The organism is Uliginosibacterium flavum, from assembly GCF_040566545.1.
Classification (GTDB): Bacteria; Pseudomonadota; Gammaproteobacteria; order Burkholderiales; family Rhodocyclaceae; genus Uliginosibacterium; species Uliginosibacterium flavum.
The window spans coordinates 1-54,402 of record NZ_JBEWZI010000024.1; the positions used below are offsets into that span (position 1 = coordinate 1).

The window sequence follows — 54,402 nt, forward strand, 5'->3', positions numbered from 1 at the left end:
CTCAGTGGTTTTTCGACAACTCCACTTTGGCACTTCGATGCCGTTGCAGGTAGGGGCGTCCATGTCATTACCCTACGACTTTCCCACCTCACCGGAAAGTAAATGGCGGCAATTACCGAGGGTTGGCCCACCCATTTGGCCAAGTAGAGATGTGTGCTGCCCCAGAAAAGTTAAAAGGGTATTAGCCTTTTTCTGGTGGTATTTAAAAATAAAGTACCCATCGACATTCGAACGGTAGAGAGCTGTCGCCTCACAATAGAATGCAGTTAAGTCTAGGAGTCGAAGGACGGCCCGCTCGAAGTCCTTATCGTGCGTAACATCTGCACCAACGAGTCCCCAAACGATATCGCCAAATTCAACGGTATTTAAATGTGCAACTCTCGTGAGAAGGGAGCGCGCAAGCCAATGATCGATCGCCTCCTCCGCTTTGGTTACATTTGCAAGCACACCCTGCTTCTGTGCCGCATCTTGTAGATCATTCAACTGCGTGCTTTGAATGCGGATGGTTTTAACAAGTAAAACGATGCTGATAAAAGATAGCAGCGTCCCAGTAACACCTCCAATGAAGTCCCCAAGCTGCCCCCAGTGCTCGGGGCTGACGGGAATCGTCCAAGCGATCCCCGCAAAGAGATAAAAAACCACAAAGGAAACGATCAACAGCAATGCTGCTGCAACAACAGAAAGCCAGATCATTAACAATTCCCTTATAAAACTAAATTGGTCGAATGCTGTGCGGAATCCATACTAAACAAGCTAAAAGTCCCCCGGACTCTGACCTGCTTTCTTCATGCGTACTACAAATGTTGTTCGCTCAATGCGCCTCATCCCAGTTATTCCCCACCCCCACTTCGGCCAACAGCGGCACCTTCAATTCCGCCACACCCGCCATCAGTTGCGGCAGCTTCTCGCGGACCAGCGCCAGCTCTGACTCCGGCACTTCAAGAATCAGTTCGTCATGCACCTGCAGCAGCAGTTTGCTCTGCAGGCCTTCGTTGTTCAGCCAGTCATACACGCTGCGCATGGCGAGCTTCACGAGATCCGCGGCCGTGCCCTGCATCGGCGCGTTGATGGCGGCGCGCTCGGCGCCCTGGCGGCGGCCGGCGTTGCTGCTCTTGATCTCGGCCAGCCACAGGCGACGGCCGAAGACGGTTTCGACGTAGCCTTGGGTGCGCGCGGCAATGCGTGTCTGTTCCATGTAGCGGGCGACGCCGGGGTAGCGGGCAAAGTAGCGGTCGATCCAGCTTTGCGCGGCGCTGCGTTCGATATCGAGCGAGCGGGCCAAGCCGTGTGCGCTCATGCCATAGATCAGGCCGAAGTTGATGGTCTTGGCATAACGGCGCTGCTCGCTGCTGACTTCAGCCGTAGCCACGCCGAAGACCTCGGCGGCGGTGGCGCGGTGTACGTCTTCGCCCGCGGCGAAGGCTTCGAGCAGGCGTTCGTCGCCGGACAGGTGCGCCATGATGCGCAGTTCGATCTGCGAATAGTCGGCGGAGACCAGATGCCAGCCCGGCGGGGCGATGAAGGCCTGGCGGATGCGCCGGCCCTCCGGTGTGCGCACCGGGATGTTCTGCAGGTTCGGCTCGCTTGAGGCGAGGCGGCCGGTGATGGCACCGGTCTGCGAGAAGCTGGTGTGCACGCGCCCGGTCGCCGGATTGACCATGCGCGGCAGCTTGTCGGTATAGGTGTTCTTCAGCTTGGCCATGCTGCGATAGTCGAGCAGCAGCTTGGGCAGCGGGTAATCGAGGGCGAGTTCGGCGAGGACTTCTTCGTCGGTGCTCGGCGTGCCGCTGGGGGTCTTTTTCTTGACCGGAAGTTTAAGCTGCTCGAAGAGGATTTCGCCGAGCTGCTTGGGGCTGTTCAGGTTGAAGGGCTGACCGGCGACGACATAGGCCTCCTGCTCGATCTCCATCATCTTGCGGCCCAGCTCGTCGCTCTGCTGCGCAAGCAAGCCGGAATCGATCAGCACGCCGGTACGCTCCATGGCCCACAGCACTTCCTGCACGGGCAATTCGATCTGCCTGTAGACCCGCTCCAGGCCTGGCTCTGCGGCGATCAGCGGGGCGAGTTTGTGATGCACGCGCAGGGTCACGTCGGCATCTTCCGCGCCATAAGCCGTGGCGAGCGTCAGGTCGACATCCGCAAAGCCAATCGCTTTCGCTCCTTTTCCGCAGACCTCGGCGTAGGACAGCGTGGCCATGTCGGTGTGGCGCTTGGCGAGGCCGTCAAGATCGTGGCCCTTGTCGCTCTCCCACGCGGCAGATTCGAGCAGGGTGTCTTCGGCCACGCCGCGCAGAGTGATGCCGTGATTGGCGAGCACGTGCATGTCGTATTTCAGGTTCTGCCCGAGCTTGGGTTTGGTCGCGTCTTCCAGCCAGGGCTTGAGGGCTGCCAGCACTTCGGCCAGCGGCAGCTGATCCGGCACGCCGGGATAGCGGTGCGTCAGCGGCAGGTAGGCGGCCTCGCCCACTTTCACGCAGAAACTCATGCCCACCAGATGGGCCTGCATGCCGTCGAGGCTGTCGGTTTCGGTGTCGAAGGCGGTCAGCGAGGCGGCGTCGATCTTGGCCAACCACTTGGCCAGCGCTTCGCGCGTGAGGATGCATTCGTAGGCGTCGCGATGGGCCGGGCTGCGCTCGACAATCTCTTCGTCCGCCTCGCGAATCGGAGCGGCGGGTGCGCGCAGGGCGGCGACCGGGGCGTCGCCGAACATGCTGGCCTGATCGCCGGCTCGCCCTTCCGGCGCGGCCGGCGTGGACACAGGCTGCAATCCGCGCAGCCAGCTCTTGAATTCCCAGCGTGTGTAGTGCTCGATCAGGGTGGCGTTGTCCGGCTCGCGCCAGGTCAGCTCGTCCAGTTTTTCGGCCAGCGGCACATCATTGACGATGGTAACGAGCCTCTTGCCCATGGGCAGGAAGTCGAGCGCCTTGCGCAGGTTCTCGCCGACCACGCCCTTGATCTCGGCCGCGTGGGCGACCAGATTGTCGAGGTTGTCGTACTCACTCAGCCACTTCACGGCGGTCTTGGGGCCGCACTTCTCGACGCCCGGCACGTTGTCGACGGTGTCGCCGACCAGGGTCAGGTAATCGACGATGCGGTTCGGCGGCACGCCGAATTTGGCGAGCACGCCGGCTTCGTCCAGCGATTCGTTCGTCATGGTATTGATGAGCGTGACGCCGGGCTGGACGAGCTGCGCCATGTCCTTGTCGCCGGTCGAGATCAGCACCTCGAAGCCCTGCGCCACGGCCAGACGGGTCAGCGTGCCGATCACGTCGTCGGCCTCGACACCGGGCTCGACAATCACCGGCCAACCGAGCGCCCGCGCGCAGGCCTGGATCGGCTCGATCTGCGGGATCAGGTCCTCGGGCGTCGGTTTGCGCGTGGCCTTGTAGTCGGGGTACCAGTCGTTGCGGAAGGTCTTGCCCTTGGCGTCGAAAATGCACGCCGCATGGGTCGCGCCGCTGCTGGTGCGCAGCGGCTGGAGCATGCTGAGCACGCCGCGCAGCGCGCCGGTAGGCTCGCCCGCCTTGTTGCGCAGATCGGGCAGGGCGTGAAAGGCGCGGAACAGGTAGCTGGAGCCGTCGATGAGCAGGAGTGTGGGCATGATGAAATCAGTGAAGTGCAGGGGAAAATGCCGCCGATGCGGGCAGCAGGTATTGCTTCAGAGCCCGGAATGCCCGCAGTATCGGGTTTTCTTCCTCACGTCCGAGCCGCAACATGAGCGCCAAAAACAAACTGCCGCCCCTTCACGCCCCCTCGATGACCGAGCAAACCGAGCAGGCACGGGAAGCCTGGCGAATCTTCGGCATTATGTCAGAGTTCGTCGAGGCGGCTGAACGCCTCAAGCCGATCCGCCCGGCCGTGAGCATTTTCGGCTCGGCGCGCACAAAAACCGATCATCCTTATTACCAGCAAACGGAAATAATCGCGCGCCTGCTCTCGGATGCCGGCTTTTCGGTGATCTCCGGTGGCGGCCCCGGCATCATGGAAGCGGCCAACAAGGGCGCCTTCGCCGGCAAGAGCCCGTCGGTAGGCCTGAACATCCAGCTGCCGCACGAGCAGAGCGGCAACCCGTATCAGGATATTTCACAGACCTTCCGCCACTTCTTCCCGCGCAAGGTGATGTTCGTGAAGTACGCCTCGGCCTATGTGGTGATGCCCGGCGGCTTCGGCACGATGGACGAAATGATGGAAGCGCTGACCCTGATCCAGACGGGCAAGACGCGCAACATCCCGGTCATTCTGGTTGGCACGAAGTTCTGGAGCGGCCTGCTCGAGTGGTTCCGCGGGACGCTGGTGAGCGAAAAGATGATCAACCCCGATGACATGAACCTGATCCAGCTGATCGACGAGCCGGAAGAAATTGTCGCGGCAATCTTCAAGCACTACGAGCGCCGAGGCTTTGCCGACCTGCCGGATGAACACGAGTTGATGCTGAATCTGTGAGCCCCATGAAAACAGCTGTCTTGTTTCTGTTCCTGATGAATTTGACGGGTTGCACGACAGAAGCCTGGTATGAGGGCAGCCGGCAATCGGCCGAAGCCCGTTGCCGTTCGCAGCCGCCTTCGGAATTCGACCGCTGTATGGCGCAGGTCAATCGCCAGCCTTACGAAGACTACGAAAAAGCGCGCAAGGCACCAAAGCCTCAGTAACTCGGCCCCTCCAGAAATGCAAAAGCCCGCTTGCGCGGGCTTTTGCTTATGGCTCGTTTCGCCAAACGAATTACATCGAGCCGCCCATCAGCAGCATCTGCATGCCCTCGTCCTCATCCCGGCCTTTGTGACCGATGATCCGGGAGACCAGTGGCCCAGCAAATTTGGGTGGGGGAGACAACTCATCACGCAAGCCCTCCTGCTCTCGCACACCATCATCGCGGTAAGCCTGATGCTCGACTCCGGGATGTCCAGCCTCCATTAGTCTCATGATCACAGCTCCTTGTTTGGTTGAAACCAGAACCCACAGGTTCTTGCTTCATGCTATGCAAGGAAATCATGTTTATTTATCAGGGTTTGCGAGAGGTTCGGGCATTCCCCCATCAGGACCAGCAGCCTATTCGCGGCGAAAAGTGTCGCATTGCTGCAGCTTGCCGCTCTCAAACCCCCGCCGAAACCACTGCATGCGCTGCGCCGCACTGCCATGAGTAAAACTGTCAGGCGTTACATGCCCGCGCGCGCTTTTCTGCAAGGTGTCATCACCAATGGCCGTCGCAGCACCCAGCACCTCTTCAACATCGCCAGCATCCAGGATCTTGCGTTCCTGATTGGCGTAATACATCCACATCCCGGCAAGGCAGTCCGCCTGCAGTTCGAGTTTGACGGACAGGGCATTTGCCTGCGCTTCGGACAAGCGTTCGCGCGCGCGCTGCACCTTCTCGGAAATACCCAGCAGTTTCTGCACGTGATGCCCCACTTCGTGTGCAATCACGTAAGCCTGCGCAGCATCACCGGGCGCCTTGAAGCGCTGTTGCAGTTCGTCGTAAAAGCCCAGGTCAATGTAGACCTTCTGATCGGCCGGGCAGTAAAACGGCCCCATCGCAGCCTGACCCGTTCCGCAAGCGGTTTGAGTCGCGCCACGAAACAGCACGAGATGCGGTTCAACATACTGCTTGCCAGAAGCGCGAAAAATCGCACCCCAAGTCTTCTCGGTATCCGCCAGGACTTGCCCGACGAAATGCTTGAGTTCCTCTTCGTGACGCGAGCCCTGCACAGGACGCGCCTCTTGCTGCGAGCTTTGCGACAGGCTCGCCCCTTCAAACAGGAAACTCGGATCGATGCCGAAATACCAGGCCCCGATCGCCAGCAGCACAGTACCAATCCCGATGGAACGTCCGCCGACCCGGCCGCCGCCTCCACGCCGATCCTCGACATTGCTGCTTTCCTCGCCATTACCGAATCGCATGCTTGCCTCTCCCGTGGAAGTTACTGAACCCGCTGCATTCTGGCACAGCGCGAGAACACAAAATTTGCACGAAAAAAAACGGGAGGCCACTTCAGTGGCTTCCCGTCCCAAATTGAGGAAATCCTTTACCCGGATTTCCCTCCCCCTTCGTGCGGCCTTCCGGCCCGCCCTCGCAGCCATGGGCTACGGGTCATTTGACTGGTCTCGCAGCCGGGCCCCAATGGGCCCGGTGCTGATGCTGCTGTTGCGATGATCGCTACCCCGAAGCATCAGGTGGTGCGGTCACTTATTAGGTGTTCTCTGACGGAACACCGGTCTCCTCACTCTCCATGGTGTGCCCTGGCGCTTGTAGGCGCGGAGCTGACTCCGTGGTGAAAACATTCTTACACATCACTGCAACTAATGGGTCTATCAATTTTGTTTTGTGGCGACTTATTTTGTGTGCCGTCGCATTCCTGCAACAAGCCTGCAGCAATTCTGTGCGTGGACAAAAAAAGGCGCGGAACCAATGTTCCGCGCCTGCTGTAGATTCCCCCACACGCGTCGTCAGGCCGTCATCCCGAACCGAGGTTCAGGGGGTCATCGTCCGGCTGCTTCAGGTGCTCCCGGTAAAGGGCGCTCACAACAGCAGCTTGGTGGGCCGACAACCATGTCACATAGACATTGGCTCAAGGAGTATGTGACCTTAACGAACACCGCAGGGGAAAGCCTGCTGGGCCGCGCATGTTCTGCAACCCTTGAATCTATTATCGGTCAGGCATTCACGAAATCCAGTGAGTACATATCCTGACTTCACAAATCCTTTAAAAAAGCTTCTCCTGAACAGCTGAAGCCCGGTCAACTTTCTCGACCAATGTCGAAATTCTACGCTGGTAATCGGGCATGTCCAAGCCCGCCGTGCGCTGCGCCACCACTGCCTCATGCGCGATCATCAGCGCACACATCACGGCCGTGGATTCACTACCCGAAGTATTCTTGCCCATCAGTTGCTGCAGCTTGTCGTTGACCATCACAACAGCTGCCTGCAAGGTCTCTTTCTCTTCGGGCTTGACCGACACTTGATAGTCCCGGCCCATAATCTGGATGACGAGAGTTTCGTTCGCCATCACGCTTCATCCTCGACGGGCAAGCGCGCCAGAATGCCTTCCACCCGCTCGGTTGCAACAGCAACCTTGTCAGACAGACGACGATTCTCGCCTTGCAGGCTCGTCACGCGCGCAGTCAGCTCACGATTCTCGCTGCGCAAGCTCTGATGCACCTCAAGCAAGGCAGTCAAACGCGTTTCAAGATGGGTTAGCTCGGTATTCATGGCAAGGATGGTAGTGCGCCAGCGCGAAGCAGGTCAAGGTGGCACGCACTGCAATCGACGCTTTGGCCGCCCTGCGGTAGAATCTGCCCCGCTTCTGGTGTTTGCGCGAAGCCCTTCGCGCGGATTAAACGGGAAGCCGGTGCGCCCTATCCACAGGATTCGGCCAACCCGGCACTGCCCCCGCAACGGTAAGCGAGTCAAGACGCAGCAGGCAGCCACTGTGCTTTCGCACGGGAAGGCGCTGCGTCAGAAGATGAACATCTTCACTCGCGAGTCCGGAGACCGGCCCGAAGCATACCGAGGTGCATTGCGGCGGGCGATGTACGGGCTCGTCGTCGACCAGTCTCGTACTTTCCTTCCCTGCACCCGCCCTTTGTCCCATCACCCGTGCGGGCGGCACGGAAGGAGCTTTATCTTGAACTTCAATCGCAACAAAATCTTGCCGGCCGCTATCGCGCTGGCGCTGTCCCATTGTGCTTTCGCACAACACCAGGAAACCGAACTTGAGCCAGTAGTCGTGACTGCCAACCGCGTGGCGCGCACGGCTGATGAAACCCTGACTTCGGTGACGATCATCACCCGCAAAGATATCGAAGCCCAACAGGCCAGATCGGTACCTGAACTGCTCAACGGACTACCTGGCGTACAGATTAGTAACAACGGCGGCCCGGGCAAGACCTCATCGCTGTACCTGCGTGGCAGCAACAACGATCACACCCTGGTGCTCATTGATGGCGTCAGGGTCGGCTCAGCAACGGCTGGTGGAGCCTCGCTGCAGGACATTCCAGTAGACATGATCGAACGTATCGAACTGGTTCGCGGGCCACGCGCCAGCTTGTACGGCGCCGACGCCATTGGTGGTGTCATCCAGATATTCACCCGCAAAGGCCCTCAAAAACCCAGCTTCAGCGTTGGTGGCGGTTCACGTCAGACGTATGAAGGTTCTGCAGCAGGCGGTTTTGGTTCTGCAAATGCCTGGCTGAATGCGGGCGTTTCCGCCGTCAGCACTAACGGCATCAATGTCATCAGCGGTGGCAGCCAGCCCGATCCGGATCAGGATGGGTACCAGCGCAGCAGTGCAGATGTCCGCGGCGGCGGCCACATTGGCGAGTCCTTCAGCTACGACGCTCAAGCCATGTTCACCGAAGGCCACACCGAATTTGACAGCGGCAACAGCCCCTATACGGACATCAGGCAGGACCTTTACGCTGGCAACCTGCGGTATGTCGCCAGCGAGCAACTGAGCACTTCACTCAAGGTATCGGAAAGCACGGACGCATCGAGCAGTTTCAGCAAGTCGACTACTTCCGGCACGGATCAATTGAGTTCACGCTTCGATACGCGCCGCACTGGTGTCAGCTGGCAGAACGATCTGACCCTCGCCAAAGGTCATCAACTGGTGGGCGGCCTCGACTATCAGTACGACGAGGTCATGACATCGTCGCTGTATGCCCGCAACAAACGCACAAACCGTGCTGTGTTCGGCCAATATCTGGCGGACATCGGTGCAGCGGATCTGCAGCTTGCCGGCCGTCACGATGACAATGAACAGTTCGGTCACCACAACACCGGCAGCGTAGCCACGGGATACTCTTTTTCTCCTGCCCTTCGCCTGCGAGCCAGCTATGGCACAGCGTTCAAAGCACCCACATTCAATCAGCTCTACTACCCTCTCAGCTATGGTTACAAGGGCAATCCGGAACTTAAACCTGAGGAGTCACGCACGGGTGAAATTGGTGCTTCCGGCAAGGCAGGTGATTTCACATGGCAGACCAGCCTGTTCAAGTCTCACATTGACAACCTGATTGACTGGGCAAAAATCGAGAACACCGCAATCACTCAAGCGAGCAACGTATCACAAGCGAAAATCAGCGGATTGGAACTCCAGGCTGCACAAAATTTCGGCAATACAAAAATCGCTGCAAACGCCACTTTTTTGAATGCGAAAGATCGTTCAGGGGGGGCGAATGATGGCAATCATCTGGGCCGTCGCGCACGCCAAAGCGGCAAAATAAGTGCTGATCACGACTTCGGAAAATGGCGCCTTGGCAGCACTCTGAACGGTGTTGGCAAGCGCTTTGACACTACCGCCAACACCACCAAGCTCGGTGGCTATGCCACTATAGACCTGCGCGCAGAATACGCCGTGGCCACCGAATGGCGTATCCAGACACGCATCGAAAATGCCTTGGACAAACGCTACGAAACGGCCTCCACTTACAATCAGCCGGGCTTTGGTGCCTTCGTAACCGTACGCTATCAACCGAAGTAAGATGAATCCGCTGCCGACGCCCCCGTCGGCAGCGTTTTTTAAAGGCCCCGACATGACAAAAACAAACAACCCCGACAAAGACGCCCGCCATCAGGCGCGCATGGCGCGCAAGAAGGCCATCATCGACGCGAGCATTGCCTCGGCCGACGAGGAGCGTGGCCTGCTGCTGATCAATACTGGCAATGGCAAGGGCAAGAGCAGCGCAGCTTTCGGCGTGCTGGCCCGCGCCTTGGGCCACGGCATGAATTGCGCCGTGGTGCAGTTCGTCAAGAATCGCTCGGACACCGGCGAGGAAGCCTTCTTCCGCGATCACCCACGCGTCAAATGGCATGTCATGGGCGACGGTTTCACCTGGGACACGCAGAACAATGCCAAAGACACCGCCACCGCGCGCGTGGCCTGGGAACAGGCGCTGGTCTACCTGCGCGACCCGGCCATCGACCTGCTGATCCTCGATGAATTCACCTACACCCTCAAATACGGCTGGCTACCGCTGGACGAGGTCAATCACGAACTCGACAGCCGCCCCGCCATGCAGCATGTGATCATCACCGGCCGCGCCGCCCCCGAAGGCCTGATCGAGATTGCCGACACGGTGACCGAAATGCATCTGGCCAAACACGCCTATCACGAAGGTGTAAAAGCCATGCCGGGAATCGAGTGGTGAGCCACAGCTGCCGTGCCTTCCTGATTGCCGCACCGGCCTCCGGACAGGGCAAAACCACCGTCACCGCCGCGCTGGCACGTCAGGCCCGCGCGCGTGGTGAGCACGTGCGCGTGTTCAAGACCGGGCCGGACTTTCTCGACCCGATGATCCATGAGCGCGCCAGCGGTGCGCCCTGCTACCAACTGGATCTCTTCATGGGTGGCCTGGAGCATTGCCGCGCACAACTCGCGCAGGCTGCACAGGAAGCCGACCTGATTCTGGTTGAAGGCGTGATGGGACTCTTCGACGGTAATCCCTCCAGCGCCGATCTGGCGCGCGCCTTCAATCTGCCCATCGTCGCCGTCATCGACGGCAGCGCCATGGCCCAGACTTTCGGCGCACTGGCGCTTGGCCTGGCGAGCTTCCAGCCGGATCTGGAATTTGCCGGGGTGATCGCCAACCGCGTCGCCAGCGAACGCCACGCCGGCATGCTATTTGAATCCCTGCCGGCGCACATTCCCGGCCTCGGCTGGTTACCGCGCGAAGCCGCAATCACCCTGCCTGAGCGCCATCTGGGGCTGCTGCCGGCCAGTGAACTGGCCGATCTGGATGCCAAGCTCGACAAGGCGGCAGCGGCGTTGCGCTTTGATGCGTCGATGATTCTGGATTGGGAAGGCGCTGAGACCTCCGTAGGTGCGACTTCAGTCGCACATGGCGGACTGAAGCCCGCCCTACAGAATCGGCGCATCGCCATCGCCCGCGACGAAGCTTTCTGCTTCGCCTACCCGGCCAATCTCGATACCCTGCGCGAACTCGGCGCCGAGCTCGCCTTCTTCTCGCCGCTTGACGACGCCACATTGCCGGCGTGTGATGCCGTGTGGCTGCCCGGCGGCTACCCGGAACTTCACGCAGCCAGGATCGCCGCCAACACTGGAATGCAGCTGGCATTGCTGGCACACACCACGGCCGGCAAACCGCTGCTGGCCGAATGCGGCGGCATGATGAGTCTGTTCGAAACCCTGGTGACGGCTGACGGCGCCATGCACGCCGGCTTCGGACTACTTGAAGGCGCGGCGCTGATGCAGAAGAAACTCGCTGCGCTGGGCCTGCAAGCCATCGAGTTGCCCGAAGGCAGCTTGCGCGGCCACAGCTTTCATTACTCGCGCAGCGAAACCCCGCTCACGCCGATTGCCACCGGCACCAATCCAAATGGCGGGCCGACCACCGAAGCCGTCTATCGCGTGGGCCGCACCACGGCGAGCTATATCCACCTCTACTTCCCTTCCAATCCAGACGCGGTTGCCGCGCTGTTCACAGCATGAACATCACCCTCGCCCTGCTGCTCGGTGTTCTGCTCGATCGCTTGTTTGGCGAAGTGCCGCGCTGGCATCCACTGGTAGGTTTCGGGCGCTATGCTGCATGGTTGGAGAAGCGCATGAACAAAGGTTCTTCACGCATCCTGCGTGGAGCACTAAGCTGGACGGCGCTCGTGGCACCTCCTGCCTTGGGGTTCATGCTGCTAGCGGGTCTTGAGCATGCATGGATCGTGAATGGCATCGCCTTGTATTTCGCATTGGGCGCTCGCGCCTTGCGCGAACATGGCACCGACGTGGCCCGCGCCCTGCAGCATGGCGACCTCGATGAAGCCCGCCGTCGCGTCGGTTTCCTGGTCAGCCGAGAAACCGCCGACATGAACGAAGAGCAGATCGCGCGCGCAAGCACCGAGTCCCTGCTGGAGAATGGCAACGACGCCATCTTCGCTGCGATTTTCTGGTGCGCCATCGGCGGCGCTCCGGCGGTGATCCTCTATCGACTCGCCAACACCCTGGATGCAATGTGGGGCTACCGCAATGCGCGCTTCAACGAATTCGGTCGCATCGCCGCGCGGGTCGACGACGTGCTGAATTTCATCCCGGCCCGCCTCACCGCACTGACTTACGCCCTGCTCGGACAGACTCGTTGCGCCTTGCGCAGTTGGCGCGCACAGGCGAGCAGCTGGTCTAGCCCTAACGCCGGGCCGGTCATGGCCGCCGGTGCCGGCAGTCTGGGCCTGCAACTGGGCGGTTCCGCGATCTACGAAGGAGTGGTTGAAGAGCGCACGGCACTGGGCGAAGGTCGTTCCGCCCAAGGCGCAGACATCCCACGCGCATCCAGGCTGATTTCACGCGGACTGTTTTTGTGGATCACCGTCATTGGTTTGGGAGAAGCTCTTGTCTACTTCCTCTAGCCTCCACCACGGCGGCCGCCTGCGCGCCGCTGCGCATGACTACCGCATTCCACTGCAACACTGGCTCGACCTATCCACCGGCATCAACCCCGTCGGCTGGCCCGTGCCGCCACTGCCCGCCGAAGTATGGCGCCGCCTACCCGAGGAGGATGACGGTCTGGTCATGGCCAGCCTCGCCTACTTCGGCGGTCAACGTGTGCTGCCGCTGGCTGGCTCACAAGCAGCGATCCAGACCCTGCCGCAACTTTTCACCACGCGACGCGTGGGCATCCTCTCGCCCTGTTATGCCGAACATCTGAAAGCCTGGATCGCGGCGGGGCATCAAGTCGAGACCATCGCTTACGAAGACGCCGAGCAGGCGGTCGAGCGCCTCGACGTGCTGCTGCTCACCAACCCGAACAACCCCACCGGCCGCCTCGTGCCGCCCTCAATTCTGCGCAGCTGGCATGCCCGGCTTGCCGCACGCGGTGGACTGCTGGTGGTCGACGAAGCCTTCATCGACGCCACGCCCGAGCTCAGCATGCTCGGCGACGCGCGCCAGCCCGGCTTGGTGGTATTGCGCTCGCTGGGCAAGTTCTGGGGCCTTGCTGGCATCCGCTGCGGCTTCATCGCGGCTGAAGATCGCTTGCTGGATCAACTCAGCGAACGCCTCGGGCCGTGGACCGTGAGCGGCCCGGCGCGCTGGGTGGCCCAGCGCGCACTGGCCGACCGCAACTGGCAAACGGAGCAGGCGATGCAACTCACCCAGGCAAGCACACGCCTGGCAGATTTCCTCAATGCTCATGGCTTGCGCAGTCCATCCGGCTGCGCGCTGTTCCGCTGGGTGCCCACGCCGCTGGCGGGCGAACTCTTTACCGCCTTCGCCCAGCGCGCGGTACTGCTGCGCGCCTTCGACGGCGGCCTGCGCTTTGGCCTGCCGGGTGATGGGCCGCAGTGGAAAAAACTTGAGGCTGTGCTGAACGAGGTGATGGCATGAGCCGGTTTTTCGTAGGGTGCGCATTGCGCACCGATTCGGCGAAGGTGCAAGGCAAACCGGTGCGCAATGCGCACCCTACTTGGACCGCGAGGTCCATGCCATGAGCGCCAAAACCATCATGGTCCAAGGCTGCACCTCGGACGCCGGCAAAAGCACGCTGGTCGCCGCGATCTGCCGCTGGCTGGTGCGCCGCGGCATGCGCGTCGCGCCCTTCAAGCCACAGAACATGGCGCTGAACTCGGCCGTCACGGCGGATGGCGGCGAGATCGGCCGCGCCCAGGCCGCACAGGCCATGGCCTGCCGCATCGCACCGACCACCGACATGAACCCGGTGCTGCTCAAGCCGAATAGCGACGTCGGCGCGCAAGTCATCATTCAGGGCCATGCCATTGGCAACATGGACGCGCTGGATTACCACGCCTACAAAGCCACCGCGCAAGCCGCCGTGCTCGACTCCTTCGCCCGCCTGTGCGCGCAATACGAAGCGGTGATCGTCGAGGGCGCTGGCTCGCCCGCCGAGATCAATCTGCGCGCCAACGACATCGCCAACATGGGCTTCGCCGAGGCCGTGGATTGCCCGGTAATCATCGTCGCCGACATCGACCGTGGCGGCGTCTTTGCGCATCTGGTCGGCACCCTGGATTTGCTCAGCGAAACCGAGCAGGCGCGCGTGAAGGGCTTCGTCATCAACCGCTTTCGTGGTGACATCGCGTTACTGCAGAACGGGCTGGACTGGCTGGAAAAACGCACCGGCAAGCCCGTGCTCGGCGTGCTGCCCTATCTGCATGGCCTGCAGCTGGAGGCCGAAGATGGGATTTCCCGCGACCTCGCACCCTCTCCCCAACCCCTCTCCCCTGAAGGGAGAGGGGCTCAAAACCCCTCGCCCCTTGGGGGAGAGGGTGGCGCGCAGCGCCGGGAGAGGGCGCTTTTACGCGTCATCACGCCGGTCACCCCGCGCATTTCCAACCACACCGACTTCGACGCCCTGCGTCTGCACCCGCAGATCGACTTTCGCTTCATCGGGCCGGACGAAACCATTCCAGCGGCGGACCTGATCGTGCTGCCCGGCTCCAAGGCCGTGCGTGCCGATCTCGCCTTTCTGCGCCAGCAAGGCTGGGACACAGCGATTGCCAAACACCTGCGCTATGGCGGCAAGCTGATCGGCATCTGCGGCGGCTTCCAGATGCTCGGGGCTGAGATCGCCGACCCCGATGGTCTGGAAGGAGCGCCGGGCGTGGCGCTTGGGCTAGGCTATCTGGCGATGCGCACCACGCTTGCCTCTGCGAAGCAGCTGCGCAATGAGCAAGGCTGGCTGTGCCTCTCCGACAAGCCCTCTCCCCCAACCCCTCTCCCCCAAGGGGCGAGGGGAGCGTCCAGCACCGCTGCCGCGGCGGCTACAAAGATTCCCGTGCAGGGCTACGAAATCCACGCCGGCGTGACGAGCGGCCCGGCGCTGGAGCGCCCCGCCGTGCAGCTCTCTGGCGGACCAGACGGCGCCATCTCGGACGACAATCAGATCCTCGGCACTTACCTGCACGGCCTCTTCGATTCGCCCGCCGCCTGCGACGCCCTGCTCGCCTGGGCCGGTCTGACAGAGGCAAAGTCGCCGGACATCGCCGCGCTGCGTGACGCCAGTATTGAGCGGTTGGCGGATACGATTGAAGAATTCATGGATACAGAAAAGCTGATGGCGATTCTGGAGGGGCGAGCATGATGATTTTCGTAGGGTGGGTTCGGAGCGAAGCGACAACCCACCGAGCAACAGATTTCCGGCCGCATTGCGGCCGCTTGCTCACGACCGGCGCAATGCGCTGCGCTTCGATTGCGCCCTACGCTCAGGAACGTCGCGTATGACCCTCAAGCCGCCACCGCTGACGCTCGCCCTGCTGCTCGCCGCCCTCTTTGTTCCGGCCGCGCTGCTGCTGGGCCTGCTCTCGGGCTCTTCGGGCTGGGGCTGGCCGAGTGAGGAGATCCTGTGGCTGATCCGCGTGCCGCGCGTGCTGGCCGCATTCGGTACGGGCGCCGCGCTGGCGCTCGCCGGTGCGCTGATCCAGCTGGTGACGCGCAATCCGCTCGGCGATCCGCATGTGCTGGGCGTGACCAGCGGCGCCTCGGTCGGCGCGCTGCTGATGCTGATGCTCGCCCCGGCCGGCATGCTGCTGGCGCCGGAAATCGGCGCGGTGTTGGGCGCGCTCGGCGCCATGTCATTGGTCTTCGCACTGGCCTGGCGCAGCATGGGTCGCGGCCTTGCCCCTAGCGCCCAGCCCGGCACAGTGATCGTGCTGCTGGTCGGCGTGATGATCGGCGCGGCCTGCGGCGCGCTTGTGTCCTTCATGCTGTCGATGGCCAACGATTTCCAGCTGCGCAACATCGTGTTCTGGCTGCTCGGCGATCTGAATGGGGCTTCTCTGTGGTGGCCGGTGTGGGCTGCGGTGGGCATTGCCCTGCTGCTGGCCTGGCCGCGCGCGCAGGAGCTGGACTGGATTGCGCGCGGTGACGCCTGGGCGTGGACGCTAGGCGTGCCGGTCGCCAAGCGCCGCCGCACCGCGATCTTCGCGGCCTGTCTCGCTACTGGCGCAGCCGTGGCCACCGCCGGCAGCATCGGCTTCGTGGGGCTGGTCGCGCCGCACATCGTGCGCCTCACCGGTCTGCGCCACGCCAGAATGCTCCTGCCCTTCTCGGCGCTGTTCGGCGGCGTGTTTCTGGTGCTGGCCGACACCGTGGCGCGCACGATCATTTCACCCGCACAACTGCCGGTGGGCGTGATCTCGGCCAGCGTGGGTGTGCCGCTGTTCCTGATGTTGCTGCTGCGGAGGCGGGCATGAACACCAGTCTGCGACTTGAACATATGGCGCTTCACGCTGGCGGCAAGCCGGATGGCCGCGTGCTGATCGGCGACCTCTCCCTGTCAATGAACCCCGGCGAGCGCTGGGTGCTTCTGGGACCGAACGGCGCGGGCAAATCCACCCTGCTCGTCGCGCTGGCCGGGCTCCTGCCGCCCAATGCTGGAAGCATCCTCTTGCAAGGCAAGCCATTGGCCGACTGGCCGGGTGAAGCGCTGGCGAAGCAACGCGCCTGGTGCCCGCAGTTCTGGCTCGACCCCTTCCCGGTGAGTGCCTGGGAAACCGTGGCTTGCGCGCTGTTTGCGCTGCACCCGGAACAGTCTGCCAGTGCAGTGGAAGCCACCGCCCGCCACTGGCTCACCGAGTTCGACGTCGCCCATCTGGCCGACACCGATGTGCGCATGCTCTCGGGCGGCGAACGTCAGCGCGTGGCGCTGGCCACGGCCTGCGCGCAGGGCGCGCCGCTGTTGCTGCTGGATGAGCCCAGCTCGCATCTGGACTGGTCACATCAGGCCCTGCTGCAGGCGCGGCTCAAGGTCTGGGCAGCGAAGGGCGGCACGGTGCTGGCCGCCGTGCATGACCTGAATCTGGCCTGGACGCTCGCGACCCACGCGCTACTGCTCGATGGCAAAGGTGGCGCGGCGTACGGCCTGCGCGAGGACGTGCTGACCGCCGAACAACTGAGCGCCGCCTACGGTGTGCCGGTGAGCCTGCGCGAAGATAATGATGCGCGCTGGTTTCGCGTTGATCTGGAGAACCCGGTATGAAGTTCGTAAAGCGCGTGATGGCATTTGTAGGGTGGGTTAGCGGCCTTTCGCGTAACCCACCGGTTGTAAGCATGCGGCCGCAAGGCGGCCGGAAATCAATGGATCGGCGGATTACGGCCTTCGGCCTAAGCCGCCCTACGGTCATTCTTTTCGCCGCTTGGGCAAGCCTCGCCCAGGCCGCCCCCATCACGCTCAAAGACGACGCCGGCCACACCCTGACGCTGAAAGCCCCTGCCCAGCGCGTGATCTCGCTGGCGCCCAGCCTCACCGAAATGCTTTACGAGGCCGGTGGTGGCGACAAGCTGGTGGGCGCAGTGGAGTACAGCGACTTCCCGCCGCCGGCGCTCAAAGTGCCGCGCATCGGCAGCAACCAGAAGCTCGATCTGGAGCGCATAGCTACCCTCAAGCCCGATCTGGTGCTGGTGTGGTTTCACGGCAACGCCCAGCGTGAAATCGAGCGCCTGCGCGCCCTGAACATCCCGATGTTCTATCTGGAGCCGCACAGCATTGCCGACATCCCCGACGTGCTGGAACGCATCGGCCAGCTGACAGGCAGCGAACGCGTGGCCGGTGCCGCGGCTACACGCTTCAAGGCTCGCCACGCCACCTTGCAGAAGGAAAATGCGGGGCGTGCGCCAGTGCGCGTGTTCTACCAGATCGCCCAGAAGCCGCTGCTGACGATCAACGATCAACAGATCATCTCCGACGTGATCCGCCTGTGCGGTGGTGTGAATGTGTTCGGCAAGGAAAGCGCGCTGGTGCCGCAGCTCTCCACCGAAAGCGTGGTTGCCGCCAACCCGGACGTCATTCTCACCGCGCGCATGGGCGGACACGGCGATGGCCCGGTGCGGGCGATGGACGAAGCCTCGCTGGCCGCCTGGCTGAAGTTCGGCTCGCTTACGGCAGTGAAGAACAAGCAGCTATGGCTGATCCCGGGCGATACGATCAGTCGCCACGGCCCGCGCATTCTGGATGGCGCGCAGTCGGTGTGCGCGGCACTGGATGAAGCAAGGAGGATGAAATGAAATTCAAATGTACTTTTGAACAGAGAGTGTTCATGCGCCAGTTTTTCACTCTGGCGCTGCTGACCATCGTTCTATCCGGTTGCGGGCCATTCATCAGAACCACCAAGGGCGGCAGCGAGATCGTTTTCGATGGCGCTATCACGAAAGAAAGCGTCGCAAAGTTCAAGGAAGAACTTGCAGCCTCACCTAAAGCCAAGAAGCTGATGATTCGATCCCGTGGTGGCGATGCGGAAGCAGGCATCGACATCGGCGATCTGGTCTTTCAGCGCCATCTTGATGTTGAAGTGAAAGACCACTGCATGTCCGCCTGCGCCAACTACATCTTCCCGGCAGGTAGAGCAAAAGTGATCCCCAAAGATGCTTTGGTTGCGTGGCACGGCCGTGGCTTCGCTCATGCGGTTCATGTTATTCAAACCAGAGAAGTCCCCGCGCCCGTCGACAAACCGCTGGAACACTTTGAAATTCCTGATGCAGAAAAGAAAGCTTTCGTCGATAAGATCATTAACGCCATGATCGACCAGAGAAGCAAAGAGGAAGACTTTTACAAGAAGATCGGCGTCAACAGTTTCATTGCCTGGATAGGAAGAATCCCTCCGTATCAGGCCGAAGATTTCTACACGATGAGCCCGGCCGACATGGCGAAATTTGGCGTAAGCCGAGTCCAGGCCGATGCTGGCTACGAGAATTCTGACTTCTCGCAGCGGACCTCCTCAAAACTCGTCGTTATCAAAGTGGGGGACGAGGTTTCGCCCCCTGTCATTGCCAATCCAAAACGACCGGAAGAATGGTTCACATGGAAGTAACGCAATCATGAGCGCCCACCTCATCCTCGGAGGCGCGCGCTCCGGCAAGAGCAGTTTTGCGCAGGCTCTGGCCGAAGCGCACACAGGAGACGTGCAGCTGATCGTCACCGCCGAGATCCTTGACGAGGAGATGCGCGAGCGCGTCGCCAAACACCGCGCCGAGCGGCCCAGCCATTGGCATGTCACCGAAGCGCCAGTCGATTTGCCCGAAGCCATCGAACGCTTGAGCGTAGGGTGCGCAATGCGCACCGATCCGGCCGATGCACACGGCAATCCGGTGCGCAATGCGCACCCTACGTTCGTGCTCGTGGATTGCCTCACTCTGTGGCTGTCGAACATCCTGTGCACGCAACCGGACACGCTGGAGAGCCGCGTGCAGCGGCTGTCTTCAGCCATCATGGCTGCACAGGGCCAGCTGGTGCTGGTCTCCAACGAGGTGGGCTGGAGCATCGTACCCGAGAACAAACTCGCGCGCCTGTTTCGCGACGAACAGGGACGGCTGAATCAGCGCGTGGCGGCGCTGTGCGATGAGGTCACGCTGGTGGCAGCGGGACTGCCGCTGCGCCTGAAAGGCGGAGCATGAAGCTGCAGCCCCTCGCCGCACCCGAGGCTTATCTCGCGCCCTGCGACATCATCGATTTCGAACATCCGGCGATTCAGGCCAAAGCGGTCGAGCTGCGTGCCGCCCAAGCCGAGCCGCTCGCCTTGGCTCGGGCCAGCTTCGAATTCGTGCGCGACGAGATTGCCCACAGCGGGGATGCGAAACGCGGGCCGGTCACGCTGACGGCATCGGACGTGTTGCTGACGGGCTTCGGCTACTGTTACGCCAAGAGCCATCTGCTTGCCGCGCTGTTGCGTGCCAATGGCATTGCGACGGGCCTCTGTTACCAGCGCCTGTCGGTCGGCGACAGCGGCGCACCGTATTGTCTGCACGGACTGAATGCCGTGCGCCTGCCTGGCTTCGGCTGGTATCGCTGTGACGCACGCGGCAACAAGCCGGGCGTGAATGCAGCCTTCTCGCCGCCCATCGAACAACTGGCCTTCCCGATCAAGGAAGCCGCCGAATACGACTTCCCGCAAATTTTCGCCGCGCCGCTGCCCGAGGTGATCGCCGCCCTGCACGCCGCACCGGACATCTTCTGGCTACACGCGAATCTGCCGGATCTCGACCCGATTTCAACTCAGCCTGAAAGCCTCAAATGAATCATGCCTTCAACATCCAGCCCCTCTCGCGCGAACTCGAACCCGCGCTCCAGCAGCGCATCAATACGCGCACCAAACCGCTGGGCAGCCTCGGCAAGCTCGAAGCCATCGCCCTGCAGGTCGGCCTGATCCAGCACAGCATCACGCCGCAGCTGAGCGCGCCGCGCATGGCGGTGTTCGCGGGCGATCACGGTGCGGCCAAAGCCGGTGTCGGCGCCTATCCGCAGGAAGTCACCGCGCAGATGGTGATGAACTTCCTCGCCGGGGGGGCGGCCATCAATGTGCTGGCGCGCCAGGCCGGGCTGGATCTGGCGGTGGTGGATTGTGGCGTCGCCAGCGAAGTGCCTGGCAGCAGCCGGCCTGGCGTGGAATATGTCATCGCCCGGCTCGGGGCAGGCACCGCCAACTATCTGGAGCAGGCCGCGATGAGCGTGACGCAGCGCGACGCAGCCATCGGTCAGGGTGCTGCGCTGGTACGCAGCTGGCACGCGGCGGGCTGCAATGCCATCGGCTTCGGCGAGATGGGCATCGGCAACACCTCCACCGCCAGCCTGCTGACCCACTTCATCACCGGCGCGGATCTGGACGCGGTGATCGGCCGTGGCGCCGGACTGGATGACGCGGGCCTGGCGCGCAAGCGCGGCCTGCTGGCCCAGGCGGTCACGCGCGTGCTAGGACAGAAACTATCCGCCCTTGATGCGCTCGCCGAATTCGGCGGTTTCGAAGTCGCCACCATGGTCGGCGCCTTCCTCGCGGCAGCCGAGTGCCGCATGCTGATCATGGTGGATGGTTTCATCGTGACCAGCGCGCTGCTGGTGGCCCACGCCATCAACCCGGCCGTGCTGGATTACTGCGTGTTCGCCCATGGCAGTGCCGAGCCAGGGCACGTCGCCCAGCTCAACCACCTGGGTGCCGAACCGTTGCTGCAACTGGGCATGCGTCTGGGCGAAGGCACAGGTGCAGCCTGCGCCTTCCCGCTGATCCGCGCGGCCCTGGCCTGCGTGAACGAGATGGCGGGGTTTGAAGATGCGGGCGTGAGTGAAGCGAAAAGCGGGGACTAGGAACTGGGTAATGGGGACTGGGAAAACAGTCCCCCGCGCCGCCGTTCCCAGTTCCGAGTCCCCATTCCCCAGTTCCCGATTCCTATGACCGAACTCTATGACCGAACTTCGCCGCTTCCTCATCGCCCTGGGCTACTTCACCCGCCTGCCGATCCCCGCCTCGGTCGGCTGGTCTTCGGCCGAACTGAACCGCGCCACGCGCTACTTCCCACTGGCAGGGCTGCTCGTCGGTGCCTGTAGCGCGCTCGTGTTGTGGGCCGCGCTGCAGTTCTGGTCGGTGCCGGTGGCCGTGTTGCTGTCGATGCTGGCGAGCCTGCTGCTGACAGGCGCCTTTCACGAGGACGGGCTGGCTGATTCGGCGGATGGTTTCGGCGGCGGCTGGGAGACCACCAAGGTGCTGACGATCATGAAGGATTCGCGCATCGGCACTTACGGCGCCATCGCGCTGGGTGTGGCCTTGCTGCTCAAGTTTGCGACCCTGCAGTCCCTGGGCGGGCAGGCGCTGGTAGCCCTGCCGCTGGTGCACGCGGCCTCACGCGTACCGCCGCTGCTGATCATGGCATTCATGCGCTACGTGCGTGAAGACGACAGCAGCCGCGCCAAACCGGTCGCCGAAGGGCTGGGGCTCGCAGACTGGCTCACCGGCAGCCTGCTCGGCCTGTTGCCACTGGCCGCGGCCGTGGCGCTGGGCCTGCTCGCGCCGCTGCGCGCACTGGCGCTGCTGCTGGTGCTGGTCGCCGCCGGGCTGATCTGCGCGCGCTATTTCCGGCAACGCATCGGCGGCTACACGGGTGATGCACTGGGCGCGGCGCAGCAGGTATGCGAGCTGACGGGATATCTCGTGCTGTGCGCAAGCTGGGCCGCATGAACACGATCTACCTGATTCGCCACCCCGCCGTCGCGGTGCCGCCCGGCACCTGTTACGGTCAGAGCGATGTGGTGCTGCGCGAGCCCGTCGACGCCCTGGCGGCAAGCCTGCGCGCGCAACTGCCGGAGTGCTTTGCGCTGCTCTCCAGCCCGCTATTGCGCTGCCGTTTGCTGGCCGAGGCGCTGGGTACGCCGAAGCTCGATCCACGCCTGATGGAGATCGACTTCGGACACTGGGAAATGCAAAACTTCGACGCGATTGAGCGCCGCCAGATCGATGCCTGGGCCGCCGATCCACTGGATTTTCGCGCGCACGGCGGCGAGAGCGTGCGCCAGATGGCGACGCGAGCAGTTGCGGTTTTAAACGAGGCACTGGCTGAAAAGCCGCTCCCACTGGTCATCGTAGGGCATGCCGGCCCCTTAAGGGCGCTGGCCGGGCATCTTCAGGGCATGCCGCCCGAGGCGTGGATGCAGCTTGGCTTTGCGTATGGCCAGTTACAGATCATCCACGCACCCTGGTAATTCAGCCGACGGCAGGAATCCCGGGCTTGGCCGAGCGCGTCGCCTGCTGCATATGGAAAGCCAATCCGGCATCCATCGTTGCCACATGGCGACCAAACCAGGCCGCCAGCGATTCGGCCAGCTCGCGCCCTGCGCCATGCTGGCCGGCACGCAGATCGGCGGCCGCGCTTTCCAGCAGGGTCAGCACACCTTCGTGATCACGCATGTGATTTTCAATCGAGGGCATGTGGCTGGCCTGCATCCACAACTCCTCCTGCGCAAAGTGCTCTTTGCAGTGCACAAACACTTGGGTCAGACAGGCCAGCTCCTCCTCATCCGGCGCGTCGGCCAGCGTGTTGGTGAGCGTCACGAATTCCTGATGCGCCGCGTCCATCGGGCCTGCCTGCAGGGCATGCAGAGTGTCTTGCCATTCAAGATGAGCCATTTTGTCTTCTCCGTTAGACCGTTCGGGGCTCGTTTCACACGACTGATGACGCCCTCTTTTGTGTGAGCGTAGCAGCTTCCGCCCGCCTCGTCGCGCGCAACGCAACATGCCCGGGCGCTTCACGGGCGCGCATAGGCCGTTACAATGCGCGCATGAAGAATCCCCCTCTGCCCGCCCGCTATTTGCCTGACGCGATAGAGCCAGCACAAGTGCGTCGTGCTCTGGTCATCAAGCTGCGCCATCACGGCGACGTGCTGCTCAGCGGCCCGGTCTTGTCCAGCCTGAAAGTGGCCGCGCCAGAATGTGAAATCGACGCCCTGATCTTTGCCGACACGGCCGCGATGCTCACCGATCATCCGGCCCTGAGCCAGTTGCACAGCATTGGTCGCGACTGGAAAAAACTCGGCCCGCTGACACAGTTGCGCCACGAGTGGGCGCTGCTGAAGACCTTGCGAAGCCGGCGCTATGACTTGATCATCCACCTGACCGACCATCCGCGTGGCGCCTGGTTGACCCGCTTGCTGCGGCCACGCTGGTCGGTCGCCCCGGCACGCGCCAAAGGCGAAAAATGGTGGAAAAAATCCTTCACCCACATTTATCGCACGGTCGGCGGCGGGCGGCGCCACACCGTCGACACGCATCTGGACGCACTGCGCCGTCTGGGCATCCAGCCAAGCCCGGAATCGCGCGCCCTGCAGATGCGCCCGGGCGCCGAGGCCCACGCCAGGGTCGATGCAATCCTCGCCCAACATGACTTGCAAGCCGGCCGCTTCATTCAGCTGCACCCAGCCTCGCGCTGGTTTTTCAAGTGCTGGCCGGCATCGCTGAATGCGCAATTGCTGCAACAACTCGCCGCACGTGGCGAGCAGATCGTGATCACCGCCGCCCCGGATGAGCGAGAGCGCCAGATGGTCGAAGCCATCATCGCCGAAGCGGGCGTACCCGTGATCAATCTGGCCGGCCAGTTCAATCTGCGCGAACTCGCCGCACTGACCTCCCGCGCCAAACTGTTCGTCGGCGTGGACTCCGCCCCGATGCACATCGCGGCAGCGGTCAACACCCCCTGCGTGGCGCTGTTCGGCCCCTCGGGCGACAAGGAATGGGGGCCGTGGGGCGTGAAGAGCGAAGTCGTCACCAGCACGCACAGCTGCCGCCCCTGTGGACAGGATGGCTGTGGCGGCGGCAAGGTGTCAGAATGCCTGTATGCCATCGGCGTTCAGCAGGTGCTGGGCGCAATTGACCGGATGCTTGCCCCATGAGCGACAGTGCCCAAGTGAGCCAAACATCACCCCTGCATCTGGCCATCGTGCGCCAGGCCTACAATCCATTCGGTGGCGCCGAACGCTTCGTTGAACGGGCGATCAAGGCCTTTGGCGACGACAAGGTACAGGTCACCCTGATTACCCGCACCTGGGAAGGTGAAGCCCAGCCTGGCCTCAAGGTGCTGCTGGCCGCCACACCACACCTGAGCCGCCTGCTGCGCGACATGAGCTTCGCGCGCAGCGTACGTTCGCTGATCCGTGCCCACGTCTTCGACCTGGTGCAGAGCCACGAACGCATTCCCGGCTGCGACATCTTCCGCGCTGGCGATGGCGTCCATGCCAGCTGGTTGCAGCAGCGTGCCCGCACCCTCGGCCCGCTGCGCCGCCTGCTGCAGGGCATCTCGCCTTGGCACCGTTACATCCTGCGCATGGAGGCGCAGATGTTTCAAGACCCGAAGCTACGCGCGGTGATCTGCAATTCAGAGATGGTGCGCCAAGACATTGCCCACCGCTACCCACTGCTGGCCAGCAAGCTGCACGTCATTCACAACGGCATCGATCTGGAGCAATTCCACCCGGGCCTGCGCGCGCTGCATCGCGAAACCATCCGCGAGCAGCTGGACGTGCCCGAGTGCACGCCGGTGATCGTCTATGTCGGCTCCGGCTTCGAACGCAAGGGCGTGCCGCAGTTGCTCGAAGCACTGGCGCAGCCGGAATTGCAGGCCGCCCAGCTGTGGGTGATCGGCAAGGACAAGCTGACCCGCCGCCTGCGCCGCAAGGCGGCCACGCTGGGCGTAGCCAGTCAGGTACGTTTCCTCGGGCCAAAAAAGGATGTGGCTCCTTATCTGGGCGCGGCTGACGTCTTCGCCCTGCCCACGCTCTACGATCCGATGCCCAACGCCGCGCTCGAAGCACTCGCCAGTGGCCTGCCGGTTTTGACCTCGACCAGCTCCGGCGCGGCCGAGTTGGTGCGTCTAGGCGAGAACGGCGAGCGTGTCGATGCGCTGGACATCGCCGGCATGGCAGCCGCGCTGGGCCGCCTGCTGGCAGCCAGCCAGGACCCGGAGCAACGTGCCGCAACCAGCAAGGCTGCACATGCCAGTGTTGCGCACATGAGCAACGAAGCGATGGCCGCCGAGTTAGTGGCGCTCTATCGGCAACTGCTTCCGGCAGCTGCGAAGCTATAATCGGGCACAAATCGTTCCGGGGCTCTCTTCATCATGGCGCAATACAACACGCTGCTTTCACACCGCTCGCTGCACATCGTCCACACCGAAGCTTCGTGCGGCTGGGGCGGGCAGGAAATCCGCATCCTCGAAGAGTCCCGTGGCCTGATGGAACGCGGCCACCGCATCACACTGCTGTGCCCGGCCGAAGCCACCATTTTCGTGCGTGCGCGCGACTGGGGTATCAAGACCATCGCCTTGCCGCTGAAGGAAAAACGCTGGGAGAATTTCAAGGCCGTGCGCGCCTGGATCCTCGCCAACCGCGAAGACATCGACATCATCAACACCCACAGCTCCACCGACAGCTGGCTGGTCGCCGTGGCCAACCTGAGCCTGCGCTACAAGGCCGTACCGGTGGTACGCACGCGCCACATCTCGGCTCCGGTGAAAAATTCCTTCGCCAACCGCTGGCTCTACGGCAAGGCCGCCGCCCACATCGTGACAACAGGCGAAGGCTTGCGCCACGAGTTGATCGACGGGCTGGGCCTGAATCCGGAACGCGTCCAGTCGGTTTTCACCGGCATCAACACCAAACGCTTCGAACCGGGCGACAAGGTCGCAGCGCGCGTCAAACTGGGCCTCGACGTCAATGCCAGCTGGATCGGCATCATCGCCACCCTGCGCTCGTGGAAAGGTCACAAGTACCTGCTCAAGGCCATCAGCGAACTGAACGACCCACGTGTCCGTCTGGTTATCGTTGGTGACGGCCCGCAGCGCGACAAGCTCAACCGTCTGGTCGTGGAACTGGGCCTGACCCGCGTCGTGCGCTTTGCCGGTCAGCAGCGCGATGTCGCGCCCTGGCTACAGGCGCTGGATGTGTTTGCCCTGCCTTCGTATGCCAATGAAGGCGTCTCGCAAGCCGTCATGCAGGCCATGGCCGTCGGCCTGCCGGTGATCACCACACCCATCGGCAGTTCGGCCGACGTCATCAAGCCCGGCCTCACCGGCGTGCTGGTGCCGCCCAAGGACAGCAAGGCGCTGGCTGAAACCATCCGCCGTCTGCTCGACAATCCGAAGGAAGCCGAAAAAATCGGCACCGCCGCACGCGCCTTTGCCCTGGAAAACTGTGGCATCGAACGCATGCTCACCCGCATGGAAGCGGTCTTCCAGCGCTGCGCATGAGTCGGCTGGGCACGCGCCTGTTCATCCTGCGCGGCCTCGCCCGTCAGTTGCTGGCCCCACGCAACTGGCGGCGCAGTCGGCCTGCCCAGCCGCAGCGCATCCTCGTCCTGCATCACCTGCTGCTGGGCGACACCCTGATGCTCACGCCGCTGCTGGCCAAGCTGGCAGCGCGCTATCCGCAGGCCGAGCGCTACCTGGCCTGCGCCCCGGCCTTCGCCCCGCTGTACGCAAACCGTCCCTTCGGTATTCAGACCCTCATCTGGAACCCGCGCCTTGGCGAAATCGCCAGCCTGCAGGCTGCCGCCCCCTTCGATCTGGTCATCATTCCCGCCGAAAACCGCCACAGCCCGCTGGCTCGCGCACTCGGCGCCAAGTGGGTCATCGCCTTTGCCGACGACAAACCGGCCTGGAAAAACTGGCTCGTCGACGAAGCGCGCCCCTTCCCGCAAAGCCCGGCGGCATTCGGCGATTTCTGCGCGGAACTGATCGACGGCCCGGCGCCCGCGCCTTACAGGACGGCAGACTGGCCCCTGCCGGCCGCTGCGCCCTTTGACGCGCCCGTTGAGCCTTACGCCGTGCTCCATCTGGGCGCCTCCACCCCGCTCAAATACTGGCCGGCGGAACGCTGGCTGGCGCTGGCCGACTGGCTTGTCGCGCAAGGCATCACCCCGGTGTGGAGTGCAGGCGCCAAAGAACTGGAGTTGGTGCGCCAGGCCGATCCGCAAGGGCGCTACCGCAGCTTCGGCGGCCAGCTCGATCTGCCGCAACTCGCGCAACTGCTGGCCAAGGCACGCCTGATGGTTTGTCCCGACACCGGCGTCACCCATCTGGCGCGCATCGCCGGCGTGCCCACCGTCGCCCTGTTCGGGCCGGGCTCCAGCCTGATCAGCGGCGCCGGCGAATACTGGCGTGACAGCCCATTCACGGCGCTGAGTATCGATATCGCCTGCCGCAACCAGACCAACACCTTCCGCCGCCAGGCCGCCTGGATTCAGCGCTGCTCCCGTAGTTTTGGCCCGGCCGCAAATCAATGCGCCGAAGCACGCTGCATGCAGGGCATCACGCTGGAAGTGGTGCAGGCGGCTTGTGCGGAACGGCTTGACGGGGGGTAGGGTGGGTTCGGAGCGCAGCAACAACCCACCATGGGCAAATGACCAAGCGTGGTGGATTGCTGCACGAATCCACCGCAAGTCGACAAGAAAATGCTCGCCGGGTGCTGCGGAAAAGCCGGTGGGTTGTCGCTGCGCTCCGAACCCACCCTACAACCCCAAAAACAAAACGACCGCACCAGCGGCCGTTTTTCATTCAAGTAAAGCCTGCTTACAGCACAGCCAAAGCCGCGTCGTAATTCGGCTCGTCCTTAATTTCAGCGACCAGCTCGGAATGCAGCACCTTGTTGTCGGCATCCAGCACCACCACCGCGCGGGCGGTCAGGCCGGCGAGCGGGCCGCTGGCCAGGGCCACGCCATAGGCGTTCATGAAACTCGTGTCGCGGAAGGTCGACAGCGTCTTCACGTTCGCAATGCCTTCCACTTCACAGAAACGCTTGGCTGCAAACGGCAGATCGGCTGAAATCACCAGCACCACCGTGTTGGTAAGGCCAGCAGCCTTCTCGTTGAACTTGCGCGTCGACGTAGCGCAGGTGCCGGTATCCAGACTCGGCACAATATTCAGCACCTTGCGCTGACCGGCAAAGCTCGCCAGCGTAGCCGTCGACAAATCGGCCGCCACCAGACTGAAATCGGCCGCCGTAGCGCCCACTTGCGGGAAGGAACCGGCGACTTCAACCGGGTTGCCACCCAGGGTAACTGTGCTCATGTAATTCTCCAGATTGGGGATAAATGCCGCTGTTATGGAATGCGTGCGGCAGGGCGGCGTAATGATAGCTGCGCGACGTGACAAGGAAAACTATTACAGCGATAGGCTGAAGAGCCGCGCGCAGCGTGCCTGAGCAGCGTGGCCTGCTGAAGAAGACCGCTGGATGCGGCTCTACAGGCATCTGCTCAAAAACCTGATCACCTTGCTGGTAGATGTGATCACGGTGAGCGTCGAATATCGACCTGAGCCGACGATGAGGCTTTTGAAAAGCGGGCTTTTTAACATTGAAGCTGAGCTGCGGATCGAGGCTTGCCGAGGGACGTCAGCTCGAGCGACCGTTAGGCATTTTGCAGCCCGCGCTTTGCGGCCAACCTGACCAGCCATGGGAAGTTTTTCGATTGTGGCCTAGCAAGCAACATTTCAATCCACGCGTCGGTTTGCCATTCCTCATACCCCAACAACCGTCCTTCGAGTCGCTCAAGTTCTTCGCTCCACCCCGAGAGCCCGGCTCGCGCCTTCATGTCGATATACGCGTCGATTCGCCAACCCTCGCCAGGCAACGAGTAAAAAACACGCCGGACCCCCTTTAGATCCGTTCGACTTGCAGGCGGTGCACCAGCAAGCATTTCTACGTATTCCCGCTTCTCGAACTTTCCGCTTTGTACATGCTCTTGGAACGCTTCCTCGGGGATGATTTCCTCGCACGGCTCCGACGGATATTCGTCGACAAAACAGGCAAACGGCTTCAAACCGCTAAGCATGAGCTCCAGCTCGCGTCCGGTGTGAATCTTATATGGCAAGTCGTCGAAATCGCTCATCTTGTCGGTGCAAAAGGGAAATGCTTCAACTATAAGTTTGGAGGGCAAACTTACGCCCTAATTCGGCAAACTGCTGCCTAATTCGGCGAGGACTTACATGCCTGAAGCCCGCTTGAATGCAATGTTTGCACGGCACTTAAATTCCTCTGACCCATGAAAAGCCGCGAGCAGCGGGAATCTCCACAAAGCCATACTCGAGAACCTCGCTGGGCCTGGCTGTACAAGCATCCATGCTGAAGAAGCCCACTACAAGCGGCTCTTGAAGGCCTTGCTGTTTCAACACTGGATGCGGCGAAAGGCGGGCAGAAATCGTAGCGAGCGGGAGCAAGGTCGAAACGAGGCGCGGAGGCGTACGTGAGTACGTTGAGCACCGGAGTTTCGAGATTGCCCCGCGCAGTAGATTTATGCGCGCCTTTCAGGGGTAGAAGACGTAGAGGCGGTAGCCCGCCGCCTGCAGATTACTGATGGCCAGCTGCAGGTTGGCGGTAATTTCGGAGTGGCCGTCGAAGGCTGGCTGGCTGGCATTGGCCGCGGGCAGCCAATCGGCGGGTGCGAAAACGCGGCGCGCGACGGCGATGTCGAAGCGGTCGGTGACGGTCAGTTCCAGGTGCGGCCAGGCTTGCTGGTGCGGGGCCTTGTTGAGCAGGGTCACGACCAGACGGAATTTACCTTCGGCGCCAAGTTCGGGATTGAAGCTGTGGCCTTCCAGGGCGATCTGCTCGGCATCCTGCGGATAAGGCACGCGGCAGCCCAGCCAGGCGCAGGCCCATTCCAGATCGGGGCGCAGTTCGGGGACGGCCTGCGCCAGCTCGACGCGAAACACGAAGCTCAACTGCAGCACGGCCAGCAACACGAGGCCCGCGACACCCGCAGCCCATTTCCAGGCATGGCCGGATTTGCGGCGGTCTTCGACACGTCCGCGGGGCGAGGTCTGCTGACGCTCGCGTTCGAAAAACAGGGAGTCCGGACCGTTGTCGGAATTCGGCATGGCAACCAGATCGATCGGCTCTTCGAGCATCACGGTCTGACCAAAATCCAGTTCCTGCGAGGGGTCATAGGCGGGCACGCCCAGCGCCTTGCCGAGCGCCGACTGGTGCGGCACCGAGGACGCAGGCTCCGGAACAGGGGGCGTCTCCGGTTCGTCACCCAGACCGGAAAAGTCGAAATCCATATCCTCGCCAGCCGGGGTGTTAGCCGGCAGCTTGCTACTGTCGAGGACGATATTCATTGAAAAATCATCGCCCACCGCAGGAACTTCAGCCTCAGGCGAACGGGCCGCGAAGGCGCCCGGCAGGGGGCGTTCCGGCCTGCTGATGAAGACCGGCGCTTCAGAATCCAGCAGCACATCCGGCGCCGGACGCAGGCGTTCCGTTTTGAACAGGGGTGCGTGTTCGACGGCCGGTTCACTGGCCTGATCCAGCGAGGGGAAGCCTTGGTCTTTATCGGCGCTCAGCGGCCCCCAGGGCGAGTGAAGGGGAATCGGGGCCTGGGCAATAATGGTTGCAGGCGGAACCACGACCGGAGTCGGTGCCGCCGGACGAGCGGGCGGCGCAGCGGGACGCGGTGGCGCGATGACGATCGTCGGCTCTTTGGGCGGGTAGGCCGGCGTCGGCGCGGCAGGCTGTGCGGGTGCAGGCCTTGCTACCGGCGCGGGGGCGGCAGGCTTCGGAGTCGGAGCGGGCGCCGGGGGGCGCACAGGCGCAGCCACCGGAACTGGTGTTGGTGCGGCAGCCGGGGCTGGAGCAGGCACGGGCGCTGCTGGACGGGGCGTCGGCGCCGGCCGGGGGCTCAGGGCGATATCGTCATCGTCCATTTCCTCCAGATGCGACAGGGCCGAAAAGGCTTGCTGACAATGACCACAACGCACTCGCCCGCCGCGCACACTGAGTTGCTCAGGACGAATCCTGAACACCGTGTTGCAATGCGGGCAGCGCGTGGTCAGCATGCCTTGCAGCCCTCCAGGCGAATCCAGCCTTCGTGTTCATCGCCCACTTGCAGCGCGATGTAGGGCGCATAGGCAGCAATCACCTGCTCGGCCTGCGGCGCGAGCACGCCGGAGAGGGCTAGGCGGCCGCCCGGCTTCACATGCGAAACCAGATTCGGCGCGAGGATGCACAACGGATTGGTGAGGATGTTGGCCACCACGATATCGTACTGCCCTTGAACGTGTATGCCGCTATTCTGCCACGCGGCATTGCTCACGGCGTTGCGTTCGGCATTGGCCCGACTGGCGTCGACAGCGGCCTGATCAATGTCACAACCGAACACCGTGCTGGCGCCGAGTTTGGCTGCCGCGATACCGAGAATGCCGGAGCCACAGCCGTAATCGAGCACGCTGTCGCCCGGCGTAACAGCGGAGCACAACCACTGCAGACACAGACGCGTGGTCGAATGCGAACCGGTGCCGAAAGCCATGCCGGGATCCATCTCGATGTTGATCGCGGTCGGATCGGGCGAAGCATGCCAGGACGGGACGATCCACAAGCGTTCGTTGATCTGGATCGGATCGAATTGCGACTGGGTCAGCTGCACCCAGTTCTGCTCGGCGATTTCCTCGATCGAGAACGGCGGCACATCATCCAGCCCCGCCACATCAGCGGCCTGTGCCAGCGCCGCCGGAATGTTGGCAGACGCATCGAACAGGGCGATCACCACGCTGTGATCCCACAGGCGTTCATTGATGCTGCCGGGTTCGCCAAATTGCGGCTTTTCCTGCTCGGTGCCGGCATCGGCATCCTCGATGCTGACGGACAATGCGCCCGCCTCCATCAAGGCGTCGGAAAGTGCTTCAGCCTGTTCTGCTGCAGCCTTGAGGGAAACGGAATGCCACATGAGGATCAGTTATTTCCAGCCAGTTTCTTTTCGAGATAATGAATGCTCGTGCCGCCCTGCAAGAAGTGCGTATCCGTCAGCAATTCCTGATGCAGCGGGATGTTGGTCTTGATGCCATCAACCACCATCTCGGACAGCGCGATGCGCAGACGACGGATCGCCTGTTCACGCGTGTCACCATAGGCAATCACCTTGCCGATCATCGAATCGTAGTGCGGCGGAATCGTGTAGCCGGCATACACGTGCGAATCGACGCGAATGCCAGGGCCACCCGGGGTGTGCCACTGAATGATCTTGCCCGGCGAAGGGGTGAACTTGAAAGGATCTTCCGCATTGATGCGGCACTCGATGGAGTGACCCCGAACGTGGATTTCCTTCTGCGTGTAGCGCAGCTTTTCGCCGGCCGCCACGCGAATCTGTTCCTGCACGATATCCACGCCCGTGATCAGCTCGGTGACAGGGTGCTCGACCTGCACGCGGGTGTTCATCTCGATGAAGAAGAATTCGCCGTTTTCATACAGGAATTCGAAAGTGCCGGCACCGCGGTAATTCATGCGCTTGCAGGCGGCCACGCAGGCCTCCCCCACCTTGGCGATGATCTTGCGATCAATGCCCGGCGCCGGCGCTTCTTCCAGCACCTTCTGGTGACGACGCTGCATGGAGCAGTCACGCTCGCCCAGATAGATGGCATTGCCATGCTGGTCAGCGAGGATCTGGATCTCGATGTGACGCGGATTTTCGAGGTACTTCTCCATGTACACCGTTGGATTGCCGAAAGCTGCACCGGCTTCGGTCCGCGTCGTGGTCACGGAAGAGAGCAGCGCACCTTCCGTGTGTACCACGCGCATGCCACGCCCGCCGCCACCACCCGCCGCCTTGATGATCACGGGATAGCCTACCGCGCGGGCGATCTTGACGATTTCCTTCGGATCTTCGGGCAGAGCGCCGCCCGAACCCGGCACACACGGCACGCCGGCAGCAATCATGGTCTGCTTGGCCGACACCTTGTCACCCATCAAACGGATGGTTTCGGCGCGCGGGCCGATGAAGACGAAGCCAGAGGATTCGACGCGCTCGGCGAAATCGGCGTTTTCCGAAAGGAAACCGTAGCCGGGGTGAATCGCCTCGGCATCGGTCACTTCGGCCGCGGCAATGATGCGCGGTACATTCAGGTAGGACTGGGCCGAAGCCGCCGGGCCGATACACACCGACTCATCGGCCAGCTTGACGTATTTGGCTTCTCTATCCGCTTCGGAATACACCGCCACGGTGCGGATACCCATCTCGCGACAGGCACGCAGCACGCGCAGCGCAATCTCGCCGCGGTTTGCAATCAGGATCTTGTCGAACATGTTTATGCGAGTGCTGAGTGCTGAGTGCTGAGTGCTGAGTGAAGCTCGCGGTCAGCTTTGCTGACCGGAAATATCAACTCGGAACTCAGAACTCGGCACTCAGCACTCTTCCTCCCTTTAGCCAATAATGAACAGCGGCTGGCCGAATTCAACCGGCTGACCATTTTCGACCAGGATGGCCTTGACCACACCAGTCGCGTCGGATTCGATTTCGTTCATCAGCTTCATGGCTTCGATCAGGCACAGATGCTCGCCGACGGCGACCGACTGACCCAACTCGACGAAAGGCTTGGAGCCGGGCGAAGCGGAACGGTAGAAAGTACCGACCATTGGCGACTTGACGACATGGCCTTCCGGCTGGGCATTGGCCTCAGGGGCCGCCAGTACGGGCGCAACCGCCGCAGCGACGGGCGCGGGGGCCGGCATCTGGGTCATGTAGCTCATGGGCGCAACGGTGGAATGCTTGACGATGCGCACTTTTTCTTCGCCCTCGGTCACTTCCAGTTCGGCGATGCCGGACCTGTCTCTTATACACATCTGGCCCAAGCCACACACCACCCCGACGGCAATTGCCGACAGATAGGTCTGATGACGGAAGGGCTCACGGGCGTGCACGTTGGAAATGTGCACTTCGACGAAAGGAATCGCCACGGCAGCCAGAGCATCGCGCAGAGCGATACTGGTATGGCCGAAGCCTGCCGGATTGATGATGATGAAATCCACGCCCTCGGTGTAAGCGGCCTGGATCCGGTCGATCAATTCGCCTTCATGATTGCTCTGGAAGGATTCGAGTTGCGCGCCACTGGCCCGCGCCCGATCTTCCATCGCGCAATGAATGTCGGCGAGCGTTGTGCGCCCATACACGCCGGGTTCACGCACCCCCAGCATGTTCAGATTCGGCCCCTGCAACACCAGAATGCGCGCACGAGGCGGCGCTGATTCGGCGCTGGCGGCCTCGTCTACCGGTTTCGTTTTCTTCGTCGCGGTTTTCTTCATGGGGCGGAGTTTGCCGCAATTCGCTGCACGTTGTCCATTATTCACCTCATCTTGCTTCCATTCGCCACAGAATGTGTGGCGAGCAAACCACGCAATTCGGCATCCTGAAAGGCGCCCAGACGCAGGCTTAACACCTCTCCGTTCGCCGCCACCAGCAGCGAAAACGGCAGGCCCTGCGCCGGATTGCCCAGCGCGGCAAACAAATCCACAACCGGCTCAGTGGCAATCAGCAGCGGATAGGATGTCGGATGTGCCCGCGCGTAGGCGCTGACGTTGGCGGCACTATCGCGGGCGATACCCAGCACCTGCACCCCGCTCAGCCCCTCTTGCCTGGCGACTTCATCGAGCAAGGGCATTTCTTCGAGACAGGGGCCGCACCAGCTGGCCCAGAAGTTGATCAGCAAAGGCCGTCCGCGCCACTGGGCTAGCGCCTGTGGCCGGCCCGCCAGGTCCGGCAATTCGAGTTTGAGCAAGTCTTGCACCGCACCGGCGGCACTGACCGGAACCGGGCGTATAGCAGGTGGCGGCGCCCACTTGCGCGCCAGCCAGCCAATTCCCAGCCCGAGCACGCATGCCAGCAGCAGACCCGCCAGACTTCTTCTATTCAGGCGCATCGGCGGTGTTGCCCAGCATGGCCTCGAAGGCCTCAAGACGCATACGTTCCTGCACCGTACCGGCATGCGAGCGGTGCGGGCTGCGCTCGGCCAAGTGGCTGTAAATCGTCAGCTTCACCGGCACCTCGCCCCAATCGAAAACCAGAATGGCCTCCGGCGCATCGTGCCCTGTTCGCCGGACCTCGCTGTGCTCGTAATCCAGCGCCAGACCGAGCAGGAAGATTTCCACATCCTTGGCACTGTCGGCATAAATCTCCAGCTCCAGCTCGGAGAATGCGTCGCCCAAACCATCGACCACAGCGCCTGTCACATACGGACGAAACGAAGCGAACTGGCGCATCACCCCAAGCGCCGCGGCGCGCATCTGGGTCAGGCGCTCGTCATCATCCTCATCGCGGTACAGGCGCCGCCACGTGGCCAACTCCTCCTCCACCTCGGCGTTCGTCGGCAGATCCCGCTCCGGCACACCGAGCTGGCGCGCCGCTTTGCGCTTGGCGAAGGCAAAGTCATCAATCCCCTCTTCGGCGATCAGGCGCGCGGCCTGAACGGCAATACTGCGGCGCAGATTACCCAGCACACTATCGGAGGAAGTCGGGCGGGCAGACATGATGGCTCGCTCAGAGAGGTAGAATCGTGCCCATTGTACACACGCAGCCAAACGTCTCACATGCACATCCACATTCTCGGTATCTGCGGCACCTTCATGGGCGGCATCGCGCTGCTCGCACGCCAGGCCGGCTTTACCGTCACCGGCTGCGACGCCAACGTCTACCCGCCCATGAGCACCCAGCTCACTGAACAAGGCGTAGCGCTGATTGAAGGCTACTCACCGGATCAGCTGGCCATGGCGCCCGATCTGTTCGTGATCGGCAACGCCATCTCGCGCGGCAATCCGCTGCTCGAAGCCATCCTTGATCGCGGCCTGCCCTACACTTCCGGCCCGCAGTGGCTGGCGGACAACATTCTGCAAGGCAAGTGGGTCCTCGCCGTGGCCGGCACGCATGGCAAGACCACCACTTCCTCGCTACTGGCCTGGATTCTGGAAGACGCCGGTCTTAATCCCGGCTTCCTGATTGGCGGCGTGGCCAGCAATTTCGGCATCTCGGCGCGCCTGACCGATACACCCTTCTTCGTGGTCGAAGCCGACGAGTACGACACAGCCTTCTGCGACAAGCGCAGCAAGTTCGTGCACTACCGCCCGCGCACGGTGATCCTCAACAATCTGGAATTCGATCACGCCGACATCTTCGCTGATCTGGCAGCCATCGAAACCCAGTTCCAGCATCTGGTGCGCACCATCCCGCAGCATGGGCGGATCATCGTCAATGGTGGCGACGACAACCTCAAACGCGTGCTCGGCAAGGGCTGCTGGAGCGAACTGGAGTACTTCGGTGGCGACGGGGCCTGGCAGGTGCGCGAAGATGACGGCCGCGATCAGGTCGCCTTCAGCCTGAATGGCAAGGAGATCGCGCAATGCATCCTGCCGCTGACCGGCCAGCACAACCGTCTCAACGCGCTGGCCGCGATGGCAGCCGCGCGCCACGTCGGCATCACGCCCGCCACCTCGGCCGATGCGCTGTCGCGTTTTGCCGGCGTCAAACGTCGTCTGGAAGCGCGCGGCACGGTGCGTGGCGTCACCGTCTATGACGACTTCGCTCACCACCCGACGGCCATTGCCACCACCGTGGCCGGCCTGCGCAAGCGTATCGGCAAGCGCCGCATCCTCGCCGTGCTGGAGCCTCGCTCCAACACCATGAAACTGGGCGTGATGAAAAGCCAGCTACCCACCAGCCTCGCCGATGCCGACAAGGTGTATTGCTTTGCCAAGAATCTGGGCTGGGATGCCACTGAAGCGCTGGAGCCAATCAAGGGCAAGGCACAAACCTTCGAAGATCTGGCTGAACTGGTCGCGGCCGTCGCCGCCGAAGCACGCAGTGGTGACCAGATCCTGGTCATGAGCAACGGTGGCTTCGGTGGCGTCCATGAAAAACTGCTCGCTGCCATCGGCGAAGGGGACTGAATATGCGCTGGCGCCACCTGCTTTTGATCTGTCTGGCCGGCCTGAGCCTTGCGGCCTGCGAACCCAAGCCGGGCTTCAACACGACCGATGTCAGCGGCGCCGATTTTGGCCCGGGCCTGCACTTACCAGATCACAACGGCCAGTTGCGCACGCTCGCCGACTTTCGCGGCAAAGCTGTCGCGGTCTTCTTCGGCTATACCAACTGCCCGGATGTGTGCCCGACCAGCCTTGCCATGCTGCTGGATGTGCAACGCCAACTTGGCCCGGATGCCGACCGCGTACAAGTGCTGTTCGTCACCGTCGACCCGCAACGCGACACGGCAGAACGCCTGAAGATGTACATGAACGCCTTTGATCCGCGCTTTCTCGGCCTCGTTGGCACTGAAGCCGAAGTTGCCATCCTCGCCAAGGAATTCAAGGTGTTCTACGAAAAGCACGGAGATATCGCCAGCGGCCGCTACAGCGTGGATCACACCGCCGGCTGCTACATTTTCGATCCGCAAGGCCGCCCGCGCCTGTTTGCCCGTCACGGCGAGACCGCCAGCCGCGTAGCCGCCGACATCAAGCTGCTGCTCGCCGAGAAGTAATTCCAATTCCAGATAGAGACGAGACGCGAAGACGAGCCGCAGACAGTGCTGTAGCACGGCAAGCCTGTCCTGAGCCCGGTCGAAGGGGCGAAGTCAAAAAAGTATCGTTTCTATCTGAAGTTGGAATAAAAAAGGCCCGACTCAAAGCCGGGCCTCTGCAAAGCCGCTCGCAGCCTTGCTCTACAGCACACCGCCCCGAAGAAGGCCGCTGAATGCGGCTCTTCGGCATGGTCTTATTTGGTACGTAAAATCGCCAGCACTGTCTCCATATCGGCGTTATCCGTGATGTATTTCGAATAAAGCTTCACGGCGTAGCCCTCGATACCGGACATGGCAATCTGCGATTTCTCGGTAATCACCGAACCTTCTTTTTTCGCCTTGGCCAGCGATTGCACTTCGCTGTCAGCCCACTGCTTCTTCATGAATTCGGAAGAATCGACAGCCGCCTCCTTCAATGCCTGCTGCTGCGCCGGGCTCAAACTCGTCCAGGCCTTTTTGGAAATCACCAGCACTTCCGGCACGGAAGAATGCTCGTCCAGACTGTAATACTTGGCATACTTGTAATGGCCACTGGTGACATAAGACGGCGTATTGTTCTCCGCCGCATCGATTTCGCCACTCTTGAACGCCTCGATCACCTTGTCGTACGGCAAGACCACCGGCGTACCGCCCAGCTTCTCGATCAGATCCTTGTAAACCGGCGAATTCTGGACCCGCACGCGCAAGCCGGCAAAATCCGCAAGGCTGCGAATCGGCTTCTTGGAGCTATAAAAAGAGCGCGTACCGCTGTCGTAATATGTCAGCACGACCGCGCCATTTTTTGCGGCCTCGGCCTCCAGGCGTTGACCAAATTCCCCGCCCAGCACCCGCCACATATGTTCCCGTGAACGAAACAGGTAAGGCAGGCTCATCAATTTGACCGCTGCCAGATCCTTGGACAACTCGGCCATATTCACGCGCGCAATATCCAGCGAACCATCCTTGATCTTGGCCCAGCACTGCGACTCATTGCACAGCTGCCCGCTGTGCTTGAGCTGCAACTGCAAAGCACCCTTGGTGGCCTCCGCCAGACGCGTCCCCAGCCGCTCTTCCGACTGAACCATGATGTGACCCGGCGGATGAACCTCTGCCAAAGTCAGATCCCTGGCCAGCACTGAGCCGCCCCCCAGCAAAGCCACCAGTAAAACCAATCCATGCACCATCGTCACTCGTACCACAGACCACCTCCTTGTTCCGGACACAGACAGCCAAGCCCCTCCTGGCAGATCCGCCCACACCAAAGGGCATATCGTGACATATTTCACACTTTTTCAGCCTTGTGGATTTCCCTTTGCCATCAAATTTATGCAAGCCACTATCTGAAGACCCGCCACCATACTGGGTTTACACAAAAAGATGGTTTACAGATATGCCCCTCAAATCGACGCTTATATGAATTGGATTCCCCACAATACCGCCAGGCCCAGCGCAATCGTTGCCAATACACTGCGCGTGATCAATGCCACCAGCACCGCGACTAGCGCCGCCCACAAGCGCGGATTTTCGACGCTCAGGATCAGATCGCCGTTGCGCACGAAAATCTCCGGCGCAATCAGCGCCGCTAAAACTGCGGGCGGCACATAGACCAGCATGGCCCGAAAATTTGGGCCGAGACTGAAGCGTTCCCCGCCCAACAGAAAAATCGCCCGCGTCGCAAAAGTCAGCAAACCACCCGCCAGCATGCTCAGGCCCAACACCCAATGCTCATTCATGCGCGGCCCTTCGTATCCCAGCGACGCGCCAGCATGCCCGCCGTCATCCCCGCAGCGGCCGCCAGCACAATCCACAATTTGAATGGCAAAGCCTGAGCCGCCAATGCCGTCACGCCCGCAACCAGCACCGCCAGCAATTCACTGCGCCGTCGCAAACCCGGCACCAGCAAAGCAATGAAGGTCAGCGCAATCGAAAAATCCAGCGACCAGGCCGCGGGAATCACCGCCCCGGCCAACACACCGCCCAGAGTCGCTAATTGCCAAGTGAGCCACAAGGTGATTCCCGTGCCAAACAGAAACCAATGCCGCAAAGGCCCCTGTGGCCCCACAGACAAACGCCCCACCGCCGCCATATACGCCTCATCGGTCAGCAGATACGCCAGGAGCAACTTCCAGCGCAACGGTAACTCGCGCAACAAGACCGCTACGCTCGCGCTGTATAAGGCATGGCGCAAATTCACCACCCCCACCGTGCCAACAATCAGCGATGGCGGCACCTGTGCGCCCCACAGCTGCGCAAAAACCACCTGCGACGCCCCGCCGAACACTACCGACGACATTGCCACCACCGCCCAGGCCGGTAAACCCGCCTGCAAACCCAGCAAACCATAGACCAGACCAAACGGCAGCACGCCCAGCAACAAGGGCAGCTCCACCCTCACCCCTGCCCAAAACTCGGTTCGACGGCTCGCCGCCTCCAGAAAATCCCAACGCCTCACACCCGCCTCCTAGTAATCCGCTGACCCCAAGCATAACGCGCTTGGCAAGCAGCCCCGATTGTCATTAGAATTCAAGCCTCGTGTGGGGGGGTAGCTCAGCTGGGAGAGCGCGTCGTTCGCAATGACGAGGTCGTGAGTTCGATCCTCATCCTCTCCACCACACAAACATTCCAAGCCATACCACACAAACCCGCCTGCCTCTGAAACCTAGAGCTGGCGGGTTTTTGTTGTCCCACCTAGAACCACACCGTACGTTGTCATGCATTCACGAAACGGGTAGAACAACGGGTAATGCAGACGAAACGGGTAATGAGGCCTTCTTTCCCCTGCATATATATACCCGGAGAGTAAATGCGCCGAACGATTGCCCGCCTGCGCGACTTGGATGTCAAGCAGGCCAAACCGAACGAAAACGGCAAAACACGAGTCCTCCCTGATGGTGATGGCCTGCGCCTCCTCATCATGCCAAACGCCCGTAAACACTGGCAATTCCGCACTGCCAGCGGCGGCAAGGAGACCTGTCTCCAAGTAGGCACGTACCCCGATATGTCTCTGAGCAAGGCGCGCGAAGAAGCATCAAAGCTCCGCGAAGTTCTGCGCAGCGGGAAAAGCCCGGTGGTCGAACGGAAAATTGAGCGTGCGCGTCGTAGCTCCGCCCGCGCGACCACATTTAAGGCTGTCGCAGAGGAGATGTTCAAAGTCAAATCAATGAACGTGTCGACCAGCTACCTCGCAAAACTGCGGGGCGCCTTGGTCGCAAACATCTATCCACCCTTGGGCGAGCTTCCCATCCAAAGCATTGATTCACCCATGCTTCGGCAGGCGCTACTCAAGATTGAGAAGCGCGGCAGTCTCGACATGCTGGGCAATGTACGCCGCTGGGCGGGCGAGGTTTTTGACTTCGCCAAGGCAACGGGACGTTTTACAGGTGATAACCCCGCGCACGCACTGGCAAGAAATATCTTTGCCCAACATGAAGCCGGCGAAATGCTTGCTCTGCCTTGGGCTGAAATGCCGACCTTTCTGACCCGCCTTGAGCTGATGCACGCGGAATTCTCCACGCTATGCGCAGTTCGCCTCCTGACCATGACCGCCGTGCGCCCCAATGAAGCGGCTGGCGCACTCTGGGGCGAGTTTGACCTTGATGCTGCGCGCTGGACGATTCCCGCCGCGCGGATGAAAAAGCGCAAATTTCATGCTGTGCCCCTCGCCCGGCAACTGGTTGAACTACTGCGCGAGCTGCACGAAGTCAGCGGCCAGAACGACTACCTTTTCCCTTCGCGCCGAGGCGGCAATCTTCCTCACCTGACAACAGCCGGGCTACTCAAAGCAGTTCGGCGCGCTGCCGGGCATGCCAATGTGCACGCCCACGGCATGCGCGCGGTTTTCCGCACCTATGCGGGCGAATCCAAGCTTTGGGAGTTCGAGGTCATGGAGGCCGCCCTGCACCACGGCAAGGACAAGGTAGTTGGCGCGTACGACCGGGCCACGCACTACGAAGCCCGGATAAAACTTGCGCAGTGGTACGCCGACGAGTTGGATGCATTGTTGAACAAGCGGGCACCGGTTCTGCAGGAGGCTGCGTAATGGCAAGGCCGCCGATTACTGGAAATCCGCGAATTGATTCCTTGGTGGTGCAGGTTGACGAGTTGGATAAGTAGTTTGCAAAGAAGGGGCTGCCAAAAGTCGGCGGGGCGGCGATTGGTGATTGGGTTAATCGGGTCTGCCTTGTCGCCTGTGAAGGTGAGGCCTTCCTTGCAAAACTTCACTGTCACGCCCTTGGCTGTCAGGCGCTCCACGATCTTCTCCAGATCCCCCAGGCTACGGGCGAGGCGGTCAATGGAATGGACAATGAAGGTGTCACCCTCTCGGCAATGCTCTAAGGCTGCCTGCAGGTGTGGCCTGTTGGTGTCCTTGCCGCTGGCCTTGTCAGTGAAGATCTTGTCTGTGGTGATGCCGTCAAGCTGGCGCTCAGTGTTCTGCCCTACGCTGCTGACGCGGATGTATCCGACTACATGGCCCATGGTCTTGCTCTCCTTGATTGCAAATGTGTCAAGGTGAAGTCCAAGACCATTTGAGCCTGACTATCAATCGAATCTAAATCAACTTAGATTGGACACAATATCTGTCAAGGCTAGGTGTCCGGCTGGGGTGTAGCCTGACTGGACAACAGGCCGCAGGGTTTGGGAAGACCGGACATAATGTCCGCTAGTTGCCCCCGGCGAGTCAGGAGGCAGGGGCAGGCTAGGTAAGGCATAGGGGCGAGGCCAGCAGGGAAGGTGCCGATGGTGCAGCCATTCATACAGCGAGGGCGCGCGGCCCTAACGTGTCTCCGCTCGGGCTGCCTGTGGTGTGGTTTGGGGTGGGGTGGGGTACGGGGATAAAACGTTTGGCCTCCCGTGCGTTGGAAGCCTCTCACATTTTTCTGCTGAAATATTTCGGGCTTTGGATCATTTCAAGGCACAGGTATAGCAGTCCATTTCAATACACGCTACCATACGGACTAGCGCTGGACATGGCTGAAAGCCCCGTGGAGACTGGGTTGTAGAGGAGTGCTCTTGCTCTTCATCCTCTCCACCACAAATTGACAAAGGCCAGACTTGCTCTGGCCTTTTCTTTTCGCACTACGGCAACACTGGCGCCGCCTCAGGTTCCGGCTAAGCAGCCCCGGCAGGCCCGACCGGAGCGGTCAAGGGCAAACTCAGTGTGAAGCTTGTGCCTTGCCCCGGCGTGGAATCCACCGCGATGGATCCGCCCAGCACCGTCGAAACCAGGCGGTAGACAATGGAAAGCCCGAGTCCGGATCCTCCCTGACCCAAGCGGGTGGTAAAGAAGGGGTCAAAAATCCGGCCCAGATTTTCATCGCTGATACCACGGCCATCGTCGCTGACGACAATCTGTACGCTTTCGTCAATCTGGCGGGCCTTGATCCAGACCTTGCCCGTACGCGTGTCATCAAGGCCGTGAAGCAAGGCGTTCTGCACCAGATTGCTGACGATCTGCCCCAGCGGGCCGGGATAGCTGTCCATCATGATGCCGGCAGGCAATTCGCTGAGTAGCTCAATCGGTTTGAAGCGCAACATCGGCCGCAAGGTATCCAGCACACCGGTCATTGTTTCGGCCAGATCAAAACGGCGTCGCCGCTCGGACGCCTGATCCACGGCGACCTGCTTGAAGCTGGCAACCAGTTCGCCAGCGCGCCGCAAGCTGACCGATGCCAGTTCCGCGCCATGCTGCTGTTCGTCGATAAAGCTCTTTAACGCCGAGCGCGTGATATTGCTGCCATCAAAATTCCGGGCCATTTCGCGCGCCTGCTCGTAAAGACTGCTGGCCACGGTAAGGGCATTGCCGATGGGCGTATTCAATTCATGCGAAATGCCTGCCACCATGCTCCCAAGCGAAACCATGGTTTCTGAATGCACCAGCTCATCTTGCGTGCGCTGCAGGATATCGACCGTATTGGCCAGAGACAGGTTGGCTTCCGCCAGGCGCTGGGTGCGCTCGCTCACGCGCTCTTCCAGGCGGGCATTAAGTTGCTTGAGTGCATCTTCAGCTTCGCGGCGCGCAGTGACATCAACAAAGGCGGCAAAGATGCAGGGATGCCCGTCATAGTTGATGGTCTCGCAACTGGCTTGAAAGTAACGAATGTCTCCGTTACGCAATCGGAAGCGCACCGGTTGGTTGCTGGAGCTACTCTGACGGCGAAACTCTTCGATCCAGGCATCGCGTTCCGCCTGTGTCACCCAGATACCGATCTGGGTCGAGGTCTTGCCCAGCAACTCGTCTTTGTTCCACCCGGCGAGTTTTTCCCAGGCCGGATTCACGTCGTAGTAGGTGCCATCCGCCAGCAGAGTGATACTCACCGGCACCGGGTTCAGATAAAAAAACGTCGCAAATTTATCCTGCGCCAGTTGCAACTCGCGCACCCGCTGCGCCAACTCATCGGCGGTTTGTGTCTGGCGGGCAGCGTGGCTACGCATCGCGGCGGCCAGACGTCCGGCCACCACTGCACCAAGCACCATGCAAAAGCTGTAAATCACCCAGTATTGAAATGCGCTGCGCGGCAGAAGCTCTGGCCAAAGGCGATCGTCCAGCACGGCCATGGCGCTGAGCGCAAAAATGATGGCGCAGCAAAGTATGCTGGAGTGCCGGGCACCACGCGTCCAGGCACTGAGAATGACAATGACTGGCAATGCTGCGGCCATGGGGGTTCGAATACCATTGACCAGCACGCATTGCGCGCAAACCAGTGCCGTCATACCCCACAGAAAAACATTCAGCGTGGCGTTGATTTTCTGACGGCGCAACAACCACAAGGCAATCAGGCTGAGGCACAGAATGCCACTAGGCATGATCACCCTCGACAGCAGGTTGGCCGAGCTGAAAATATTCGCAGCAAGACTCAAGGGCAAGCCGATACCCAGAAAAAGCCACAGCACGATGCTCAGCAAGTGGATATCCGTCTCGACCAGATGCGTGATCTGATCGCTCGCAGGCACTTCGAGATCAGCGGCAGGGTTCAAAAGCGGCACAATCAGATCCTTGACCGGAAGACCTGCATTGTGACCCAGCACGAGCGAGCAATCCTTGCCCCTTAGGGTAGCTAGCGCAGCAAGCGTCGGCGCATCAGCACGCGAGCAATCGCCACACCACTCAACGCATATGCCAGCAGCACCAGCACATGCAGCCATACGCCAGCCAGTTCGCCATGCAGCAAGAGCGGGCGGATCGCGCCGATGGCATGTCCCAAGGGCAGGACCAGGGCGGCGCCCTGCACAAATGACGGCAATTGCTCCAGCGGGAAGAACACCCCGCAGAGCATGGCCATCGGGCTGATGAAGAGCGTGAACCAGTACATGAAGAAGTCATAGCCCGGTGCCAGGGAGGTCGCAATGAAGCCAATCCCGGCAAAACACAGACCAGTCAGCAACACCAGCGGCAGCGCCATCAACGCATGTTGCCAGGAGGCCAGACCGAAGACCGTAATGACCAGCAGAATGGCAGCGCCCGAGAACAGGGATTTGGTCGCAGCCCACAACACCTCGCCGATCAGCACGTCATCCAGCGAGAGCGGCGCGTTCATGATCGCCTCCCAGGTCTTCTGCTGGTGGGCACGGGCGAAACCGGAATACAGCGCTTCGAAGGTTGCCGCATTCATGGTCGAGAAGGCGACGGTGCCGGTGGCCAGAAAGCTGATGTAGGTGACTCCTTGCACCTGTGGCAGCAGCGCCCCCAGGCCGAGACCCAGACCGAGCAGATAGATCAACGGATCGGCCAGATTGCCCAGCAGCGAAGGAATCGCCAGCCGGCTCCAGACTTTGAGGTTGCGCTGCCAGACGGCGAATGCGCGACTTGGGGAGAGGTCGAGCGACACGAACAGCTTACTCATCACGCATTTCCCGTCCAGTGAGCTTAAGGAAAACATCTTCCAGATTGGCGGGGCGATGCAGGTAGCGCAAGCCGCCCTGACCCGCGAGGTGCGCAAGCAGCGGATCGGCATCCTGCACATAACAGAAGGCGGTTTCGCCGCTGACTTCGAAACGACTGGAGAGTGCCGCCGCGTGGGTTTCTGCCCAGGCGGCAGCCCCGCCCGCGTGACCGTTCCAGTCGCCAAAGACCTCGACCACCTGGGGTTCGATGTGCGCAGCGATCACGTCGCGCGGCGTGCCGATGGCGATGATCTGACCACGGTCCAGAATCGCGATGCGGTGGGCGAGGCGTTCGGCTTCATCCATGAAATGGGTGGTCAGCAGCACCGTCTTGCCCTGGGCGATCAGGCCCTTGAGACGATCCCAGATCAGATGACGGGCCTGCGGGTCAAGGCCGGTGGTGGGCTCGTCCATGATCAGCAAATCGGGATTGGCGACCAATGCGCGGGCCATAGTCAGGCGCCGCTTCATGCCACCGGAAAGCGTGGGGACTTTGGCATCCGCCTTAGCTTCCAGCCCGGCAAAAGCGAGCAATTCGGGCACGCGGGCTTTTGCCACATCGGCCGGAATACCGAAGTAACGCGCGAAGACGAGCAGGTTCTCGGTGACGGTGAAGTCCGGGTCGAGGCTGTCGTTCTGCGGCACCACGCCGACGCGGGTGCGGGCCTCGCGCGCCCTTTCAGGCACGGGCAGACCACACAGTTCGATACGCCCGGCGGAGGGCTCAGTGTGGCCAAGCACACAGCGCAGCGTGGTCGTTTTGCCGGCGCCATTGGGGCCGAGCAGGGCGAAACATTCACCGGGCTGCAAAGTGAAGCTCACGCCGCGCACGACCTCGTGATCCCCGTAGGCCTTGTGCAGATTTTCAACAATGAGTGGCATCAGGCAACAGGCACCGTCTGGACAAAACTGGGGCGCGCGAGCAGGCGTGCGGTGTGAGCCGCCAGTGCCGGCCGCGAACTACGCCAGTCGTAAGCAGGGAAACGGAAATCGATCCAGCCAACGCAACAGGCGATGGCGATATCGGCACGACTGAACACATTGCCGTGCAGCCAGTCGCCGCTGGCCAGACGCACTTCGATGGCATCGAGTCCGCGTTCGACCTTGCCGCGCTGGCGCTCGATCACGCCGGCATCCTGTTTCTCGGCAGCGCGGCGCGTTTCCAGCAACCAGACGACGGCCGCATCGGCAATGCCGTCGGCCAGCGCTTCGAGCTGCTTCACCCGCAAAGCCTCCAGCGCATCGGTCGGCAACTGTGGCGCATTCTGCCCCAGGGTTTCGAGGTAGTCGGCAATAATCGGAGAATCGAAGAAGGCTTCGTTTTCGTCAGTCAGCAGCGCCGGCACCTTGCCCAGCGGATTGACGTCTGCGACGTGATTGCCGGCTTCCCACGGCGGATCATTCACGAACTCGAAGGGAATGCCCTTTTCAAGCAACAGCACGCGGATCTTGCGCACGTAGGGGCTGGTCAGTGAGGCGATGAGTTTCATGAGGTCACTCCGGTTGTAAATGGATGTCTGGAAAGCCGATTGTGGTATTGATCTACAGAATGCATGCCTGAAGAAGCTTGTCTGAAGAGACTTTTCAGGATGCATCAATGAAGAGCCCCGTCAGGTGAGGATCTTCAGCCTGCTTGCTTAATGGCACTCACAGGATGAACGGTTGATGATGTCTTTCAGGCAATGCAGGCGGCCATGAAAAAAATGGTCGGCGCCCGGCACGACAACGACCGGCACATCCAGCGGCTCGGCCCAGCGCAAGACGTTTTCCAGCGGCACAGTTTCATCTTTCGCGCCATGAATCACCAGCGTGTCCGCGCCGACGGCTTCGGTGTCGTACTGACGCGCGCCTTCCACATGACCCGCCGCCGTGCCCACCAGAATCAGGCGCTTGGCGGGCGTCCCGGCTTCGGTCAGGCGGCGTGCGACACGTGTCTGCACAAAGGCGCCAAAAGAGAATCCGGCCAGCACGGTCGGCCGGTAAGCATCCAGCTGCCAGCGCGCATGCGCCCAGTCGAGCACAGCGAGCAGATCTTCCGTCTCGGCGCCGCCGTTGTCGTGCGAGCCTTCAGATTTCCCGACGCCACGGAAATTCGGGCGCAGCGCCACATAACCCAGATCGCGCAGGGTACGCGCCAGCGTGTGTGCCACCTTGTTGGTATTGGCGCCACTGAACAGCGGGTGTGGATGAGCAATCAGCGCGATCCCACGTGGTTCGGCCGCAGCATCCACGAGCAGATCGATCTTGCCGTCCGGGCCGTCGATGAGGATTTGTTCGGTCGGCAGCGGCTTCATACTTTCAGACGCTCCACGATGCGGCCGTGCTGCAAGTGTTCACGGATGATCTCGTCGATATCCTCCTTATCGACGAAGGTGTACCAGATGCCTTCCGGGTACACCACCAGCACCGGGCCATCATCGCAGCGGCCCAGGCAACCGGATTTGTTGATGCGGATATTGCCGGCACCATCCAGGCCCAGCGCCTTGATCTGTTCCTTGGCGTAGGTTTGCAAGGCGCTGGCGCCATGATTGTTGCAACAGGTGTCGGGGGCTTCGCGCTGATTGCAGCAAACGAAAACGTGATGCTGGAAATACTGACTCATGGCGGGGGCGGCCTATTCGGGTGGGTGTGCAATTATAGGAGAGGCGGCGCTGTAGATTTTGTCTTTCGGCCCGTAATTCCTTTGTGCCCTACAGCAACGTGAATCCGTGAAATACGCCCTCATCGCCGACCTGCATGGCAATCTTGAAGCGCTGTACGCCATTCTGGCCCATGCTGGCTCACAGGGCGTAGGGCGCTACATATTCCTCGGCGACATCGTGGGCTACGGCCCGGACCCGGAGCGCGTGCTGGAAATGTGTCGCCACATGGTCAGCACCGGCGATGCACTGGCCGTGCTGGGCAATCACGATGCTGCAGCCTGCGGACGCGATTCCACCCAAAGCATGAACGACGCTGCGCGTCTGGCCATCGAGTGGACTCGCTCCTGTCTGAAACCACGTCACCAGGACTGGCTGGCCAATCTGCCGCTGATGCTGCAACGCGATCGCATGACCTGGGTGCACGCCTCGGCCCTGAACCCTGCAGCATGGACTTACATCGACAATTCTCGCCAGGCGCGGGCTAGCCTGCACGAAGCCGGCAGCACCTGGGTATTCAGCGGGCATGTGCATGATCCGATGCTCTACTACACCTGCTCAGATCAGCGCGTGCCCGGCGTGCGGCCACTGGAGAGGCGCAGCATCATCCTGCAGCCACGCCGCACCTGGCTGGCCGTCGTCGGCTCAGCGGGCCAGCCACGCGATGGCATGCCCGGCGCACGCTACGCCGTGTTCGACCGGGCGCGTTACGCGTACACCAGCTATCGCCTGGCCTACGACTACACCACCACCGCCGCCAAAATCCGCGCAGCCGGCCTGCCCGAGCGGCTGGCGCGCTACGTTGAAGGTGCGGGCCTGCAAGTGCCACGCGCCCTCAAACGCTGAGACTGATCAATGATCAAGTGCTGCGCAGCTGCCAGAGCTCAATCGCCTGGCGCAAGGCCTCCAGCGACACCGGTTTGGTGATGTAGTCGCTCATGCCGATGGCCAGCGCATTGGCGCGGTCGCCACTCATCGCATCCGCGCTCACCCCGACAATGTGCGTCTGCAGCCCGGACGCGCGCAGCGCCTCGGTGGCGCTCAAGCCATCCATCTCCGGCATGTGGGTGTCCATGAAAATGACATCGTAGACACCATCCTTGCAGGCCGCCAACGCCTCCAGCCCGTTCAGTGCCGTCGTAATGTTGCGGGCACCCAGTTTTTTGAGCAGGTTATTCAACACCATGATATTGACCTTGTTGTCTTCCACCACGAGGATGCGCGCCTCGGCCGGCACCGGAACATCATGCTGCGGCAACAGTTGCTGCGCCGTTGGCACCTCTTCCGCCAGTGCCATGCTCACTTCAAACCAGAACTCCGCGCCCTGCCCGGCCTCGCTGCTGACACCGATCTCTCCGCCCATCAATTCACACAGCATTCGACAGATGGACAAGCCCAGCCCGGTGCCACCGAAGCGGCGCGTGGTGCTCATGTCGGCCTGCTCAAAGGGCGTAAAAATATTCGCCTGCTTGTCTGGCGGAATGCCGATACCGCTATCCCGAACCGCAAAACGCAGGCGAACCTGCTGGTCCTGCCGGGCAAGCTCCCGCACGCTGACGCAGATATCGCCCTGCGCAGTGAATTTGAAGGCGTTGCCAATCAGATTGACCAAAATCTGACGCAGCCGCACCGGATCCCCCAGCAGGCTGTCCGTCGTACCCGGCGGAATTTCACAAATATAGTTCAAGCCCTTGCCACGCATCTGGATGGCAAACAAACGGCCAAGGTCGTTCAGCAACTCGCCGAGACGGAAGCCGGTCGTCTCCAGTTCCATCTTGCGCGCCTCGATCTTCGAGTAATCGAGAATGTCGTTGATGATGGACATCAGGGCTTCGCCCGAACTGCGCATGGTGCCGACATAGTCACGCTGCTCCGGATCCAGCGGTGTCGTTTCCAGTAGCTGGGCCATGCCGATGATGCCGTTCATGGGCGTGCGGATTTCGTGCGACATCATGGCGAGGAACTCGCCTTTGGCGCGACTCGCCGAAGTTGCCGCATCGCGCGCGGCAATCAGTTCCTGCTCAGCAAGGTGACGTTGCGTCACATCCGTAAAGCAATACACGCGGCCGATGATCTGCTCGCCATGGCGTGCCGGGCGTGATTTGCACTCGAACATCCGGTCATCCGCCAGTGCCAGGGTGTCGAAGGTCTCGCCGTCCTCGTCCGGGCCGAGCTCATTCAGGCGCTGCGCATACCAGGCTGGATCGGCGAGCTGACCAGCGATGAAGAGAATCAGCCGACTGTCGTCATGACGCAAAAGCAGATCATCCGGAATCCGCCACATCTGCGAAAACCGCCGGTTCATGTTGCTGATGCGGCCATGCCGATCTCGCGCCAGAATGCCATCGGCGGTCGCCTCCAGGGTGGCGCGCAGCTGTGAAGTGATGAGCGCCAGCTCCTCTTCGGCTTGCTTCTGGCTGGCAATGCTGCGCGCGCGAATGACAATCCAGCCCGGCTCGCCAGGCTCGCGAAAGACACTTTTTGAAGTCGTCAGCATCTCGCCATCGGCGCATTGATACAGACCTTCTGCTTCCAGCAAATCGGCACTGCCGCCGTTACGCACTTCCTCCCAGAAAAACACGTCAGACAGGGCGCACTCGATATCGGTAATGGGCTTGCCAATCAACTCAGCCTGGCTGTAACCCAACATCTGCAGCGCAGACAGGTTGGCCGCGCGAATTTCAAGTGAAGCCGGATCCACCAGCAGCAGAATCTCGCTGGCAGCGGCCAAGAGCAGCGCTTCTGGCGTCTGCAGGCTCACTTGTGCCCTCCGTTCTGAGCCGTGTCTGCATCAAAGAAATAGGTCACCCGCTTGCGCGGGCTGAGATAGTCATACACCGCAGCAGGCAGCTGGATCGGACGGATCGCCTTGCTGATATTGATCTCCGGCTCCTGCTCCAGATCGAGCATGATCGCCTCTTCCTTGGGCACCGCAGGGTCATAGATCATCACCCAGGGACGCAAAGGCTTTTGCGGATTCACCGACTGCACCAGCGCCAGGGCGTCATTTGAAAGCTTGACGATACTGCCCGGCGGATACACGCCCAGGCATCGAATCATCAGCTGCAAAACCTTGGCGTCGAATTTCGCCCGGCGCTGCGCGAACATCAAGGACAAAGCCTCATGCGGGGTCAGCGCCTTGGCCAGATCCATCGGGTTACACAGATTGTCGTAGTAATTCACCAGTGAAATGATCCGCGCGAGCCGGTGAATCGACTCCCCCTTCAGCCCCTTCGGATAGCCAGAGCCATCCACCATCTCGTGATGCTGAAAAATCACCAGCTGCACAGCTTCCGGCAACCCTGCCCGCACTGCCATGCGCGCACCATATTCACAATGCAGCTTGCGCAACTCGATCTCGGCGTGCGTCAACTCCTCCGGATTCTTCTTGAGAACCCGATCCGGAATATCCATCAAGCCGATGTCGTGCATCAGCGCCCCAAGGCCGAGCATGCGGCCATCCTCCATCGACACGCCCAACTCCTTGGCCAGCATCATCGACAGAATTGATGTATTCAAACCGTGGTAATACACCTCCTCGCCGCCAGCTTTTTCGCCCATGACATGCAAGGTCAGCTCGGGCGCTTCGAGAAAAGCGCGCGCCATCTGATCGACGAGCTCGCCGACCTCCTCCAGACATTCCTTGGGGCGCGACTGCAGGCTGCGGTTGATATTGCGCATGATCGCCGCGGCCTTGACAAAGGCCTTTTCCACATTGCCGATTTTCTCGCGGCGCTCCTTCAGGCGTTCGATGCGCTGACGCTTCTCGACCAGCTCAGGGCTGTCGTCAAGCACAGCCTGCGACGGCACAGGCGAAGATACGGAAGGAGGCGCCGCCTTGGCGGGAGTTAAAGCAGAAACTGCGGAAACATCGCTGCGCGCCGGGTCATAGCGGAAGCGCTTGACCCCCAGTTCGCGCAAGCCCTTGATCTGGTCGGTGGAACGGATCTTGAAATTATTGAAGCTGAACGAATGGCTGAACCACGGCAAATCAATGAACACGTACAAACCAATGCACAATTGTTCCGGGCTTACAAAGCAGTTTTCGTTGAGATCTTCAGGGGTCATGGCATTGGTGTCGCGCAGGTAGCCGGGCATCCATACCATTATCGGCAGAAGCGGCAAGCAGTTGAGGGAATGCAAAAGAGCACGCAAGCCTCAGCGCCAAGCCGGGGGAGATTGCAATAAACCACATCTAAACCTTGCTTTTAATGACTAGCCTGGCTAGAATTATCGACTCGATGGCCGGTTAGCTCAGTTGGTAGAGCAGCGGATTGAAAATCCGCGTGTCCTTGGTTCGATTCCGAGACCGGCCACCAGCATTAATTGCTTTGCTTTCAACATGTTAGCAAAGCATAAAAAAGCGGCGACTGTTTTTGGTTGGCCGCTTTTTTTGTCTGTTCTGACAGATTTCTGTCAAATTCAACAGACACTGGTTGCGCTCGACTGCGCTCGACCGACGCGTCTTTTCACAGACCGAATACCCGAAGCTATACGGAACTCCAGTTCGAAAAGGAGTTGCCCGATGCTTCACCCTAGCCCCACCCCCCTGTTTTTTTCAACCTGCCCGGTTGCGCCGGCCGCCCCACGTTTGGGAGATGGCCATGGCTGTTAAACCCTACAAAGAAGGTTCAGCTTGGTCATTTCGCCTGCGAATCCAAGGCGAGGACATTTATCGCACCGGCTACACGAGCCTCAAAGAAGCGCAGCGCGAAGCGGACCGCCTACGTGAAAGCATTGTCGGCAACACAAAGCCGCATCACAAAGGCCCATGGCAGACCTCCCTCGGAGAAGCGCTCCAACTCTACGCCAGCGAACGCCTGCCTGCGATGAAAGGCGCGCGACAAGACGCGAATCGAATCAACAAATACCTGCGCGCCTGCCGCCTCAGCACAGCCAAAGTCATCGCACTCTGCGACCCTGTCATCCAAAGCGCACAGACGTCACTGTACTTTCAAGTCCTCTTCGAGGCGCCCAGCACGGACCGTAAGGTCCCTGCATCACTGCTCGCACACCGCCAAAAACAGGCCTGCGATGCGAGCCATAGCGACAAAATCCGCCAAAAAATTGCTCGGACGCCAGTGGCTCAATTGCAGCCCTACCATCTTCAAGAGCTCATCAACGCGATGCTCAAGGACGGCTTCAAACCCGCGACGATCGGCTTGGAACATGCGCTTCTTCGCCGCCTGTTTTCCTATGCCCGGAAAATATGGCGCTGGAGGGAGCCCGCTCAAAATCCAGCCCGCGGCCTCGAACTCCCCCAGATCAATAATGCGCGTAGCCGTGTCCTCACGAATGCAGAGTGGGGAAAGATCAGTCAAGCACTCTCCAACAGCAGTAATGAGATGGTGGAACTGGCACTGACATTACTGCTGGAGACCGCTATGCGTGTCTCGGAGCCTCTATTGCATGCGGCTTGGCGCGATGTGGATTTTGACCGCAGAATCTTGAAACTGACGGATGCGAAAGCAGGCCCTCGAGAGGTACCGCTGAGCCCGGGGGCACTTGAGGTCCTCCTGAAACTGAAAGCATTGCAGGGCTCCGAATGCACGCCGGAGTCCAAAATTCTGCCGCTCACCTATGAGACGCTCAAGGCGGCCTGGCGGCGTGCCCGAGAGGCGGCCGAGGTCGAAGACGTGCGTATCCACGACCTTCGACACACAGCAGCCACCCGATTTACGCTCGAGCTTAACGGCAATCTCCCGGTATTAAAGGTGATCACAGGACATAAAACCTACTCGCAGCTATCCCGATATATCAATCTCAACGCGGCTGACGTCGCGCGTCTACTGCATGACCGCCCCCTCACTGAAGACGACGCTCCAGCAGGGCTACACAGAAAAGACCTCACGCTGGTTCCGCTACAGCAGCAAACGTGCAGCGACGGCGAACTTCCAGAAAACGTCGTGCGATTAGTGCCGAGGAGTGCAAAGGGCGGCACATCGTAACGACGCGATGTGTTCCGAAGCCCCTTTTGCAAGTAATCGCGCGGAGCGCCAAGCCCGTCGACCACTTAGCCAATGCAGGGGCCGGCAGTCCGTCCATTTGCGAGCAAAGCGAGTTGGACGGATTGACCGGTGGGCGTCAGCCCACGGTCCGGCGGCAGCCGGCGGGGAGCCGCAAACGAGGAGCCGCATCTGCGAGCGTAGCGAGTTGCGGCCCGCAGTGCAGTGGGGCGGAGCCCGACTCCCGGAGCGGTAGCGCACGGGCAAGGCGTTTCAGCCTCGACCGTCAGGGAGAGGGCCGCAGGAGGGATGCGCAGCGTCCCCTGAAACGCCTTGCCCGTGCGCTCAAGCGTCGCCGAAGGAGATGGCCGCAGGCCACACGGGAGTCGCGCAAGCGTCAGCGCGCAGGGGCGGCAAGGAGCGCAGCGACCC

53 protein-coding genes, 2 tRNA genes, 1 other RNA gene, 1 pseudogene and 1 riboswitch are annotated in these 54,402 nt (G+C 61.4%); of the genes and pseudogenes, 28 read left to right on the plus strand and 29 right to left on the minus strand.

Going from position 1 to position 54,402, the window contains the following annotated elements; genetic code table 11:
- Positions 1-72 precede the first annotated feature (72 nt).
- Together ABXR19_RS17035 and polA are read right to left on the minus strand one after the other, a co-directional pair.
- Positions 73-693 (minus strand): hypothetical protein, encoded by a 621-nt coding sequence (locus tag ABXR19_RS17035; protein WP_354602356.1) that lies wholly within the window; start codon positions 691-693, stop codon positions 73-75.
- A gap of 118 nt (positions 694-811) precedes the next feature.
- On the minus strand, positions 812-3,601 hold the full coding sequence (gene polA, locus ABXR19_RS17040) for a DNA polymerase I (protein WP_354602357.1): 2,790 nt from the start codon (positions 3,599-3,601) through the stop codon (positions 812-814).
- Between the two features lie 113 nt (positions 3,602-3,714).
- On the opposite strand from polA, the gene ABXR19_RS17045 reads away from it, so the two are divergent.
- Both ABXR19_RS17045 and ABXR19_RS17050 read left to right on the plus strand, forming a co-directional pair.
- Complete coding sequence (locus ABXR19_RS17045; protein ID WP_354602358.1) at positions 3,715-4,443, plus strand: LOG family protein; 729 nt, start codon at positions 3,715-3,717, stop codon at positions 4,441-4,443.
- Positions 4,444-4,448: 5 nt separating this feature from the next.
- A complete protein-coding gene (locus ABXR19_RS17050; RefSeq protein WP_354602359.1) occupies positions 4,449-4,649 on the plus strand; it encodes a hypothetical protein in 201 nt (66 codons plus the stop codon).
- Between the two features lie 70 nt (positions 4,650-4,719).
- On the opposite strand, the gene ABXR19_RS17055 is transcribed toward ABXR19_RS17050, so the two are convergent.
- From ABXR19_RS17055 to ABXR19_RS17075, 5 genes are all read right to left on the minus strand, one after another.
- On the minus strand, positions 4,720-4,920 hold the full coding sequence (locus ABXR19_RS17055) for a hypothetical protein (RefSeq protein WP_354602360.1): 201 nt from the start codon (positions 4,918-4,920) through the stop codon (positions 4,720-4,722).
- 126 nt (positions 4,921-5,046) lie between these two features.
- The gene (gene ypfJ, locus ABXR19_RS17060; protein WP_354602361.1) at positions 5,047-5,895 is read right to left on the minus strand and encodes a KPN_02809 family neutral zinc metallopeptidase; all 849 of its coding nucleotides are present in this window, start codon (positions 5,893-5,895) and stop codon (positions 5,047-5,049) included.
- A 527-nt stretch (positions 5,896-6,422) separates the two neighbouring features.
- Positions 6,423-6,602, minus strand: a non-coding RNA gene (gene ssrS, locus ABXR19_RS17065) — 6S RNA.
- Between the two features lie 96 nt (positions 6,603-6,698).
- Positions 6,699-7,001, minus strand: coding sequence for a cell division protein ZapA (locus tag ABXR19_RS17070; protein ID WP_354602362.1), 303 nt, complete (start codon positions 6,999-7,001; stop codon positions 6,699-6,701).
- Entirely contained in the window at positions 7,001-7,204 is a 204-nt protein-coding gene (locus tag ABXR19_RS17075; protein WP_354602363.1) for a coiled-coil domain-containing protein, read from the minus strand. The genes ABXR19_RS17070 and ABXR19_RS17075 overlap by 1 nt, the downstream gene beginning before the upstream one ends.
- 78 nt (positions 7,205-7,282) lie before the next feature.
- A riboswitch (cobalamin riboswitch) is annotated at positions 7,283-7,509 on the plus strand.
- A gap of 110 nt (positions 7,510-7,619) precedes the next feature.
- Here ABXR19_RS17075 and btuB point away from each other — a divergent pair.
- From btuB to cobC, 15 genes are all read left to right on the plus strand, one after another.
- Positions 7,620-9,476: a TonB-dependent vitamin B12 receptor gene (gene btuB, locus ABXR19_RS17080; protein ID WP_354602364.1), complete on the plus strand. Its 1,857-nt coding sequence runs from the start codon at positions 7,620-7,622 to the stop codon at positions 9,474-9,476.
- 52 nt (positions 9,477-9,528) lie between these two features.
- Positions 9,529-10,143 (plus strand): cob(I)yrinic acid a,c-diamide adenosyltransferase, encoded by a 615-nt coding sequence (gene cobO, locus ABXR19_RS17085; protein ID WP_354602365.1) that lies wholly within the window; start codon positions 9,529-9,531, stop codon positions 10,141-10,143.
- Entirely contained in the window at positions 10,140-11,444 is a 1,305-nt protein-coding gene (locus ABXR19_RS17090; RefSeq protein ID WP_354602366.1) for a cobyrinic acid a,c-diamide synthase CobB, read from the plus strand. The genes cobO and ABXR19_RS17090 overlap by 4 nt, the downstream gene beginning before the upstream one ends.
- Entirely contained in the window at positions 11,441-12,349 is a 909-nt protein-coding gene (gene cbiB, locus ABXR19_RS17095; RefSeq protein ID WP_354602367.1) for an adenosylcobinamide-phosphate synthase CbiB, read from the plus strand. The genes ABXR19_RS17090 and cbiB overlap by 4 nt, the downstream gene beginning before the upstream one ends.
- A complete protein-coding gene (gene cobD / locus ABXR19_RS17100; protein WP_354602368.1) occupies positions 12,333-13,325 on the plus strand; it encodes a threonine-phosphate decarboxylase CobD in 993 nt (330 codons plus the stop codon). The genes cbiB and cobD overlap by 17 nt, the downstream gene beginning before the upstream one ends.
- Positions 13,326-13,425: 100 nt before the next feature.
- The gene (locus ABXR19_RS17105) at positions 13,426-15,039 is read left to right on the plus strand and encodes a cobyric acid synthase (RefSeq protein ID WP_354602369.1); all 1,614 of its coding nucleotides are present in this window, start codon (positions 13,426-13,428) and stop codon (positions 15,037-15,039) included.
- 136 nt (positions 15,040-15,175) lie between these two features.
- A complete protein-coding gene (locus ABXR19_RS17110; RefSeq protein WP_354602370.1) occupies positions 15,176-16,150 on the plus strand; it encodes a FecCD family ABC transporter permease in 975 nt (324 codons plus the stop codon).
- Positions 16,147-16,935: an ABC transporter ATP-binding protein gene (locus ABXR19_RS17115; RefSeq protein ID WP_354602371.1), complete on the plus strand. Its 789-nt coding sequence runs from the start codon at positions 16,147-16,149 to the stop codon at positions 16,933-16,935. The genes ABXR19_RS17110 and ABXR19_RS17115 overlap by 4 nt, the downstream gene beginning before the upstream one ends.
- 98 nt (positions 16,936-17,033) lie before the next feature.
- Complete coding sequence (locus tag ABXR19_RS17120; RefSeq protein WP_354602372.1) at positions 17,034-17,960, plus strand: cobalamin-binding protein; 927 nt, start codon at positions 17,034-17,036, stop codon at positions 17,958-17,960.
- A complete protein-coding gene (locus ABXR19_RS17125) occupies positions 17,957-18,763 on the plus strand; it encodes a hypothetical protein (protein WP_354602373.1) in 807 nt (268 codons plus the stop codon). The genes ABXR19_RS17120 and ABXR19_RS17125 overlap by 4 nt, the downstream gene beginning before the upstream one ends.
- Before the next feature lie 7 nt (positions 18,764-18,770).
- On the plus strand, positions 18,771-19,346 hold the full coding sequence (locus tag ABXR19_RS17130; protein WP_354602374.1) for a bifunctional adenosylcobinamide kinase/adenosylcobinamide-phosphate guanylyltransferase: 576 nt from the start codon (positions 18,771-18,773) through the stop codon (positions 19,344-19,346).
- Positions 19,343-19,966 carry a transglutaminase-like domain-containing protein gene (locus ABXR19_RS17135; RefSeq protein ID WP_354602375.1) on the plus strand — a complete coding sequence of 208 codons (624 nt, stop codon included), beginning with the start codon at positions 19,343-19,345 and terminating at the stop codon, positions 19,964-19,966. Before ABXR19_RS17130 ends, ABXR19_RS17135 begins: the two co-directional genes overlap by 4 nt.
- Positions 19,963-21,027, plus strand: a complete 1,065-nt coding sequence (gene cobT, locus ABXR19_RS17140) for a nicotinate-nucleotide--dimethylbenzimidazole phosphoribosyltransferase (protein WP_354602376.1) — start codon at positions 19,963-19,965, stop codon at positions 21,025-21,027. Before ABXR19_RS17135 ends, cobT begins: the two co-directional genes overlap by 4 nt.
- Positions 21,028-21,124: 97 nt before the next feature.
- A complete protein-coding gene (locus ABXR19_RS17145; RefSeq protein ID WP_354602377.1) occupies positions 21,125-21,895 on the plus strand; it encodes an adenosylcobinamide-GDP ribazoletransferase in 771 nt (256 codons plus the stop codon).
- On the plus strand, positions 21,892-22,416 hold the full coding sequence (gene cobC, locus ABXR19_RS17150; protein ID WP_354602378.1) for an alpha-ribazole phosphatase family protein: 525 nt from the start codon (positions 21,892-21,894) through the stop codon (positions 22,414-22,416). Before ABXR19_RS17145 ends, cobC begins: the two co-directional genes overlap by 4 nt.
- 1 nt (position 22,417) lies before the next feature.
- Here cobC and ABXR19_RS17155 read toward each other — a convergent pair whose 3' ends face one another.
- Entirely contained in the window at positions 22,418-22,840 is a 423-nt protein-coding gene (locus ABXR19_RS17155) for a hemerythrin domain-containing protein (RefSeq protein WP_354602379.1), read from the minus strand.
- Between the two features lie 152 nt (positions 22,841-22,992).
- Here ABXR19_RS17155 and rfaQ point away from each other — a divergent pair, with 152 nt between their 5' ends.
- Genes rfaQ through ABXR19_RS17175 form a run of 4 tightly spaced genes read left to right on the plus strand, consistent with a single transcriptional unit; the run spans position 22,993 to position 27,562 of the window.
- Complete coding sequence (rfaQ, locus tag ABXR19_RS17160; protein WP_354602380.1) at positions 22,993-24,099, plus strand: putative lipopolysaccharide heptosyltransferase III; 1,107 nt, start codon at positions 22,993-22,995, stop codon at positions 24,097-24,099.
- Positions 24,096-25,289, plus strand: a complete 1,194-nt coding sequence (locus tag ABXR19_RS17165; RefSeq protein ID WP_354602381.1) for a glycosyltransferase family 4 protein — start codon at positions 24,096-24,098, stop codon at positions 25,287-25,289. The genes rfaQ and ABXR19_RS17165 overlap by 4 nt, the downstream gene beginning before the upstream one ends.
- A gap of 33 nt (positions 25,290-25,322) precedes the next feature.
- Entirely contained in the window at positions 25,323-26,450 is a 1,128-nt protein-coding gene (locus ABXR19_RS17170) for a glycosyltransferase family 4 protein (RefSeq protein WP_354602382.1), read from the plus strand.
- The gene (locus tag ABXR19_RS17175; RefSeq protein WP_354602383.1) at positions 26,447-27,562 is read left to right on the plus strand and encodes a glycosyltransferase family 9 protein; all 1,116 of its coding nucleotides are present in this window, start codon (positions 26,447-26,449) and stop codon (positions 27,560-27,562) included. The genes ABXR19_RS17170 and ABXR19_RS17175 overlap by 4 nt, the downstream gene beginning before the upstream one ends.
- Before the next feature lie 208 nt (positions 27,563-27,770).
- Here the strand turns inward: ABXR19_RS17175 and tpx are convergent, their stop codons facing one another.
- From tpx to ABXR19_RS17220, 9 genes and pseudogenes are all read right to left on the minus strand, one after another.
- Positions 27,771-28,268, minus strand: coding sequence for a thiol peroxidase (gene tpx / locus ABXR19_RS17180; protein WP_354602384.1), 498 nt, complete (start codon positions 28,266-28,268; stop codon positions 27,771-27,773).
- Positions 28,269-28,606: 338 nt separating this feature from the next.
- Positions 28,607-29,086, minus strand: coding sequence for a hypothetical protein (locus tag ABXR19_RS17185; protein WP_354602385.1), 480 nt, complete (start codon positions 29,084-29,086; stop codon positions 28,607-28,609).
- A gap of 415 nt (positions 29,087-29,501) precedes the next feature.
- Positions 29,502-31,031: a DUF3426 domain-containing protein gene (locus tag ABXR19_RS17190; protein ID WP_354602386.1), complete on the minus strand. Its 1,530-nt coding sequence runs from the start codon at positions 31,029-31,031 to the stop codon at positions 29,502-29,504.
- On the minus strand, positions 31,025-31,918 hold the full coding sequence (gene prmA, locus ABXR19_RS17195; RefSeq protein WP_354602387.1) for a 50S ribosomal protein L11 methyltransferase: 894 nt from the start codon (positions 31,916-31,918) through the stop codon (positions 31,025-31,027). The genes ABXR19_RS17190 and prmA overlap by 7 nt, the downstream gene beginning before the upstream one ends.
- Positions 31,919-31,923: 5 nt before the next feature.
- Positions 31,924-33,270 carry an acetyl-CoA carboxylase biotin carboxylase subunit gene (accC, locus tag ABXR19_RS17200; protein WP_354602388.1) on the minus strand — a complete coding sequence of 449 codons (1,347 nt, stop codon included), beginning with the start codon at positions 33,268-33,270 and terminating at the stop codon, positions 31,924-31,926.
- 117 nt (positions 33,271-33,387) lie between these two features.
- Positions 33,388-33,807 carry an acetyl-CoA carboxylase biotin carboxyl carrier protein gene (gene accB, locus ABXR19_RS17205; RefSeq protein ID WP_354602408.1) on the minus strand — a complete coding sequence of 140 codons (420 nt, stop codon included), beginning with the start codon at positions 33,805-33,807 and terminating at the stop codon, positions 33,388-33,390.
- A 3-nt stretch (positions 33,808-33,810) separates the two neighbouring features.
- A pseudogene (aroQ, locus tag ABXR19_RS17210) lies at positions 33,811-34,266 on the minus strand (type II 3-dehydroquinate dehydratase); the annotation flags it as partial.
- Between the two features lie 41 nt (positions 34,267-34,307).
- Positions 34,308-34,880 (minus strand): TlpA family protein disulfide reductase, encoded by a 573-nt coding sequence (locus tag ABXR19_RS17215; protein WP_354602389.1) that lies wholly within the window; start codon positions 34,878-34,880, stop codon positions 34,308-34,310.
- Positions 34,867-35,487 carry a hypothetical protein gene (locus ABXR19_RS17220; RefSeq protein WP_354602390.1) on the minus strand — a complete coding sequence of 207 codons (621 nt, stop codon included), beginning with the start codon at positions 35,485-35,487 and terminating at the stop codon, positions 34,867-34,869. Before ABXR19_RS17220 ends, ABXR19_RS17215 begins: the two co-directional genes overlap by 14 nt.
- Positions 35,488-35,547: 60 nt before the next feature.
- Here ABXR19_RS17220 and mpl point away from each other — a divergent pair, with 60 nt between their 5' ends.
- Positions 35,548-36,900: a UDP-N-acetylmuramate:L-alanyl-gamma-D-glutamyl-meso-diaminopimelate ligase gene (gene mpl, locus ABXR19_RS17225; protein WP_354602391.1), complete on the plus strand. Its 1,353-nt coding sequence runs from the start codon at positions 35,548-35,550 to the stop codon at positions 36,898-36,900.
- A 2-nt stretch (positions 36,901-36,902) separates the two neighbouring features.
- Positions 36,903-37,487 carry an SCO family protein gene (locus ABXR19_RS17230; protein WP_354602392.1) on the plus strand — a complete coding sequence of 195 codons (585 nt, stop codon included), beginning with the start codon at positions 36,903-36,905 and terminating at the stop codon, positions 37,485-37,487.
- 233 nt (positions 37,488-37,720) lie between these two features.
- Here ABXR19_RS17230 and dctP read toward each other — a convergent pair whose 3' ends face one another.
- The 3 genes from dctP to ABXR19_RS17245 all read right to left on the minus strand — a co-directional run bounded on the left by dctP (position 37,721) and on the right by ABXR19_RS17245 (position 39,957).
- On the minus strand, positions 37,721-38,704 hold the full coding sequence (gene dctP / locus ABXR19_RS17235) for a TRAP transporter substrate-binding protein DctP (RefSeq protein ID WP_354602393.1): 984 nt from the start codon (positions 38,702-38,704) through the stop codon (positions 37,721-37,723).
- Between the two features lie 210 nt (positions 38,705-38,914).
- Entirely contained in the window at positions 38,915-39,238 is a 324-nt protein-coding gene (locus ABXR19_RS17240; RefSeq protein WP_354602394.1) for an AzlD domain-containing protein, read from the minus strand.
- Entirely contained in the window at positions 39,235-39,957 is a 723-nt protein-coding gene (locus ABXR19_RS17245; RefSeq protein ID WP_354602395.1) for an AzlC family ABC transporter permease, read from the minus strand. Before ABXR19_RS17245 ends, ABXR19_RS17240 begins: the two co-directional genes overlap by 4 nt.
- A gap of 84 nt (positions 39,958-40,041) precedes the next feature.
- Between ABXR19_RS17245 and ABXR19_RS17250 the strand changes: the two genes are divergently transcribed.
- Positions 40,042-40,117 (plus strand) — tRNA-Ala (locus ABXR19_RS17250).
- Positions 40,118-40,308: 191 nt separating this feature from the next.
- On the plus strand, positions 40,309-41,544 hold the full coding sequence (locus ABXR19_RS17255) for a tyrosine-type recombinase/integrase (protein ID WP_354602396.1): 1,236 nt from the start codon (positions 40,309-40,311) through the stop codon (positions 41,542-41,544).
- Here the strand turns inward: ABXR19_RS17255 and ABXR19_RS17260 are convergent.
- From ABXR19_RS17260 to ABXR19_RS17290, 7 genes are all read right to left on the minus strand, one after another.
- On the minus strand, positions 41,451-41,981 hold the full coding sequence (locus ABXR19_RS17260; RefSeq protein WP_354602397.1) for a recombinase family protein: 531 nt from the start codon (positions 41,979-41,981) through the stop codon (positions 41,451-41,453). The two genes, ABXR19_RS17255 and ABXR19_RS17260, sit on opposite strands and share 94 nt — an antisense overlap.
- Before the next feature lie 633 nt (positions 41,982-42,614).
- Positions 42,615-44,531, minus strand: a complete 1,917-nt coding sequence (locus ABXR19_RS17265) for a PAS domain-containing sensor histidine kinase (protein WP_354602398.1) — start codon at positions 44,529-44,531, stop codon at positions 42,615-42,617.
- A 29-nt stretch (positions 44,532-44,560) separates the two neighbouring features.
- Entirely contained in the window at positions 44,561-45,346 is a 786-nt protein-coding gene (locus ABXR19_RS17270) for an ABC transporter permease (protein ID WP_354602399.1), read from the minus strand.
- Entirely contained in the window at positions 45,339-46,268 is a 930-nt protein-coding gene (locus ABXR19_RS17275) for an ATP-binding cassette domain-containing protein (protein ID WP_354602400.1), read from the minus strand. Before ABXR19_RS17275 ends, ABXR19_RS17270 begins: the two co-directional genes overlap by 8 nt.
- Positions 46,268-46,876 (minus strand): glutathione S-transferase, encoded by a 609-nt coding sequence (locus ABXR19_RS17280; protein ID WP_354602401.1) that lies wholly within the window; start codon positions 46,874-46,876, stop codon positions 46,268-46,270. The genes ABXR19_RS17275 and ABXR19_RS17280 overlap by 1 nt, the downstream gene beginning before the upstream one ends.
- Before the next feature lie 147 nt (positions 46,877-47,023).
- Complete coding sequence (locus ABXR19_RS17285) at positions 47,024-47,680, minus strand: alpha/beta hydrolase (RefSeq protein ID WP_354602402.1); 657 nt, start codon at positions 47,678-47,680, stop codon at positions 47,024-47,026.
- A complete protein-coding gene (locus ABXR19_RS17290; protein WP_354602403.1) occupies positions 47,677-47,988 on the minus strand; it encodes a (2Fe-2S) ferredoxin domain-containing protein in 312 nt (103 codons plus the stop codon). The genes ABXR19_RS17285 and ABXR19_RS17290 overlap by 4 nt, the downstream gene beginning before the upstream one ends.
- A gap of 106 nt (positions 47,989-48,094) precedes the next feature.
- Between ABXR19_RS17290 and ABXR19_RS17295 the strand changes: the two genes are divergently transcribed.
- Complete coding sequence (locus tag ABXR19_RS17295; protein ID WP_354602404.1) at positions 48,095-48,871, plus strand: metallophosphoesterase family protein; 777 nt, start codon at positions 48,095-48,097, stop codon at positions 48,869-48,871.
- Between the two features lie 13 nt (positions 48,872-48,884).
- Here ABXR19_RS17295 and ABXR19_RS17300 read toward each other — a convergent pair whose 3' ends face one another.
- Together ABXR19_RS17300 and ABXR19_RS17305 are read right to left on the minus strand one after the other, a co-directional pair.
- Entirely contained in the window at positions 48,885-50,786 is a 1,902-nt protein-coding gene (locus tag ABXR19_RS17300) for a hybrid sensor histidine kinase/response regulator (protein ID WP_354602405.1), read from the minus strand.
- Positions 50,783-52,132 (minus strand): HD-GYP domain-containing protein, encoded by a 1,350-nt coding sequence (locus ABXR19_RS17305; protein ID WP_354602406.1) that lies wholly within the window; start codon positions 52,130-52,132, stop codon positions 50,783-50,785. Before ABXR19_RS17305 ends, ABXR19_RS17300 begins: the two co-directional genes overlap by 4 nt.
- A gap of 136 nt (positions 52,133-52,268) precedes the next feature.
- Between ABXR19_RS17305 and ABXR19_RS17310 the strand changes: the two genes are divergently transcribed.
- Both ABXR19_RS17310 and ABXR19_RS17315 read left to right on the plus strand, forming a co-directional pair.
- A tRNA-Phe gene (locus ABXR19_RS17310) sits at positions 52,269-52,344 on the plus strand.
- 285 nt (positions 52,345-52,629) lie between these two features.
- A complete protein-coding gene (locus ABXR19_RS17315; RefSeq protein WP_354602407.1) occupies positions 52,630-53,973 on the plus strand; it encodes a tyrosine-type recombinase/integrase in 1,344 nt (447 codons plus the stop codon).
- Positions 53,974-54,402: the final 429 nt, after the last annotated feature.

Excerpts from the sequence above, each read along its gene's own strand:
- ABXR19_RS17035 (WP_354602356.1), bottom strand. The coding sequence starts at position 693 with ATGATCTGGCTTTCTGTTGTTGCAGCAGCATTGCTGTTGATCGTTTCC.
- polA (WP_354602357.1), bottom strand. The coding sequence starts at position 3,601 with ATGCCCACACTCCTGCTCATCGACGGCTCCAGCTACCTGTTCCGCGCC.
- ABXR19_RS17045 (WP_354602358.1), top strand. The coding sequence starts at position 3,715 with ATGAGCGCCAAAAACAAACTGCCGCCCCTTCACGCCCCCTCGATGACC.
- ABXR19_RS17050 (WP_354602359.1), top strand. The coding sequence starts at position 4,449 with ATGAAAACAGCTGTCTTGTTTCTGTTCCTGATGAATTTGACGGGTTGC.
- ABXR19_RS17055 (WP_354602360.1), bottom strand. The coding sequence starts at position 4,920 with ATGAGACTAATGGAGGCTGGACATCCCGGAGTCGAGCATCAGGCTTAC.
- ypfJ (WP_354602361.1), bottom strand. The coding sequence starts at position 5,895 with ATGCGATTCGGTAATGGCGAGGAAAGCAGCAATGTCGAGGATCGGCGT.
- ABXR19_RS17070 (WP_354602362.1), bottom strand. The coding sequence starts at position 7,001 with ATGGCGAACGAAACTCTCGTCATCCAGATTATGGGCCGGGACTATCAA.
- ABXR19_RS17075 (WP_354602363.1), bottom strand. The coding sequence starts at position 7,204 with ATGAATACCGAGCTAACCCATCTTGAAACGCGTTTGACTGCCTTGCTT.
- cobO (WP_354602365.1), top strand. The coding sequence starts at position 9,529 with ATGACAAAAACAAACAACCCCGACAAAGACGCCCGCCATCAGGCGCGC.
- cbiB (WP_354602367.1), top strand. The coding sequence starts at position 11,441 with ATGAACATCACCCTCGCCCTGCTGCTCGGTGTTCTGCTCGATCGCTTG.
- ABXR19_RS17105 (WP_354602369.1), top strand. The coding sequence starts at position 13,426 with ATGAGCGCCAAAACCATCATGGTCCAAGGCTGCACCTCGGACGCCGGC.
- ABXR19_RS17110 (WP_354602370.1), top strand. The coding sequence starts at position 15,176 with ATGACCCTCAAGCCGCCACCGCTGACGCTCGCCCTGCTGCTCGCCGCC.
- ABXR19_RS17115 (WP_354602371.1), top strand. The coding sequence starts at position 16,147 with ATGAACACCAGTCTGCGACTTGAACATATGGCGCTTCACGCTGGCGGC.
- ABXR19_RS17120 (WP_354602372.1), top strand. The coding sequence starts at position 17,034 with ATGGATCGGCGGATTACGGCCTTCGGCCTAAGCCGCCCTACGGTCATT.
- ABXR19_RS17125 (WP_354602373.1), top strand. The coding sequence starts at position 17,957 with ATGAAATTCAAATGTACTTTTGAACAGAGAGTGTTCATGCGCCAGTTT.
- ABXR19_RS17130 (WP_354602374.1), top strand. The coding sequence starts at position 18,771 with ATGAGCGCCCACCTCATCCTCGGAGGCGCGCGCTCCGGCAAGAGCAGT.
- ABXR19_RS17135 (WP_354602375.1), top strand. The coding sequence starts at position 19,343 with ATGAAGCTGCAGCCCCTCGCCGCACCCGAGGCTTATCTCGCGCCCTGC.
- cobT (WP_354602376.1), top strand. The coding sequence starts at position 19,963 with ATGAATCATGCCTTCAACATCCAGCCCCTCTCGCGCGAACTCGAACCC.
- ABXR19_RS17145 (WP_354602377.1), top strand. The coding sequence starts at position 21,125 with ATGACCGAACTTCGCCGCTTCCTCATCGCCCTGGGCTACTTCACCCGC.
- cobC (WP_354602378.1), top strand. The coding sequence starts at position 21,892 with ATGAACACGATCTACCTGATTCGCCACCCCGCCGTCGCGGTGCCGCCC.
- ABXR19_RS17155 (WP_354602379.1), bottom strand. The coding sequence starts at position 22,840 with ATGGCTCATCTTGAATGGCAAGACACTCTGCATGCCCTGCAGGCAGGC.
- rfaQ (WP_354602380.1), top strand. The coding sequence starts at position 22,993 with ATGAAGAATCCCCCTCTGCCCGCCCGCTATTTGCCTGACGCGATAGAG.
- ABXR19_RS17165 (WP_354602381.1), top strand. The coding sequence starts at position 24,096 with ATGAGCGACAGTGCCCAAGTGAGCCAAACATCACCCCTGCATCTGGCC.
- ABXR19_RS17170 (WP_354602382.1), top strand. The coding sequence starts at position 25,323 with ATGGCGCAATACAACACGCTGCTTTCACACCGCTCGCTGCACATCGTC.
- ABXR19_RS17175 (WP_354602383.1), top strand. The coding sequence starts at position 26,447 with ATGAGTCGGCTGGGCACGCGCCTGTTCATCCTGCGCGGCCTCGCCCGT.
- tpx (WP_354602384.1), bottom strand. The coding sequence starts at position 28,268 with ATGAGCACAGTTACCCTGGGTGGCAACCCGGTTGAAGTCGCCGGTTCC.
- ABXR19_RS17185 (WP_354602385.1), bottom strand. The coding sequence starts at position 29,086 with ATGAGCGATTTCGACGACTTGCCATATAAGATTCACACCGGACGCGAG.
- ABXR19_RS17190 (WP_354602386.1), bottom strand. The coding sequence starts at position 31,031 with ATGCTGACCACGCGCTGCCCGCATTGCAACACGGTGTTCAGGATTCGT.
- prmA (WP_354602387.1), bottom strand. The coding sequence starts at position 31,918 with ATGTGGCATTCCGTTTCCCTCAAGGCTGCAGCAGAACAGGCTGAAGCA.
- accC (WP_354602388.1), bottom strand. The coding sequence starts at position 33,270 with ATGTTCGACAAGATCCTGATTGCAAACCGCGGCGAGATTGCGCTGCGC.
- accB (WP_354602408.1), bottom strand. The coding sequence starts at position 33,807 with ATGTGTATAAGAGACAGGTCCGGCATCGCCGAACTGGAAGTGACCGAG.
- ABXR19_RS17215 (WP_354602389.1), bottom strand. The coding sequence starts at position 34,880 with ATGCGCCTGAATAGAAGAAGTCTGGCGGGTCTGCTGCTGGCATGCGTG.
- ABXR19_RS17220 (WP_354602390.1), bottom strand. The coding sequence starts at position 35,487 with ATGTCTGCCCGCCCGACTTCCTCCGATAGTGTGCTGGGTAATCTGCGC.
- mpl (WP_354602391.1), top strand. The coding sequence starts at position 35,548 with ATGCACATCCACATTCTCGGTATCTGCGGCACCTTCATGGGCGGCATC.
- ABXR19_RS17230 (WP_354602392.1), top strand. The coding sequence starts at position 36,903 with ATGCGCTGGCGCCACCTGCTTTTGATCTGTCTGGCCGGCCTGAGCCTT.
- ABXR19_RS17240 (WP_354602394.1), bottom strand. The coding sequence starts at position 39,238 with ATGAATGAGCATTGGGTGTTGGGCCTGAGCATGCTGGCGGGTGGTTTG.
- ABXR19_RS17255 (WP_354602396.1), top strand. The coding sequence starts at position 40,309 with ATGCGCCGAACGATTGCCCGCCTGCGCGACTTGGATGTCAAGCAGGCC.
- ABXR19_RS17260 (WP_354602397.1), bottom strand. The coding sequence starts at position 41,981 with ATGGGCCATGTAGTCGGATACATCCGCGTCAGCAGCGTAGGGCAGAAC.
- ABXR19_RS17270 (WP_354602399.1), bottom strand. The coding sequence starts at position 45,346 with ATGAGTAAGCTGTTCGTGTCGCTCGACCTCTCCCCAAGTCGCGCATTC.
- ABXR19_RS17275 (WP_354602400.1), bottom strand. The coding sequence starts at position 46,268 with ATGCCACTCATTGTTGAAAATCTGCACAAGGCCTACGGGGATCACGAG.
- ABXR19_RS17280 (WP_354602401.1), bottom strand. The coding sequence starts at position 46,876 with ATGAAACTCATCGCCTCACTGACCAGCCCCTACGTGCGCAAGATCCGC.
- ABXR19_RS17285 (WP_354602402.1), bottom strand. The coding sequence starts at position 47,680 with ATGAAGCCGCTGCCGACCGAACAAATCCTCATCGACGGCCCGGACGGC.
- ABXR19_RS17290 (WP_354602403.1), bottom strand. The coding sequence starts at position 47,988 with ATGAGTCAGTATTTCCAGCATCACGTTTTCGTTTGCTGCAATCAGCGC.
- ABXR19_RS17305 (WP_354602406.1), bottom strand. The coding sequence starts at position 52,132 with ATGGTATGGATGCCCGGCTACCTGCGCGACACCAATGCCATGACCCCT.
- ABXR19_RS17315 (WP_354602407.1), top strand. The coding sequence starts at position 52,630 with ATGGCTGTTAAACCCTACAAAGAAGGTTCAGCTTGGTCATTTCGCCTG.